The 56141-nt window shown below is 66.1% G+C and carries 52 protein-coding genes (2 of these 52 only partly in view); 26 read left to right on the top strand and 26 right to left on the bottom strand.

What is annotated here, in order from left to right:
• The 6 genes from GPL20_RS14055 to GPL20_RS14030 form a co-directional block, all read left to right on the top strand.
• Positions 1 to 516, top strand: the 3' portion of a protein-coding gene (locus GPL20_RS14055) for an L-threonylcarbamoyladenylate synthase (protein WP_157330065.1). 474 nt of this gene lie to the left of the window's left edge; only the last 516 of its 990 coding nucleotides appear in the window; its start codon lies off the left edge, out of view; its stop codon occupies positions 514 to 516.
• A 39-nt stretch (positions 517 to 555) separates the two neighbouring features.
• Positions 556 to 1983 (top strand): FAD-binding oxidoreductase, encoded by a 1428-nt coding sequence (locus GPL20_RS14050; RefSeq protein WP_157330064.1) that lies wholly within the window; start codon positions 556 to 558, stop codon positions 1981 to 1983.
• Positions 1980 to 2411 carry a GNAT family acetyltransferase gene (locus GPL20_RS14045; protein WP_254126463.1) on the top strand — a complete coding sequence of 144 codons (432 nt, stop codon included), beginning with the start codon at positions 1980 to 1982 and terminating at the stop codon, positions 2409 to 2411. Before GPL20_RS14050 ends, GPL20_RS14045 begins: the two co-directional genes overlap by 4 nt.
• Complete coding sequence (locus GPL20_RS14040) at positions 2408 to 2989, top strand: NUDIX hydrolase (RefSeq protein ID WP_157330063.1); 582 nt, start codon at positions 2408 to 2410, stop codon at positions 2987 to 2989. Before GPL20_RS14045 ends, GPL20_RS14040 begins: the two co-directional genes overlap by 4 nt.
• Positions 2990 to 3367: 378 nt before the next feature.
• Entirely contained in the window at positions 3368 to 4297 is a 930-nt protein-coding gene (locus GPL20_RS14035) for a glycine/sarcosine/betaine reductase selenoprotein B family protein (RefSeq protein ID WP_157330062.1), read from the top strand.
• Between the two features lie 36 nt (positions 4298 to 4333).
• Positions 4334 to 5527: a CaiB/BaiF CoA transferase family protein gene (locus GPL20_RS14030; protein WP_254126461.1), complete on the top strand. Its 1194-nt coding sequence runs from the start codon at positions 4334 to 4336 to the stop codon at positions 5525 to 5527.
• An 87-nt stretch (positions 5528 to 5614) separates the two neighbouring features.
• On the opposite strand, the gene GPL20_RS14025 is transcribed toward GPL20_RS14030, so the two are convergent.
• A complete protein-coding gene (locus GPL20_RS14025) occupies positions 5615 to 6373 on the bottom strand; it encodes an SOS response-associated peptidase (RefSeq protein WP_157330061.1) in 759 nt (252 codons plus the stop codon).
• Positions 6374 to 6436: 63 nt separating this feature from the next.
• Between GPL20_RS14025 and GPL20_RS14020 the strand changes: the two genes are divergently transcribed.
• From GPL20_RS14020 to GPL20_RS14005, 4 genes are all read left to right on the top strand, one after another.
• Positions 6437 to 6937 carry a hypothetical protein gene (locus GPL20_RS14020; RefSeq protein ID WP_157330060.1) on the top strand — a complete coding sequence of 167 codons (501 nt, stop codon included), beginning with the start codon at positions 6437 to 6439 and terminating at the stop codon, positions 6935 to 6937.
• A gap of 4 nt (positions 6938 to 6941) precedes the next feature.
• Positions 6942 to 7376 carry an NUDIX hydrolase gene (locus GPL20_RS14015; protein WP_157330059.1) on the top strand — a complete coding sequence of 145 codons (435 nt, stop codon included), beginning with the start codon at positions 6942 to 6944 and terminating at the stop codon, positions 7374 to 7376.
• Positions 7377 to 7422: 46 nt separating this feature from the next.
• Positions 7423 to 7800: a TIGR02301 family protein gene (locus tag GPL20_RS14010; RefSeq protein ID WP_157330058.1), complete on the top strand. Its 378-nt coding sequence runs from the start codon at positions 7423 to 7425 to the stop codon at positions 7798 to 7800.
• A 254-nt stretch (positions 7801 to 8054) separates the two neighbouring features.
• On the top strand, positions 8055 to 8321 hold the full coding sequence (locus GPL20_RS14005) for a hypothetical protein (RefSeq protein WP_074121608.1): 267 nt from the start codon (positions 8055 to 8057) through the stop codon (positions 8319 to 8321).
• A 181-nt stretch (positions 8322 to 8502) separates the two neighbouring features.
• On the opposite strand, the gene GPL20_RS14000 is transcribed toward GPL20_RS14005, so the two are convergent.
• The 5 genes from GPL20_RS14000 to GPL20_RS13980 all read right to left on the bottom strand — a co-directional run bounded on the left by GPL20_RS14000 (position 8503) and on the right by GPL20_RS13980 (position 12631).
• Positions 8503 to 8823 carry a cupredoxin domain-containing protein gene (locus GPL20_RS14000; protein WP_157330057.1) on the bottom strand — a complete coding sequence of 107 codons (321 nt, stop codon included), beginning with the start codon at positions 8821 to 8823 and terminating at the stop codon, positions 8503 to 8505.
• Between the two features lie 10 nt (positions 8824 to 8833).
• Positions 8834 to 9367, bottom strand: coding sequence for a DUF4142 domain-containing protein (locus GPL20_RS13995; RefSeq protein WP_157330056.1), 534 nt, complete (start codon positions 9365 to 9367; stop codon positions 8834 to 8836).
• Between the two features lie 89 nt (positions 9368 to 9456).
• A complete protein-coding gene (locus GPL20_RS13990) occupies positions 9457 to 10161 on the bottom strand; it encodes an RNA polymerase sigma factor (RefSeq protein WP_167533014.1) in 705 nt (234 codons plus the stop codon).
• A 108-nt stretch (positions 10162 to 10269) separates the two neighbouring features.
• Positions 10270 to 11139 carry a sulfurtransferase gene (locus tag GPL20_RS13985; RefSeq protein WP_157330054.1) on the bottom strand — a complete coding sequence of 290 codons (870 nt, stop codon included), beginning with the start codon at positions 11137 to 11139 and terminating at the stop codon, positions 10270 to 10272.
• Positions 11140 to 11296: 157 nt separating this feature from the next.
• Complete coding sequence (locus GPL20_RS13980) at positions 11297 to 12631, bottom strand: dihydroorotase (protein ID WP_157330053.1); 1335 nt, start codon at positions 12629 to 12631, stop codon at positions 11297 to 11299.
• A gap of 101 nt (positions 12632 to 12732) precedes the next feature.
• Here GPL20_RS13980 and ygfZ point away from each other — a divergent pair, with 101 nt between their 5' ends.
• From ygfZ to GPL20_RS13950, 6 genes are all read left to right on the top strand, one after another.
• On the top strand, positions 12733 to 13614 hold the full coding sequence (ygfZ, locus tag GPL20_RS13975) for a CAF17-like 4Fe-4S cluster assembly/insertion protein YgfZ (RefSeq protein ID WP_157330052.1): 882 nt from the start codon (positions 12733 to 12735) through the stop codon (positions 13612 to 13614).
• Positions 13611 to 14237 (top strand): DNA-3-methyladenine glycosylase I, encoded by a 627-nt coding sequence (locus GPL20_RS13970; RefSeq protein WP_157330051.1) that lies wholly within the window; start codon positions 13611 to 13613, stop codon positions 14235 to 14237. The genes ygfZ and GPL20_RS13970 overlap by 4 nt, the downstream gene beginning before the upstream one ends.
• Positions 14234 to 14848, top strand: coding sequence for a YfbR-like 5'-deoxynucleotidase (locus GPL20_RS13965; RefSeq protein WP_157330050.1), 615 nt, complete (start codon positions 14234 to 14236; stop codon positions 14846 to 14848). Before GPL20_RS13970 ends, GPL20_RS13965 begins: the two co-directional genes overlap by 4 nt.
• Positions 14849 to 15081: 233 nt before the next feature.
• Positions 15082 to 15588, top strand: coding sequence for a tyrosine phosphatase family protein (locus GPL20_RS13960; RefSeq protein ID WP_157330049.1), 507 nt, complete (start codon positions 15082 to 15084; stop codon positions 15586 to 15588).
• Positions 15589 to 15705: 117 nt separating this feature from the next.
• Positions 15706 to 16674 (top strand): NUDIX hydrolase, encoded by a 969-nt coding sequence (locus tag GPL20_RS13955; RefSeq protein ID WP_157330048.1) that lies wholly within the window; start codon positions 15706 to 15708, stop codon positions 16672 to 16674.
• Positions 16675 to 16782: 108 nt separating this feature from the next.
• Entirely contained in the window at positions 16783 to 19482 is a 2700-nt protein-coding gene (locus tag GPL20_RS13950) for a DUF2339 domain-containing protein (protein WP_157330047.1), read from the top strand.
• A gap of 3 nt (positions 19483 to 19485) precedes the next feature.
• On the opposite strand, the gene GPL20_RS13945 is transcribed toward GPL20_RS13950, so the two are convergent.
• The 6 genes from GPL20_RS13945 to GPL20_RS13920 all read right to left on the bottom strand — a co-directional run bounded on the left by GPL20_RS13945 (position 19486) and on the right by GPL20_RS13920 (position 26795).
• Positions 19486 to 21174, bottom strand: a complete 1689-nt coding sequence (locus GPL20_RS13945) for a methyl-accepting chemotaxis protein (protein WP_157330046.1) — start codon at positions 21172 to 21174, stop codon at positions 19486 to 19488.
• A 257-nt stretch (positions 21175 to 21431) separates the two neighbouring features.
• Positions 21432 to 23174: a methyl-accepting chemotaxis protein gene (locus tag GPL20_RS13940; protein WP_157330045.1), complete on the bottom strand. Its 1743-nt coding sequence runs from the start codon at positions 23172 to 23174 to the stop codon at positions 21432 to 21434.
• Between the two features lie 231 nt (positions 23175 to 23405).
• A complete protein-coding gene (locus GPL20_RS13935; protein WP_157330044.1) occupies positions 23406 to 23639 on the bottom strand; it encodes a DUF6894 family protein in 234 nt (77 codons plus the stop codon).
• Between the two features lie 162 nt (positions 23640 to 23801).
• Positions 23802 to 24401: a hypothetical protein gene (locus GPL20_RS13930; protein WP_157330043.1), complete on the bottom strand. Its 600-nt coding sequence runs from the start codon at positions 24399 to 24401 to the stop codon at positions 23802 to 23804.
• Positions 24402 to 24513: 112 nt separating this feature from the next.
• Positions 24514 to 25500, bottom strand: a complete 987-nt coding sequence (gene acuI / locus GPL20_RS13925; RefSeq protein WP_254126459.1) for an acrylyl-CoA reductase (NADPH) — start codon at positions 25498 to 25500, stop codon at positions 24514 to 24516.
• Between the two features lie 41 nt (positions 25501 to 25541).
• On the bottom strand, positions 25542 to 26795 hold the full coding sequence (locus GPL20_RS13920; RefSeq protein WP_157330042.1) for an MFS transporter: 1254 nt from the start codon (positions 26793 to 26795) through the stop codon (positions 25542 to 25544).
• A gap of 319 nt (positions 26796 to 27114) precedes the next feature.
• On the opposite strand from GPL20_RS13920, the gene nadA reads away from it, so the two are divergent.
• From nadA to nadC, 3 genes are all read left to right on the top strand, one after another.
• Positions 27115 to 28215 (top strand): quinolinate synthase NadA, encoded by a 1101-nt coding sequence (gene nadA, locus GPL20_RS13915; protein WP_157330041.1) that lies wholly within the window; start codon positions 27115 to 27117, stop codon positions 28213 to 28215.
• 170 nt (positions 28216 to 28385) lie between these two features.
• The gene (locus GPL20_RS13910) at positions 28386 to 29993 is read left to right on the top strand and encodes an L-aspartate oxidase (RefSeq protein WP_157330040.1); all 1608 of its coding nucleotides are present in this window, start codon (positions 28386 to 28388) and stop codon (positions 29991 to 29993) included.
• A gap of 10 nt (positions 29994 to 30003) precedes the next feature.
• On the top strand, positions 30004 to 30882 hold the full coding sequence (gene nadC / locus GPL20_RS13905; RefSeq protein ID WP_157330039.1) for a carboxylating nicotinate-nucleotide diphosphorylase: 879 nt from the start codon (positions 30004 to 30006) through the stop codon (positions 30880 to 30882).
• 151 nt (positions 30883 to 31033) lie between these two features.
• Here nadC and GPL20_RS13900 read toward each other — a convergent pair whose 3' ends face one another.
• The 3 genes from GPL20_RS13900 to GPL20_RS13885 form a co-directional block, all read right to left on the bottom strand.
• On the bottom strand, positions 31034 to 32482 hold the full coding sequence (locus GPL20_RS13900; RefSeq protein WP_157330038.1) for a cell wall hydrolase: 1449 nt from the start codon (positions 32480 to 32482) through the stop codon (positions 31034 to 31036).
• Between the two features lie 584 nt (positions 32483 to 33066).
• Entirely contained in the window at positions 33067 to 35994 is a 2928-nt protein-coding gene (gene ppdK, locus GPL20_RS13890) for a pyruvate, phosphate dikinase (RefSeq protein ID WP_157330037.1), read from the bottom strand.
• A gap of 96 nt (positions 35995 to 36090) precedes the next feature.
• Positions 36091 to 36246 carry a DUF3096 domain-containing protein gene (locus GPL20_RS13885; protein WP_014497329.1) on the bottom strand — a complete coding sequence of 52 codons (156 nt, stop codon included), beginning with the start codon at positions 36244 to 36246 and terminating at the stop codon, positions 36091 to 36093.
• Between the two features lie 232 nt (positions 36247 to 36478).
• Between GPL20_RS13885 and GPL20_RS13880 the strand changes: the two genes are divergently transcribed.
• The gene (locus tag GPL20_RS13880) at positions 36479 to 36826 is read left to right on the top strand and encodes a DUF1236 domain-containing protein (RefSeq protein WP_157330036.1); all 348 of its coding nucleotides are present in this window, start codon (positions 36479 to 36481) and stop codon (positions 36824 to 36826) included.
• A 280-nt stretch (positions 36827 to 37106) separates the two neighbouring features.
• On the opposite strand, the gene glyS is transcribed toward GPL20_RS13880, so the two are convergent.
• The 6 genes from glyS to GPL20_RS13850 all read right to left on the bottom strand — a co-directional run bounded on the left by glyS (position 37107) and on the right by GPL20_RS13850 (position 43089).
• Positions 37107 to 39542 carry a glycine--tRNA ligase subunit beta gene (gene glyS, locus GPL20_RS13875; RefSeq protein ID WP_157330035.1) on the bottom strand — a complete coding sequence of 812 codons (2436 nt, stop codon included), beginning with the start codon at positions 39540 to 39542 and terminating at the stop codon, positions 37107 to 37109.
• Complete coding sequence (locus tag GPL20_RS13870) at positions 39542 to 40480, bottom strand: glycine--tRNA ligase subunit alpha (RefSeq protein WP_157330034.1); 939 nt, start codon at positions 40478 to 40480, stop codon at positions 39542 to 39544. The genes glyS and GPL20_RS13870 overlap by 1 nt, the downstream gene beginning before the upstream one ends.
• A 201-nt stretch (positions 40481 to 40681) precedes the next feature.
• A complete protein-coding gene (locus GPL20_RS13865) occupies positions 40682 to 40873 on the bottom strand; it encodes a hypothetical protein (RefSeq protein WP_157330111.1) in 192 nt (63 codons plus the stop codon).
• Positions 40874 to 40977: 104 nt separating this feature from the next.
• Complete coding sequence (locus GPL20_RS13860) at positions 40978 to 41886, bottom strand: S49 family peptidase (protein ID WP_157330033.1); 909 nt, start codon at positions 41884 to 41886, stop codon at positions 40978 to 40980.
• Between the two features lie 215 nt (positions 41887 to 42101).
• Positions 42102 to 42869, bottom strand: coding sequence for a tRNA1(Val) (adenine(37)-N6)-methyltransferase (locus GPL20_RS13855; protein ID WP_157330032.1), 768 nt, complete (start codon positions 42867 to 42869; stop codon positions 42102 to 42104).
• Positions 42862 to 43089: a putative signal transducing protein gene (locus tag GPL20_RS13850; protein WP_157330031.1), complete on the bottom strand. Its 228-nt coding sequence runs from the start codon at positions 43087 to 43089 to the stop codon at positions 42862 to 42864. The genes GPL20_RS13855 and GPL20_RS13850 overlap by 8 nt, the downstream gene beginning before the upstream one ends.
• A 133-nt stretch (positions 43090 to 43222) precedes the next feature.
• Here GPL20_RS13850 and GPL20_RS13845 point away from each other — a divergent pair, with 133 nt between their 5' ends.
• From GPL20_RS13845 to GPL20_RS13825, 5 genes are all read left to right on the top strand, one after another.
• The gene (locus GPL20_RS13845; RefSeq protein ID WP_254126465.1) at positions 43223 to 44230 is read left to right on the top strand and encodes a polyprenyl synthetase family protein; all 1008 of its coding nucleotides are present in this window, start codon (positions 43223 to 43225) and stop codon (positions 44228 to 44230) included.
• A gap of 461 nt (positions 44231 to 44691) precedes the next feature.
• Positions 44692 to 45207 carry a winged helix-turn-helix transcriptional regulator gene (locus GPL20_RS13840; protein ID WP_157330029.1) on the top strand — a complete coding sequence of 172 codons (516 nt, stop codon included), beginning with the start codon at positions 44692 to 44694 and terminating at the stop codon, positions 45205 to 45207.
• A gap of 1 nt (position 45208) precedes the next feature.
• A complete protein-coding gene (fabF, locus tag GPL20_RS13835) occupies positions 45209 to 46471 on the top strand; it encodes a beta-ketoacyl-ACP synthase II (protein WP_157330028.1) in 1263 nt (420 codons plus the stop codon).
• Between the two features lie 44 nt (positions 46472 to 46515).
• Positions 46516 to 47148 carry a LysE family translocator gene (locus GPL20_RS13830; protein ID WP_157330027.1) on the top strand — a complete coding sequence of 211 codons (633 nt, stop codon included), beginning with the start codon at positions 46516 to 46518 and terminating at the stop codon, positions 47146 to 47148.
• A complete protein-coding gene (locus GPL20_RS13825; protein WP_157330026.1) occupies positions 47141 to 48019 on the top strand; it encodes an alpha/beta fold hydrolase in 879 nt (292 codons plus the stop codon). The genes GPL20_RS13830 and GPL20_RS13825 overlap by 8 nt, the downstream gene beginning before the upstream one ends.
• A gap of 101 nt (positions 48020 to 48120) precedes the next feature.
• Here GPL20_RS13825 and GPL20_RS13820 read toward each other — a convergent pair whose 3' ends face one another.
• The 3 genes from GPL20_RS13820 to GPL20_RS13810 form a co-directional block, all read right to left on the bottom strand.
• Complete coding sequence (locus GPL20_RS13820; protein ID WP_157330110.1) at positions 48121 to 49005, bottom strand: 4-(cytidine 5'-diphospho)-2-C-methyl-D-erythritol kinase; 885 nt, start codon at positions 49003 to 49005, stop codon at positions 48121 to 48123.
• Positions 49006 to 49117: 112 nt separating this feature from the next.
• The gene (locus GPL20_RS13815; RefSeq protein WP_157330025.1) at positions 49118 to 50914 is read right to left on the bottom strand and encodes a tetratricopeptide repeat protein; all 1797 of its coding nucleotides are present in this window, start codon (positions 50912 to 50914) and stop codon (positions 49118 to 49120) included.
• Between the two features lie 283 nt (positions 50915 to 51197).
• Positions 51198 to 52859 carry an electron transfer flavoprotein-ubiquinone oxidoreductase gene (locus GPL20_RS13810; RefSeq protein ID WP_157330024.1) on the bottom strand — a complete coding sequence of 554 codons (1662 nt, stop codon included), beginning with the start codon at positions 52857 to 52859 and terminating at the stop codon, positions 51198 to 51200.
• A 136-nt stretch (positions 52860 to 52995) separates the two neighbouring features.
• Between GPL20_RS13810 and GPL20_RS13805 the strand changes: the two genes are divergently transcribed.
• On the top strand, positions 52996 to 53811 hold the full coding sequence (locus GPL20_RS13805) for a uracil-DNA glycosylase (RefSeq protein WP_157330023.1): 816 nt from the start codon (positions 52996 to 52998) through the stop codon (positions 53809 to 53811).
• 117 nt (positions 53812 to 53928) lie between these two features.
• Here GPL20_RS13805 and GPL20_RS13800 read toward each other — a convergent pair whose 3' ends face one another.
• Both GPL20_RS13800 and rnhB read right to left on the bottom strand, forming a co-directional pair.
• Positions 53929 to 55437, bottom strand: coding sequence for a glycosyltransferase family 39 protein (locus GPL20_RS13800; protein ID WP_157330022.1), 1509 nt, complete (start codon positions 55435 to 55437; stop codon positions 53929 to 53931).
• A gap of 269 nt (positions 55438 to 55706) precedes the next feature.
• On the bottom strand, positions 55707 to 56141 hold the 3' portion of the coding sequence (gene rnhB / locus GPL20_RS13795; protein WP_157330021.1) for a ribonuclease HII. Its footprint extends 423 nt past the window's final position; 435 of the gene's 858 nt are visible here — the last part of the coding sequence; its start codon lies off the right edge, out of view; the stop codon is at positions 55707 to 55709.

Genomic DNA, 56141 nt, shown 5'->3' with positions numbered 1-56141 from the left:
CATGTCGAGAGCGATCTTTCCGGCCGCATCGACCTGATCGTCGACGGCGGGCCGGTCGAGGTCGGCGTCGAATCGACGATTCTCGGCTGTTTCGACCAGCCGATGCTGCTGCGCCCCGGCGGGCTTTCGCGCGAGCGGATCGAGGCGGTGCTCGGCTCAGCCCTGACGCGGCCGCCCATGGAGGCCGAGGGCGACGACAGCCAGCCGCTGGCGCCGGGCATGCTGGCCTCGCATTACGCGCCGCGCGCGCCCGTGCGGCTCAATGCGCGCGAGGTGGCGCCGGGCGAAGCGCTGCTGGCGTTCGGCCCCGCGCGCCTGCCCGGCCTGGACGCCGCCGCCGCTGTCATGAATTTGTCGCCCGCGGCTGATCTCGATGAAGCCGCCGCCAATCTGTTCGGTTATCTTCGCAGCCTCGATGCGCGGATGCCGCGCGCGATCGCGGTGATGGCGATTCCCGAAGACGGTTTGGGCGAAGCCATCAACGACCGGCTGCGCCGCGCGGCGGTGGCGCGATAAGAAGCTTGAGAGACAAGAAGCTTGAGAAGAGACGAGACCATGAACGTCAATCAACCAGCCACCCCGCCGCTTGCGCCCGAGCTGATCGAACAGTTTCGCAGGATCGTCGGCGACCGCCACGCGATCACGGATGCGGCCGACATCGAGGCTTACGTCACCGAGGAGCGCAATTTGTTTCACGGCCGCTCGCCGCTGGTGCTGCGCCCGGGCTCGACCGCGGAAGTCTCCGAGATCTGCAAGCTTGCCTCCGCACACAAAATCGCGCTGGTGCCGCAGGGCGGCAACACCGGCCTCGTCGGCGGGCAGACGCCGCACAATGGCGAGGTGGTGGTGTCGCTGCGCCGCCTCGACAAGATCCGCGAGGTCGACACCGCCTCCAACACCATGACCTGCGAGGCCGGCGTCGTGCTGCAAATCGCGCAGCAGAAGGCCGCCGAGGTCGACCGGCTGTTTCCGCTGTCGCTCGGCGCCGAAGGAAGCTGCACCATCGGCGGCAATCTCTCGACCAATGCCGGCGGCACGGCCGCGCTCGCCTATGGCGTCGCGCGCGAGATGGCGCTCGGGCTCGAGGTGGTGCTGGCCGATGGCCGCGTGCTCAACGTGCTGTCCAAGCTGAAGAAGGACAACACCGGCTACAATCTGCACAACCTCTTCATCGGCGCGGAAGGCACGCTCGGCATCATCACAGCGGCGACGCTGAAACTGTTTCCGAAGCCGCGGGCGATCGAGACCGCCTTCGTCGGTCTGAAGTCGCCGGACGCGGCGTTGAAGCTGCTCACGATCGCGCAAGGCGAGGCCGCCAATGCGCTGACCAGCTTCGAGCTGCTGTCGGAGATGGCGGTCGATTTCTCGATCCGCCACGGCATCGACGTGCGCGATCCGCTTGAAGCGAAGCATCCCTGGTACGTCCTGATGGAATTGTCCGCGGCCGGCGAGGATGCCCGCACGCCGCTGGAGGCGATCCTGACCCGTGCCATGGAGGAGGAGATCGTCGACGACGCCGTGATCGCGGCCAATCTCACCCAGCGCGCCGGCTTCTGGAAGCTGCGCGACGAGATGTCGGCGGCGCAGAAGCCGGAAGGCGGCTCGATCAAGCACGACATTTCCGTGCCGGTCGCCGCTGTCCCCGCCTTCATCGCGGAGGCCGACGCAGCGGTGGTAAAGCTGATCCCCGGCGCGCGGCCGGTGCCGTTCGGCCATCTCGGCGACGGCAATCTGCACTACAATGTCAGCCAGCCGGTCGGCGCCGACACCGCGGATTTTCTGGCGCAATGGCACGAGATGAACGCGGTCGTGTTCGAGATCGTGCTGCGCATGGGCGGCTCGATCTCGGCCGAGCACGGCATCGGCGTGCTCAAGCGCGACGAGCTGCCCGAGGTGAAGGACAAGACCGCGATCGAGCTGATGCGCGCCATCAAGGCGATGCTCGATCCGCATGGAATCATGAATCCGGGGAAGGTGCTGTGAATACGCTCAAGATCGACGCGATCGGGGATGCCGACGTCGAGAACGTCGTCGCGCTGTGGCAGCTCTGCGGCCTGACGCGGCCCTGGAACGATCCGCATGCCGACATCGCATTGGCGCGCCGGCGCGACAATTCCACCATCCTGATCGGCCGCGACGGCAGCGCGATCATGGCCACCGCCATGGTCGGCCATGACGGCCATCGCGGCTGGGTCTATTACGTCGCGGTCGACCCCGACAGCCGCAAGCGCGGCCATGGCCGGGTGATCATGGCGGCAGCCGAAGACTGGCTGCGGAGTGCCGGCATCACAAAGCTCCAGCTGCTCGTCCGCCGCGAGAATGCGCAGGCCAATGCGTTCTACCAGTCGCTCGGCTTCGAGGAATCCACCTCCGTGATGTTCCAGAAGTGGCTCGACGGAAGACAGCAATGACCATTTCCGACCGCGTCCGCATCAAGGACGTCCGCGTGCTCTCGGACAACTGGACGCCGTTGAAGAACACGACGTTCGAGTACCGTCGCGCCAATGGCGAATGGCAGACGCAGCACCGGGAAACCTACGAGCGCGACAACGCCGCGGCCGTACTGCCGTACAATCTCGGCCAGCGCACGGTGATCCTGGTGCGCCAGTTCCGCCTGCCGGCGTTTATCCGCGGCTACGACGATCTCCTGATCGAGGCGGCCGCCGGCGTGCTGGACGATGCCTCCCCCGAAGTGCGCATCCGCGCCGAGGCCGAGGAGGAGACCGGCTATCGCCTGCACCACGTCCACAAGGTGTTCGAGGCGTTCATGAGCCCCGGCGCGGTGACCGAGAAGCTGCACTTCTTCGTCGCCGAATACGAGCCGGACATGCGGGTGAGCGACGGCGGCGGCCTCGAACACGAGGGCGAGGACATCGAGGTGCTGGAGCTCTCGATCGACGAGGCGCTGGCCATGATCGCGGACGGCCGCATCATCGACGCCAAGGCGATCATGCTGCTGCAATACGCGGCGCTGCATGTGTTCAGATAGGTGATGCTCTTCACCCTCCCCTGGAGGGCAGCTCTATCGCATATGACGAAAAACCTAGCGAATAGCTCGCCCGCGGCCATCCTTCGAGACGCCCGCCTGCGGCGGGCCCTCAGGATGAGGTCGGTTCTTGCGGCGAAATATCAGACCCTCATGGTGAGGAGCCCGCCAAAGCGGGCGTCTCGAACCATGCAGGCCGAACTCATCCGGCAGCCTCCAACGTCACATGCGATAGCCCTGCCTGGAGGGGGTGGGTAAGTGGCACCGCCGATGCGGATCCATCCTCATCTGCAGTTCTGGCCTGCGCCGCCCCGCCCCCCGTTGAGCAACCCCAAAACTATCTCTAGTCTGTCGCCAACCAAGAACCAGGAGACGCGCCCCATGTCCGATCCGCGCGACGACGAATTCGGCTTTGCGCCCGACTACGATTCCCCCGTCCCCTACATGCAGCGCACCCGCGACTATTACGCCGCGATCGGCTACACCACGCCGTATCGCTGGGCGCACTACACCGAGGCGCCGTTCCAGGCGCTGAAGAAGCCGCTGGCACAATCACGCGTGACGATCATCACCACGGCTGCGCCGTACGATCCGGCCAAGGGCGACCAGGGGCCGGGCGCGGCGTACAATGGCAGCGCTAAATTCTACCAGGTCTATGACGGCGACACGGCGGAGCAGCACGATCTGCGCATCTCGCACATCGGCTACGACCGCAAGCACACCAGCGCGACCGACAGCGGCACCTGGTTTCCGCTGCCACAGCTCCTGAAAGCGTCCGCCGCGGGGCGCATCGGCGAGGTGGCGCCGCGCTTCTTCGGCGCGCCGACCAACCGCAGCCATCGGGTCACGCTGGAGACCGACGCGCCGGAGATTCTTTCGCGCTGCCTTGCCGACAAGGTCGACGTCGCGGTGCTGGTGCCGAACTGCCCGGTCTGCCACCAGACCACGGCGCTGGTGGCGCGGCATCTGGAGCGGAACGGCATTCCGACCGTGCTGATGGGCTGTGCCAAGGACATCGTCGAGCACGCCGCTGCGCCGCGCTTCCTGTTCTCGGACTTCCCGCTCGGCAATTCCGCCGGCAAGCCGCATGAGGTGGCTTCGCAAGCACAGACGCTCGAGCTCGCGCTGCGGCTGCTGGAGACCGCGAGCGGCCCGCAGACGACGATGCAATCGCCGCTGCGCTGGAGCGAGGACGCTTCCTGGAAGCTCGACTACAACAACGTGGCGCAGCTTTCTCCGGAAGAGCTGGCGCGCCGCCGCGCCGAATTCGACAAGCAGAAGGAGATCGCGCGCGGCAACCGCGCCGCCTGACGTCCTCCGACAACGATAATCAAAAGGGAGAGCGAGGTGACGCGACCATTCGAGGGCGTGAAGATTCTGGACTTCACGCAGGTGCTGGCCGGCCCCTATGCGAGCTACCAGCTCGCGCTGCTCGGCGCCGACGTCATCAAGGTCGAGCGGCGCGAGGGCGAGGACATGCGCCGCACGCCGCTCAGCCGCGAATGGGCCGAGCGCGGCCTGGCGCCGGCATTCCAGGCCATCAACGGCAACAAGCGCAGCCTGACGCTCGACCTGCAAAAGCCCGATGCGATCGCGATCGTGAAGAAGCTCGCGACGCGAGTTGACGTGGTCATGGAAAACTTCCGGCCGGGCGTGATGGACAAGCTCGGCATCGGCTACGAGGCGCTGTCGGCGATCAATCCGAAGCTGATCTATTGCGCGGTGTCCGGCTTCGGCCAGACCGGGCCGGATCGCTTGCGGCCCGGCTATGACGGCAAGATGCAGGCGCTGTCGGGCATCATGGCGATCACCGGCCACCCCGAAACGGGGCCGACACGCGCGGGCTTTGCGGTGTGCGACGTGCTGTCGGGCGCGACCGCCGCCTTCGGCGTGTCGAGCGCGCTGTATCAGCGCGACCGCACCGGCAAGGGCCAGCTCATTGACGTCTCCATGCTGGAGGCGACGCTGGCGTTTCTCTCAGGACAGATCGCGGACTGGTCGGTCGCCGGCCACCGCCAGCAGCTGTCGGGCAATCAGGCGGTGAGCCGCAGGACCACGGCGAACCTGTTCAAATGCGGCGACGGCCACATCCTGCTCGCCGTCAACAACGAGAAACAGTACCGCGCATTGATGAGCACGCTCGGCCGCGAGGACACGCTGTCCGATCCGCGCTTCGCCGACTGGTTTTCGCGCAACGAGAACGAGGGCGCGCTGCGCGCGATCATCGAGGAGGCGCTGGCGGCGAAGCCGGCGCGCGAATGGGAGGCGATCCTGGAAGACGCCGGCGCGCCCTGCGCCAGCATCTGGAAGGTCGAGGAGGTGATCGATCATCCGCAAATCGCCGCGCGCGGCGCGATCCAGGAGCTGGACACGCCCTACGGCCGCCTGCGCTTTGCCGGCAGCGGCTTCAAGCTCGCCCATGGCGGCGGACGGCTGGACCGCATGGCACCGGCGCTGGGCGCGGATACGGACGCGGTGCTGGGCGAGCTGGGGTTTGATGCGGCGGAAATCGCGGGGTTGAGGGCACGGGAGATTGTTTAACGATCGTGCCACACACTCCACTGTCGTCCCGGACAAGCGAGCGGAGCGAGCGCAGATCCGGGACGACAGCGGAGTTTGTGGCCTCGCCTAAAACAACGACCCTTGCCCGTCATCCGCCGATCCGACGGCCGTCTTCCGCGCCACCTTCTTCGGCTTCGGCGTCTCCGCCTCCATCTCCTCCGCGCTGATCGGCAGCAGCAATTGCTCGTCGTCATTGGCGACGCGGTTGACGCGGGTCGAGACCGGATGCCAGGCGAATTCGCCGATGCGCGGGGCGGTCAGCAGCGGCAGCATGGCGTCGATCTCGTCGCCGCGACAGTCGAGCCAGCGCTCGAAATCGCGCGGGTTGATGGTGACGGGCACGCGGTCATGCAGCGCGGCGAGATCTTCGCCCGCCGCCGCGGTGACGATCGCGACCGTGTCGAGCTCCTCGCCGTTCGGCCCAACCCAGGTCTCGAACACCGCAGCAAAACCAAGAGGCTCGCCGTCGGCGCGGTGGATGAAGAAGGGCTGCTTGCGGCCGTCAATGGCCTTCCACTCGTAATATCCATCGGCCGGGATCAGCCCGCGCCGCCGGCGAATTGCGTTCTTGAAGGCGGGCTTCTCCAGCACCGTTTCCGAGCGCGCGTTGATCAGAAGCGTAAATCCACGGGGGTCCTTGACCCAGCCCGGCAGCAGGCCCCAGCGCATCAGTCGGAAATGGCGCGCGCCATTGTCGATCCATACGACCGGAATCGGTTGTGTCGGGGCCACGTTGTACCGAGGCGGGAAATTCGGCTGCTCGACATAGCCGAACAGTTGCCGCAAAGCCGCGGGGGCCGAAGTTATGACGAATCGTCCACACATCCTTGGGCGTCTATATAGGGTCCGTTCAGGTCCTTTTAACCCCGAACGTTAACACTGCGGCCGATGAGCTCAACGGTCTCCCAACCCGCGCGGACGCATGTACAGACGGGCCCCGAGGCCGCCGCCTGGGCCGAGCGGCTGCGCGTCGCCAACATCAACCCGCGGACCGGGCTTGCCACCGACTATCTCAACCATTTCAATGAAGCCGTGATGCTCTTGGAAATGGTCCCGGACATGCCGGAATGCGCGGAAGATTTTTTGACCTGGTCGCCGCTGTCCTATGCCGAGCATTTCACGGCCTCCAATTTCAAGGCGCGGGATCTGGCGATCGAAGCCTATGAGAAGGCCGATCCCAACGTGCGTGCCCAGTTCGACCACATCACCGACACCATGACCTCGATCCTGACCGCAGTTGGTTCCGCCATGCGCGAGGTCGAGAAGGACACGACCCGGGTCCGGCTCGCCGAGCAGGCCACCGCATGGGTGAAGCCGCTGATTGCGGCCTGCGGCGGCATCATCAACGGCGGCGCGGAAGCCGACGTCGACACCATCATGGCGAACTGAGCCAATGGCCGGCGTCGTCCAGCCCAGCCATCCCCAGCTCGCGGTCAGCGCGGCGATTTTCCGCGACGGCAAGGTGCTGCTGGTCCGCCGCGCCCGCTCGCCCGCCAAAGGGTTCTATTCGCTGCCGGGCGGCCGGGTCGAGTTCGGCGAATCGCTGCACCAGGCCCTGACGCGCGAGGTCGACGAGGAGACCGGGCTTCAGATCGAGATCGTCGGCCTTGCCGGCTGGCGCGAGGTGCTGCCGGTCGCGGCCGGCGCGGGCCACTACCTGATCATGTCCTTTGCCGCCCGCTGGCTGGCCAAGGAGCCGGCCCTGAACGACGAGCTCGACGATTTCCGCTGGATCGCCCCGGATGCCCTTGCCGGCCTCGGCGACCTCAAGCTGACCGGGGGGCTGGAGGAGGTCATCCAGTCGGCCAGCCGCCTGATCGGCCCCTGATCGCCCCTCCTTGCGTCATTGGCCCCGAGGGGGCATACACCCGCCGATGTCCATGCGATTTCTGGCCATTTTCGCCCTGATTCTCGCCTGCGGCTCCGCGCCCGCTCGGGCCCAGGCCGTGGCGGCGCCGTTTGACGGCGACTTGCAGCGGCTGGCCGAGATCCTCGGCGGCCTGCACTATCTGCGCGGCATCTGCGGGGCCAACGAGGGCAACAAATGGCGCACCGAGATGCAGGCGCTGATCGATGCCGAAACCCCCTCCGGTGAACGCCGCACCCGCATGATCGCCGGCTTCAACCGCGGCTATAACGGCTTCCAGCAGACCTACCGGAGCTGCACGCCCGCCGCGACGGTGGCGATCCGCCGCTATATCGAGGAAGGCTCGAAGATTTCGCGCGATCTCACGGCGCGCTACGCGAACTGATTTCTCTCTCCGTCATTCCGGGGCGCGCACAGCGCGAGCCCGGAATCCATCAAGCGGCAGTCTCCGCGGCCCGATGGATTCCGGGCTCGCGACTTCGTCGCGCCCCGGAATGATAGTAACGGGAACCCTGTCATCGACTTTGTTCACAGCCATTAACCGTTCCTAAAGATGTGGCCTAGCGGGCGTTAATCCGCGTGCTACACCACTCGTGCAGCGCATCGCCGTGGATCGCGCCCCAGTCCTGATCGAGTTTCATGAGCCAGCCGATTTCCTACGCCCCCGACCGCGCGCCGCTGCCCGATCACGAGCAGAAACAGGCCGCACTCAGCTATCTGAACGAGGCCTGGGCCGAAGCGCGCCATGACGGCGTCGACGGCGATTGCCTGGCCCAAGCGAGCCTGTTTGCGGCCTTTGCCGAGCTCGTCGGCACCTATGGCGAGGACGCGGTGGCGAAGTTCGTCGAGGGCTTTCCCGGCCGCATCCGCAACGGCGAATTCTCGGTCAGCCTCGCACGGCAGTAAGCCCTGCTCAAAAATGACCCCGCCACGCGGGCGGGGCCAGTTTACGGATGAATGACTTCGCGAAAAGGCTCGCGAAGTCTGCTGTGTTTATCGCACGGAAGCCGGTCCCCGAGGACAAGCATTAGTCTTGCCGTAGCCGGGAGATGTTCCCGACACGTTCGGGAATGCGCTCCCCCACCCCTCACGGCTCGACCTTGAGAGTCGCCTTCATGTTGGGGTGATAGCGGCAGTAATAATCGACCGTTCCTGCCTTCCTCAAAACGAGCGTAGCCGATTTCTTCGGCGGGAGCGTCACGTCGAAATCGCCGTTCTTCGCCGTGGCGGTGTGGGCGAAGACATCCTTGTTGATCCATTCGATGGTATCGCCGACCTTGGCCGAGACTTCGGCCGGTACGATCACGAGATTCTCCATCGAGATCTCCATGGTCGCGGCGCGCGCCGGGACGACCATCGGCAGAAGGACGACCGCGAGCGCGATCGAGGTGAGGCGTCCCGGCTTCATCCCGCGCTCCCTATTTCAGCTCGGCCGCGACGTGCTCGGCATGTTGCTGATGACCCTGAAAAATTTTCAGGCCAGTCTGCAACAGGCTCTTCAGCTCGGCATTGTTGGCGGACGGAATGAGCTGGGTTTCCAGCGCGCCGTTGACAGCCTTGTGGTAGGCGACCTCGTTCGCGACATAGGCCTTGTCGAAAGCAGCGCCGTCCAGCTTGTCGAGCTCAGCCAGCTTGTCGCTCGCCTGCTTCGACAGCGTGCGGCTGGTGTCGTTGTCTTCCGGCGTGACGTTCAGCTTCTTGACCAGCGCGAGCGCCTGCTTGTTGACGGCCTCGTGGTCGCGCAGCATGTCCTCGGCAAAAGCCTTCACGTCCTTGTTCTTCGCCTTCTTCTGCGCCTGCTTGGCTGCGTTGATGTCCATCACGCCCGCGGTATAGGCGATGTGGGCAATCTGCGGGTCGGTGGGCTTGTCGGCGGCGATCGCGCCTTGCAGCAGCGCGGGGCCCGACAACAGAATTGCGGCGGCGATCGCCGTGCTCCAACGAACGAACATGGTTTGACACTCCTGTGCTGCCGGGGATTTCCCGGCGTGTTGCTTGCACAGGTTGGATGGCAATTCCGCGCGAACGTTCCCGAAAAACTTCAGCCGCCGATTCCGAGCCGCTTCAGCACCGACACGGTCAGGCGCTCGCAGCGCCAGCCGGCGAACGGGAACGCGTCCATCACCACCGGACCGATCTCCTTCTCGACATTCTCGCGCAGCATGGTGCGGGCGCGATGCAGCCGCGTCTTCACGGTTTCGGGCTTCACGCCAAGCAGATCGGCGGTCTCCTCGATGCTCATCCCTTCCATGACCCGCGCGACGAACACCATGCGGAAGACATCCGGCAACTCGTCGATGGCGCGTTCGACGACGCGCTGGATTTCACGTTGGGCCATGGTCCTTTCCGGATCGCCTGGAGGGGAAGCGGGAAATTTTATGATCTGCGCGTCGAGCGCTTCTTCCGGCACCGCGTCGAGCTCGACATGCGGCCTTGCGCTCCGCGCCCGGCCAAGCGCTTCGTTGATGGCGATGCGCGACAGCCAGGTCGACAGCCCGGAGTCGCCCCTGAAGCCATCGAGATGAGTGAAGGCGCGGACATAGGTTTCCTGCACCACATCCTCGGCTTCGCTGTCGCTGCGCAGGATCCCGCGTGCGAGGCGGTAGAGCCTGCGGTTGTTGGACTGCATGATCTCACGCAGCGCGGCCTCGTCCCGGCCCCGCGCGCGGTCGATCAGTTCGGCTTCCGATATCCTGATTTCTGATGTCCTGGCATCGGCGGACAGGCCGGCTGCGGTCCGTTGCATGGCGGTAACCTGCTTGTTTCGCTTCGTTCCGGACATTGGATGCGGGCCGAGGAAAAAGGTTCCCGACTTTTTTACTCCGCTGGAGGGCAGGAGCGGGCAAGAAACAGCCTAATCCGTTTCAATCGGCAGCGACTGATCCCTCGCCCATTCGCCCATGGACGCATCGTACAGCGTCAGCTTGTCGTAGCCGAGCTGCGTGAGCAGGAGCAGGTCGATCGTGGCCGAGATGCCGCCGCCGCAATAGCAGATCACATTCTTGTCGCGCGTGACGCCTGCCGCGGCGAATTTGGCTTCGGCGTCCGCAAGCGACGTCAGCGTCTTGTCGGCATTGGCGAGCGTTGCGGCGGGAACGTTGACGCTGCCGGGAACGCGGCCCGGCCGGCCATAGCGGCTCGGTTCGAGGCCGCGATGAAACTGCGGCCCGAGCGCGTTGACGATGATCGTCGCGGGATCGCCGATCCGCGCCTTCACGACGTTCTTGTCGACGAAGAAGCCCGCGCGCGGCGACGCGTTGAAGGTCGTGGCGGGATAACCCTTCGGTGCGCCGGTCTCGACCGGCCGCCCCTCCTCCTTCCATTTGTCGAAACCGCCATCGAGCACACGCGCGTCGACGCCCAGCGAACGCAGCATCCACCAGAACCGCGTCGACCACATCATGGTGCCGATGCTGTAGAGCACGATGGTCTTGGAGGCGTCGAGGCCGTGGCGGCCGAAAGCGGCTTCGAGCTGGGCCACATCGGGCATCATGAAAAACTGCTGCGCCGAGGTGTCGGAGAACTCGCCTTGCAGGTCGAGGAAATCGGCGCCGGGAATGTGGCCGGCCGCGAAGGTCTTGTCGCCGGGGACGGCGCGGTACGGCACATCGCTGCCCGGCGGCACCGGCTCGTTGTAGGTCGTGCAATCGTAGAGGCGGAGGTTGGGGTCGCCGAGGATGGCGGCGAGTTGCTCGGTGGTGATGAGGGGTGCCGGTTGGGACATAAGACTACTCTCCCGTTCGAGAGAAAGTGTAGACCTCTCCTCTCGTCATTGCGAGCGCAGCGAAGCAATCCAGACTGCCGCCGCGGGAAGACTCTGGATTGCTTCGCTGCGCTCGCAATGACGGGTGTGGGGAGACACGCCTCCCAACAGCAGCACGCTACTGCTTCAGCGTCTCCAGAAACCGCACCGCCTCGCCCTGCGACGGCGTCACCAGCTCGCCCTGCCACATCACGCGGCGGCCGCGGATGAAGGTGCCGACGGGCCAGCCGGTGACGCGCAACCCATCATAGGGTGTCCAGCCGGCTTTGGAGGCGACCCATTTGTTGGTGATGGTTTCGCTGCGCTTCAGGTCGACGATGGTGAAGTCGGCATCGTAACCCGCCGCGATGCGGCCCTTGCAGGCCATGTTGTAGAGGCGCGCGGGACCGGCACTGGTGAGATCGACGAACCTTGCCAGCGACAGCCGGCCGGCATTGACGTGATCGAGCATGAGCGGCACCAGCGTCTGCACGCCGGTCATGCCGGAGGGCGAGGCCGGATAGGTCTTCTGCTTCTCTTCCAGCGTATGCGGAGCGTGGTCGGATCCGAGCACATCGATGATGCCCTGCTCGATGCCGCGCCAGATGCCGGCACGGTGATCGGCCCCGCGCACCGGCGGGTTCATCTGCGCCAGCGTGCCGAGCCGCTCGTAGCATTCGGGCGCGACCAGCGTGAGGTGATGCGGCGTCGCCTCGCAGGAGGCGACGTCCTTGTGGTCGCGCAGAAATTCGATCTCCTCCTTGGTGGAGATGTGCAGCACGTGGATGCGCTTGCCGGTCTCATGCGCGAGCTTCACCAGCCGCTGCGTCGCCATCAGCGCCGCGGTCTCGTCGCGCCAGACCGGATGCGAGCGCGCATCGCCCTCGATGCGCAGCGGCTTGCGGTCGTTGAGCCGGTATTCGTCCTCGGCGTGGAAAGCGGCGCGGCGGCGGATCACCTGGAAGATGCGGCGCAGGCTTTCGTCGTCCTCCACCAGCAGCGCGCCGGTCGAGGACCCGATGAACACCTTGACGCCGGCGCAGCCCGGCGCGCGTTCGAGCACCGGCAGGTCCTGCACGTTCTCGCGGGTGCCGCCGATGAAGAAGGCGAAATCGCAGTGCATGCGGTGATGGGCGCGCTTCACCTTGTCGGTGAAGGTGGCCTCGGTCACCGTGAGCGGCGCCGTGTTCGGCATCTCGAACACGGCGGTGACGCCGCCCATCACGGCACTGCGCGAGCCGGTCTCGAGGTCTTCCTTCTGCTCCAGTCCGGGCTCGCGGAAATGCACCTGCGTATCCATCACGCCGGGCAAGATGTGGAGGCCCTTGCAGTCGATCACCTCGGCGGCGGAAGCTTGCGACAGCGCGCCGATCTCGGCGATACGGCCATTCGCGATGCCGATGTCGCGGAGGCCCTCGCCGTCCTGGTTGACGACGGTGCCACCCCTAAGGATCACATCGAAACGCTGGGTCATGGCTGGAGGCCCCTCTCATCCCCAAGCGCAGGGCTCGAGGTCTTGTCGTTCATGCCTTGCGGGCTTACGTTCCGGAGCAACATGTCGCAAGAGATTTTCGCATGAAATCAGCGTTTCTTCCCGACCGGGGCGTGGTCAAGGTCGCGGGCGAGGATGCGCGCAACTTCCTCAACGGCCTCGTCACGACCGACGTCGACAGGCTCAAGCCGGGCCTGGGGCGATTCGGCGCACTGCTGACGCCGCAGGGCAAGATCATCGTGGATTTCCTGATCACGGAAGCCCCCGCAGGCCATGGCGGCGGGTTCCTGATCGACTGCCCGAAAGCGCTGGCAGATAACCTCGCCACCAAGCTGAAATTCTACAAGCTGCGCGCCAAGGTCACGGTGGAAAACCTCTCCGACGATCTCGGCGTGCTCGCGGCCTGGGGCGGCCCGCTCGCGACCCAGCCGGACCTTGCCTTCGCCGATCCGCGCAACGGCGAGCTCGGCTATCGCATCCTGATCCCCGAAGATCTCAAGCAGAAGCTGTCCGACCTGATCGGTGCCGGACTGGTCGATGCCGCCGAATACGAGGCGCACCGGATCGCGCTCGGCGTACCCCGCGGCGGACTCGATTTCATGTACAGCGATGCGTTCCCGCACGAGACCAACATGGATCGTCTGGCCGGCGTCGATTTCGACAAGGGCTGCTATGTCGGCCAGGAGGTCGTCTCGCGCATGCAGCATCGCGGCACCGCACGCACGCGCAGCGTGAAGGTGCTGCTCGACGGCCCGTCACCCGAAATCGGCGCGACCATTCTTGCCGGCGACAAGCCGGTCGGCACCATCGGCTCCACCGCCGATGGCAAGGGCATCGCCCTCGTGCGCATCGACCGCGTTGCCGACGCGCTCGATGCCGGCCAGCCGCTCACCGCCGGTGGCCTCACCCTGAAGCTCGCAGAGCCCGACGTCGTGCGCATCCCAGCCAAGCAGCCCTCCGCATGAGCCGAGCCCCTCGCCTGCATCCCGACGGAAAGACGCGCTGCCCCTGGCCCGGCGAAGATCCACTCTATGTCGCCTATCACGACACCGAATGGGGCGTGCCGGAATATGACGACCGCGCGCTCTATGAAAAGCTGATCCTCGACGGTTTCCAGGCCGGCCTGTCCTGGATCACGATTTTGCGCAAGCGCGACAATTTCCGCAAAGCCTTCGACGACTTCCAGCCGGAGAAGATCGCGCGCTACAACGCCAAGAAGGTGCACGCGCTGATGAACGATGTCGGCATCGTGCGCAACCGCGCCAAGATCGACGGCACGATCCTGAGCGCCAAATCGTATCTGGAGATCATGGAGAAGGGGCCGGGCTTCTCAAAACTGCTGTGGGACTTCATGGACGGAAGGCCCAAGGTCAACCATTTCAAGACAACCGCGAGCGTGCCGGCCTCGACGCCGCTGTCGGTGCAGATCTCCAAGGAACTGTCGTCGCGCGGATTCAAGTTCGTCGGCCCGACCATCGTCTATGCCTTCATGCAGGCGACCGGCATGGTCAATGACCATCTCGTCGACTGTCATTGTCACGCGACCTGCGGCAAGACGCAGCGCAAGCCGCGCCTCAAGGTCAAATGACCGCGAAGAAGAGCGCGCGCGATGCGCAATCCCGCGCCTGGCAGCGTATGCTGTCGGGCCGGCGGCTCGACCTGCTCGATCCCTCTCCGCTCGATATCGAGATCGCCGACATCGCGCATGGGCTGGCCCGCGTCGCCCGCTGGAACGGCCAGACCACCGGCGCCCACATCTTCTCGGTCGCGCAGCACACGCTCCTGGTGGAAACGGTCATGCGGCACGAGACACCGCGCGTCGACCAGCGCGTGCGGCTCGCAGCCCTGCTGCACGATGCGCCCGAATATGTGATCGGCGACATGATCTCGCCGTTCAAGGCCGTGCTCGACGGCCACTACAAGGCAGTCGAGAAGCGCCTGCTCGGCGCCATCCATATCCGCTTCGGCCTGCCGCCGGAACTACCGGACGAGATCACGCTGGCCATCAAGGCCGCCGATCGCGGCGCGGCCTACCTGGAGGCGACCGAGCTCGCCGGCTTCAGCGAGAGCGAGGCACGGCGCCTGTTCGGCAGGGATCCCGGCCTCTCCGACAGCGTCCGGCGCGATTATCTCACGCCCTGGACCGCAGCGCGGGCCGAGAAGCAGTTTCTGGAGCGGTTCAACGCGGTGTTTGCCTAGGTTACTTTCGTGGATTGGTGCTGCCTATCATTCCGCCGTCGTCCCTGCGAACGCAGGGACCCATAGCCACAGGGAGCGGTTGCAACGCAAAATCGGCAACCACGAGTCTTCGCAAAACCAAATCCTGTGGTTATGGGTCCCGGATCTGCGCTTCGCTTGTCCGGGACGACAGTGAGGGTTCGCTTTGCCCACCCTACGAGTGCTCGCTATAATCAGCGGCAAAAAGGTCCGTCATGATCCACGTCTGTTCCCTCGCCGCCCTTCCCGAAACCGTCCGCCTCACCAAGGCCAGCCATGTGCTGACGGTGATGGCCAATGTCGAGCAGGTGGCGCGGCCGGTGTCGGTGCTGCCGGCCAACCATCTCAAGGTCGCGATGGACGACATCACCGAAGAGATCGACGGGTTCGTCGCGCCCTCGGAGAGGCATATCGATCAGGTGCTGAATTTCGTGCGCAGCTGGGACCGCAGCGCGCCGCTGGTCGTGCACTGCTATGCCGGCATCAGCCGCTCGACGGCAAGCGCGTTCGCCGCTGCCTGCGCGCTCAATCCGCATCGCGACGAGATCGAGATCGCCAGGAAGATTCGCGCAGCGTCTCCGATCGCCTCGCCGAACCGCCGCATCGTCGGCCTCGCCGACCGCGCGCTGGGGCGCGAGGGCCGCATGCTGCGCGCACTCGACGAGATGGGACCGGGCGCAATGATGGTCGAGGGTCGTCCCTTCATGATCGAGCTCGAATGAGGCGGGAGCCCTCACCCGCCGCGCTCTCCGAGCGCGTCGACCTCTCCCGCAAGCGGGAGAGGTGCGGCGAGGCTGCCGCCGGCAAGTCTTTCTCGCAGCAGCTGCGATCGTCACCGCATGAGTGACACGCAGCTGACGCCGATCGAGATCGGCCTGACCGCCGCGATCGTGGCGATCGATGACCATGAACCGCTGATCCTCACGGCACACGGCAGCGACGGGCTCGCCGGCCTGCCGTTCGGCCCGTTCGATGCGCTGAGCCACCGCACCTTCGAGATCGGCCTGCGCGCCTGGGTCGAGGCACAGGCCGGCCTGCGGCTCGGCTATGTCGAGCAACTCTATACGTTCGGCGATCGCGGCCGTCATGCCGAGGCCGCCGACACCGGCGCGCACACCGTGTCGATCGGCTATCTCGCGCTGACGCGTGCCGCCAGCGGCGAGCTCGCGGCGACCGGCGCGAGCTTCGAGCCGTGGTATCGCTTCTTCCCCTGGGAAGACTGGCGCGAGGAGCCCCCCGCGATCATCGCACGCGACATCATTCCGGCACTGACCGATTGGGCCGAGCAGGAGCCGCCGGAGACGACGCGCGCATTGCCACGGAAAGATCGCGTGCGCTTCCATTTCGGCCTCGACGGCGCGCCCTGGGACGAGGAGCGCGTGCTCGACCGCTACGAGCTGCTGTACGAGGCCGGGCTGATCGAGGAGGCCCGGCGCGACGGCCGCCCTGCGGCATTGGCGCGCAAGGCCCTTCCTGCGCTCGGCACCTCGATGCGGTTCGATCACCGCCGGATTCTCGCCACCGCAATCGCGCGATTGCGCGCAAAACTGAAGTATCGTCCTGTTGTCTTTGAACTTTTGCCCGCCGAATTCACACTCACGGAATTGCAGTACACGGTGGAGGCCATCTCCGGCCGGCACCTGCACAAACAGAATTTCCGCCGCCTGGTCGAAACGGAAGCCCTGGTCGAACCGACCGGCGTGATGTCGACACAGACGGGCGGACGGCCGGCGGCGCTCTACCGCTTCCGCCGTGACGTGCTCCAGGAGCGGCCCGCGCCGGGCTTGCGCGTGCGCTCTCGGCGCTAGAGCATGATCCGGAAAAGTGCGTCGCGGTTTTCCGAGAAGATCATGCTCAAGACCAAGACCCTGGGATTTGCGTGACCGGCCCCTGCCAGCCGGTTGCCTGGAGGCTTCATGCTCGACGGCCCGTTTGACGTCTTTGCGCTGATCATTGCGATCATCGCCTTCCTGATTGCGATCAAGGCCTCCAGCCAGGCGGCCGAGCTGCGCCGACGGCTGAGCTCGCTCGAAGAGATGTTTTACGCGCAGCGGCCGGTGCAGCCGCCGCCGCTGCCCGCGCAGGTGCAAGCGGAGGCGCCTGCAACAGCCGCCGCCGAGCCGCCGTCGCTTGTGCCCGAAGCCGAGGTCCCGCCTGCGCTCGTCACCGAAGCTGCCTCACCGCCTCCGCTCGAATCGAGCACCGAGGCGGCCGATGCACCGCCTCCGCTGCCCGCACCGGCACCCGGCTTCGAGGAGCGCCTCGGCACCCGCTGGGTCGTGTGGATCGGCGGCCTTGCGCTCGCGCTCGGCGGATTCTTCATGGTGCGTTATTCGATCGAGGCCGGCCTCGTCGGCCCCGGCGTGCGCGTGTTCCTCGGCGGCCTGTTCGCGCTGGCGCTGCTCGGTGCCGGCGAATGGACGCGGCGCAAGGAGAGCATTTCCAACATCCAGGCGCTGCCGATCGCCAACATCCCCGCGATCCTCACCGCGGCCGGCACGGCGGTGGCGTTCGCGACCATCTATGCGGCCTATGCGCTTTACGGCTTCCTCGTTCCCGCCACGGCCTTCGTGCTGCTTGGCATCGTTGCGATGGGCACGCTCGCCGCTGCGCTCCTGCATGGACCCGCGCTCGCAGGCCTGGGCGTCGTCGGCGCCTTCATCACGCCCGTCCTCGTCTCCAGTGCCAAGCCGGACTATTGGGCGCTCTACATCTATCTGGCGATCGTCACCGCCGCGAGCTTCGGTCTGGCCCGCATCCGGCTGTGGCGCTGGCTCGCGGTGACGACCATCGTCTTCGCCGTGCTGTGGGTCTTCCCGGGTCTCGATACCGGCGAATTGCAGGTCGCACCGCACACCTTCCATGTGATCGCGGGTTTTGTGCTTGCCGCACTGCTCGTCGTCTGCGGCTTCATGTTCGGCCCGACCATCGAGGATGGCGAGATCGAGCCGGTGTCGTCGAGCTCGCTCGGCGCCTATCTGTTCGGCGCGATGCTGATCGTGCTCTCGAGCGCACATGCCGATCTGGCACTCATCGCGTTCACGCTTCTGGTCGGCGGGACGCTGCTCGTCGCATGGCGTGCACCGGCGGCCACGGGTGCGCTGGGCGCGGCCGCGGCGACCGTCTTCATCGTGTTCGCCGAATGGGCGGTGCGCGCCAATCCGGACATGCTGGTGCTGCCGGGCGGGCCCCTGCCCGGCGTTGGGCCAACCGCGATCGACAGCTCCGTGACGCTGCATCTGGTCATGGCCGCGATCTTCGCCGCCGGCTTCGGCATTGCCGGCTTCCTCGCGCAGGGCCGTTCGAGTTCGGCGATCATCCCGGTGGTATGGTCGGCGACGGCGGTCGCGACGCCGATTGCGATCCTCGTCGCCCTCTATGCGCGCATCGCCCATCTCGACCGCTCGATCCCGTTCGCGATCCTCGCGGTCTTGCTCGCCGCGGCCTTCGGTGCTGCGACCGAGGCGCTCACGCGCCGCGAGACCCGGTCGGGTCTTGCGATCTCCACCGCGCTGTTCGCGACCGGCACGCTCGGCGCGCTGGCGCTGGCACTGACCTTCGCGCTGGAGAAGGGCTGGCTCACCATTGCACTGGCGCTGATGTCGCTCGGCACCGCCTGGATCTCGATGCAGCGGCCGATCCCGTTCCTGCGCTGGCTCGCCGCCATCTTTGCCGGCATCGTCACCGCGCGCATCGCCTATGATCCGCGCATCGTCGGCGATGCCGTCGGCACCACGCCGATCTTCAACTGGCTGCTGTGGGGCTACGGCCTGCCGGCGGCCTCGTTCTGGGCGGCAAGCATCTTCCTGCGCCGCCGCGGCGACGACGCGCCGCTGCGCATGGTCGAGACGGCGGCGATCCTGTTCACCGCGCTGCTCGCCTTCATGGAGATCCGCCACTTTGCGACCGGCGGCCGCATGTCCTCGCCGCCCTCGCTGCTCGAATTCGCGCTGCAAGTCTGCGTCACGCTCGCGATGGCGATCGGGCTGGAACGCCTACGGCTGCGGAGCCGCAGCATCGTGCATAATGTCGGCGCGGTCGCGCTCACCGCGATCGCCGGGCTCATCAGCGTGTTCGGCCTCTTGATCCTGGAGAATCCGTTGCTGCTCTCCAGCGTCAATGTCGGCGGTCTGATTTTCAACCTGCTGCTGCTCGGCTACGCATTGCCGGCGGTGCTGATGCTGTTGCTGTCCTATGCGGTCGCGGGGCATCGCCCTGTCGCCTACGCCAACACGATTGCGGGCGGGGCTCTGGTGTTCGCCCTCGCCTACGTGACGCTGGAGATCCGCCGCTTCTATCACGGCCCGGTCCTGTTCTACGGCGGCACCACGGGCGCGGAGCAATACACCTATTCGATCGGCTGGCTCGGCTTCGGCGTGGTGCTGCTCGGCGTCGGCATTCTCGTCAATTCGGAGCGCGCGCGGCTGGCCTCGGCCGTCGTCATCGCCCTGACGATCCTGAAGGCCTTCGTCATCGACATGTCGACGCTGACGGGCGTGTACCGTGCGCTGTCATTCATGTGCCTCGGCATCGTGCTGGTCGCGATCGGCTGGCTCTACCAGCGCATCCTGTTCCGGCGGCAGGCCGCGCCGCCGGCTCCGCAGACGAGCGGTTGAGGATCAGGCCGCGCGAACCGATTCCAGGAATTGCGCGACCTCGACCTTGAGGTGGGTACTGTCGCTCGCGAGCGATTTCGCCGCCGACAGCACCTGCGTCGAGGCCGAGCCGGTTTCGATCGCCCCGCGCTGCACGTCGGTGATGTTGGACGAGACCTCCTGGGTGCCGAGCGCGGCCTGCTGCACGTTGCGGGAGATTTCCTGCGTGGCGGCGCCCTGCTGCTCGACCGCGGCGGCGATTGCCGAGGACACCTCGGACAGCCGCTCGATGGTGCCGCCGATCTCCTGGATGGCGCTGACGGACTCCTGCGTCGCAGCCTGGATGCCCGAGACCTGCGCACCGATCTCGCCGGTCGCCTTCGCGGTCTGCTCCGCCAGTGCCTTGACCTCGGAGGCCACGACGGCAAAGCCGCGGCCCGCTTCGCCGGCGCGTGCCGCCTCGATGGTCGCGTTCAGCGCCAGCAGGTTGGTCTGGCCCGCGATCGTGTTGATGAGCTCGACGACGTCGCCGATGCGCGCGGCGGCCTGCGAGAGCGCGTTGACGCGCTCGTTGGTCCGCGCCGCCTGCTCGACCGCTTCGGCGGCCATCCGCGCCGAATCCTGCACGCGGCGGCTGATCTCGGTGATGGATGACGACAGCTCCTCCGAGGCTGAGGCCACCGCCTGGACGTTGGTGGAGGCTTCCTCGGACGCCGCCGCGACGACCGTCGCGAGTTCCTGGCCGCGCCGTGCAGTGCCGCTCAGCGTCGTCGCCGACGCCTCGAGCTCGGTCGAGGCCGAGGAGACGGTGCCGACGACCTCTCCGATCATGGCTTCGAACTTGCGGGTAATGGCATCGACGCGGCGGCCGCGCTCGATCTTGGCCTCGGCGTCGCGCGCGGCCACCTCGTCGGCGGCCTTCTTGGCGATCAGCGCCTCCTTGAAGATCTGGAGCGCATCCGCCATCGAACCGATCTCGGTCCTCTCGCCGCGATGCGGCACCTCGGCCGAGAGGTCGCCCTCGCCGAGCGCCTGCATCGGGCGGATGATCGAGGCAATCCCGCGGGAAACGTCGCGCACGAGATAATAGGCCGCGCCGATCGCGATCACGACCGAAAGCACGATGATGCCGACCAGCACGCGGAAGATCGTGGCATAGCTGTCGGCGGCCTGCTTCGTCTCCAGCTCGGCACCCTGGTTGTTCATCTCGATGCCCTTCTGGAGCAGGGGATCGGCGGCCTGGGCCATCTTCGCGACCTTGGTCTGCAACAGCTCGTTGGCGTCGGTCGGGAAGCGGCCGACGCCCTTGCGCGACAGCGCCATCACCTCCTGGACGCCGTTCAGATAGTCGGCCCACGCCGCGGTCCATTGCTGGTAGAGCGAGCGCTCCTCGGTGGACGTGATCAGCGGCTCGTAGATCTTGCGCGTCTTCTCGATGCGCTCGCGCAACGAGGCGAGGCGCTTCTCGGCGGCCTCCTTGCCCTCGGCGGTCTCCTGCATCAGGTGCAGGCGAAGTGCGACGCGCAGCTCGTTGATGTCGGCGCGCATCGAACCGAGCGCACGCACGCTCGGCAGCCAGCTCTGCGCGATCTCGACGGTGTGGGCATTGATATTCTGCATCGTGCCGATCGCCGTCACGCCGACGCCGGCGAGCGAGAGCACGAGGACCGACAACACGGTCAGAAGCTTGAAGACGATCGACAACTTCGACATCACGACAAATCCCGACGATACCTGACAACGCGCAAGTCACCTGCGCCGCAATCGTCACGACACGACGGGCGGAGGTCAGTTCATCAATGCTGGCTGGTTCTTGTCCGGTAAGATGCGCCGATAGTCGCAAACAGGCGTTAACAGGAACCTAGTAAAACTACCGACCTGGCCCCTGGCGGCGTTATTTTCTCTGCAACCATCCGTTGCGGCCACGCGGCAATCTTCAGGCGCCGCACACCCGCGCACCGCAAGTCCGGTCACGCCGCCCGCACCGTCTCGAGGAACCTGCCGACCTCGAGCTTGAGGCGACTGCTGTCGCCGGACAGCATCTGTGCGGCGGACAGCACCTGCGACGACGCCGATCCGGTCTCGCTCGCCCCGCGCTGCACGTCGGCGACGTTGGACGAGACCTGATGCGTGCCGTGCGCGGCCTGCTGCACATTGCGGGAGATTTCGTGCGTGGCCGCGCCCTGCTCCTCCACGGCCGCCGCGATGGTCGAGGAGATCTCCGAGAGTTTCTCGATGGTGTCGCTGATGTCCTTGATGGCGCCTACCGATTCCTGCGTCGCCGCCTGGATGCTGGAGATCTGCTGACCGATCTCGCCGGTCGCCTTCGCGGTCTGCTCGGCGAGCGCCTTCACCTCGGAGGCGACGACCGCAAATCCCTTGCCGGCTTCGCCTGCGCGCGCGGCCTCGATGGTGGCGTTGAGCGCCAGCAGATTGGTCTGGCCCGCGATGGTGTTGATCAGCTCGACGACGTCGCCGATCCGCGTCGCCGCCTTGGACAACTCGCTGACGCGCTCGGTCGTGGTGCGGGCCTGGCCGACGGCCTCGCTCGCCACGCGCGCGGATTCCTGCACCTGACGGCTGATCTCGGTGATCGAGGAGGACAGCTCCTCCGTTGCCGATGCCACCGACTGCACGTTTGTGGAGGCTTCCTCCGACGCTGCCGCGACCACGGTGGTGAGCTGCTGCGTGCGCTCGGCGGTCGAGGTCAGCGTGGTGGCCGATGCTTCGAGCTCGGTCGAAGCCGACGACACCGTGCCGACGATCTCGCCGACCGCGCCTTCGAAGCTGTCGGCGAGCCTGCGCATCTCGGCCTTGCGCTGCTCGGCCGCGATCTGATCCTGCCGGACCCTGGCTTCCGCTTCCGCGTGCGCCTTCTGCTCGGATACGAGCCTGAACTTCTCGACGGCCGCGGCAACGCCGCCGACCTCGTCGGTGCGGCCGAGGCCCGGCAGCACCACGGCAAAGTCGCCGCCGGCGAGCTTATCCATCGCGGCAGTCAGCGCGCGCATGGGACGGGCAATGCTGAAGATCGAGAACACGCAGGCGCCGATCAGGACGAGCGCGACCAGCACGCCGGCGATCAATGACGTCCGCGCAACGGACGCAGCCTCCGCTTCCGCCGCGGCGCGCGCCTCCGCGCTCTTCTGCTTGGCGAAATTCGTGATCTCGTTGGTGAGGTCCGAAATCTCTTCGTTGATCGGCGCCAGCATCTCCTTGCGGATGCGGTCGACCTCGGCCGCCAGCTTCGCGGATTGCGTCGCCGCTTCGCCGTCCTTGTTCGATTCGAGCGCGAACCCCTGCTTGCGGATTCCCTCGATCTGCTGCTCGCCCTTCTGGAAATTGCCGATCAGCGCGGTCAGGCGGTCGATCCGTTTGTCGTTGTCCGGCGAATGCGAGAGCCTTGCCATTTCGCCGGAGAATTTCAGGGCCGCCGTCTGTCGGTCGTTGAAATAGGTGGCGGCCTTCTGCATCTCCGCCGGCGAGGACGAGGTCAGGATGTCGCGAATGCCGATCTGCATCCCGCGCACCGAGGCTTTCGCTTCCGCGGCGTTCTGCGCGATCGCCTGCTGTTCCGATGCTGAATTGGCAAGCCTCCGGACCTCGGCGCCGCCGCTCATCTGGAGGAAGATCATCAGCGCGACGAGGGCGATGGTCAGCACGGAGGTGATGGCGAGCTTGGTGCCGATTCGCAGGTTCTGAATGAACGACATCGAAATTATCCCGGATACGCATTGCCGCGACGAAGCGCGTGAACTGCCCGGGAGGCTAGCCTGCGAGGTTCCTCATTAACGTTAAGCGCAAGGCACCGCGGCCTGGGTAGAACTACGGTGAACGTTGCTCAAATCGGCGGATTTTCCACACTTATGACGCGCAGCGAAACCGGGATTCGCGGATTTGCAGGCCTCGCGTTCGTTAACGCCCGCTCGTCGTTCGTGGCGGTGTCAGCTCACGGTCTCGCCGAGGAGGCTGACACGGAAGACGGGATTCTTGTTCTCGTCGAGCAGCTCCATGCGCCACTCGGCATTCGGCTTCAGGCCGCGGGCGATGCCTCCGAGCAGGTTGGCGCAGACCTCGGTCATCTCGGTCCAGGCCGCGGCGCGATCCTCGAACTCGTAGGGCTGATCGGCGGCTCCGGAATACCGGCCGGAGCTGATGCGGAAGAAGTACAGCGACATCGTTGAACCCTTGCAGGGCCGCGTCCCCCGGCCGTGCGCAAACTGGGACGCGAACAGCTACCAACGCATGAAAGCCGCCCTCCGTATGACTACGGCGCGGCGGCTTCGTGATCGACGGGTGTCTTCAACGACAAAGTGCGCGGGCGGTCCCGCGCAGCCGGTTCACTGGGTCGAGCGGCGCAGTTCGAGCGGGGCCTCGACCTTTGCGGGCTCCGACTTGGCTTCCGACCGCACCGGCTCGAGCCGGCCGCTCTCGACGCGGGGCGTCTCGACGCGCGCGGCGACTTCGGTGTTGGACGGGCCGACCGAACCGGTACGCTCCGAACCGCGCAGCGAGCGCGGACGCGCGACGGCGCGCGCCATCAGCATCTGGTTGCCGCCCTGGTGGTGGAAGTCGCAATAGGCGAAGCCCATGCCCGACACCGAACCGCGGAAGCTGCGATCGTCGGTCTTTTCCAGGTTGAAGCAGGGCTCGAACGGAATGCCCTTGATCGAGGCGCAGACGTTCTGGCCGCGAATCTGGAGCGTGTTGCCGGGCAGTCGGAGATGACGGACCGGGCCAGCGCCCGAGAACTGCACCGCGCCGGCGGCGCCGAGATCGTCGAGGATACGACCTGCGCCGCGGGTGCCATCGAAGCAGGTGAAGGCGAACACCTTGCCGGCAACGAAGCGGCGCGCCTCATCGGCATTCATGCTTCCTGCGACGGCTGGCACGATCGCCGCTGCCGCCGTGACGGCCCCCAACACTAAACGCGCAAGCATGCTCTTACTCCGAACACCCCAGTAGCGGGCAATGCCTGATCTCTTTACCCGCTGCTTACCATACTAACCATGGCGACATTGAAGCAGCTTGGTTGGTAAAGTCTGAACGCCGTCAGACAATTTTCACCACGACGCGGCCGCGGACCTCGCCGGCCAGGATTTTCGCGCCCCATTCCGAAACCTCGGAAAGCGAAATTTCCTTAGTGATTTCAGCAAGTTTCGTCCGATCCAGATCGGACGCCAGGCGCTGCCAGGCAGCTTTCCGCGGTTCGATCGGGCACATCACGGAATCGATGCCGAGAAGGCACACTCCGCGCAAAATGAAAGGTGCGACCGAAGACGGCAGATCCATGCCGGCTGCCAGGCCGCACGCGGCGATCGCCCCGCCATACTTCGTCATCGACAGGAGGTTGGCGAGCGTGGTCGAGCCGACGCTATCGACTCCTCCCGCCCATCGCTCCTTGGCGAGCGGCTTTGCCGGCCCCGACAATTCACTGCGGTCGATGACCTCGGCTGCGCCCAGGTGCTTCAGATAGTCCGCCTCCGCGGCGCGGCCGGTCGAGGCTATGACGTGGTAGCCGAGCTTCGACAGCACGGCAGTCGCGACGGAGCCGACGCCGCCGGCCGCGCCCGTCACCACCACGGGGCCGCTCTTGGGCGAGATACCGTGCTTCTCCAGCGCCAGCACCGACAGCATTGCGGTGAAGCCGGCCGTTCCGATCGCCATGGCGTCGCGCGCCGACAGGCCCTGCGGCAGGGCGACCAGCCAGTCGCCCTTCACCCGCGCCTTCTCGGCATAGGCGCCGAGATGGGTCTCGCCCATGCCCCAGCCGGTGCAGACGACCTTGTCGCCCGCCTTCCACTGCGGATGCGAGGACTGCTCCACGGTGCCGGCGAAATCGATTCCGGCGATCATCGGGAAGCGACGCACCACCGGCGCCTTGCCGGTGAGCGCGAGGCCATCCTTGTAGTTCAGCGTCGACCATTCCACGCGGACGGTGACGTCGCCGTCCATCAGCTCGGCTTCGTCGAACTGCGCCAGCTGCGCGGTGGTGCCCTTGTCGGCCTTGTCGATCCGGATCGCCTTGAACGTGGCCACGGCAAAACTCCCTGACTTGTTTGTCGGGGATGTTTAGCCGATCAGGCAGGCTGCGCAACCGCCCGTGTAACGGGTTTCTCCACGATCGGAAGGTTGATCAGCGCGGAGAGCACGCCGAACAGGATCGAGAGCCACCAGATCGGTGTGTAGGAACCGAACTTTTCGAACACGATGCCCCCGAGCCAGACGCCGAGGAAACCGCCGACCTGATGGCTGACAAAGGCGAAGCCATAGAGCGTCGCAAGCCAGCGCGTGCCGAACATCAGCGCCACCAGCGCCGAGGTCGGCGGCACCGTCGACAGCCAGGTCAGGCCGGAGATCGCACCGAACGCGATCGCCGAGAATGGCGTGATCGGGAACGAGATGAAGGCGAGCGTCGCGAGCGCGCGGGTGAAATAGATGGTCGAGAGGATGTAGCGCTTGGGCAGATAGTTCTGGAGGTAGCCGACGCTCAGCGATCCCATGATATTGAACAGGCCGATCGCCGCGATCACCCAGCCGCCGGTTTGCGCCGAGATGCCGCGATCGACCAGGAAAGCCGGCAGATGCACGGTGATGAAAGCGAGCTGGAAGCCGCAGGTGAAGAAGCCGAGCACCAGCAGCACGTAGGAGCGATGGCCAAAGGCTTCCGCGAGCGCCCTGGTGAAGGTCTGCTCGTCCGCAGGCGCCGCGTTCGCCGTGCTCGCGACCGGCGGCGTCGACAGCGCCAGCGACAGCGGGATGATCAGCAGCATCAGGAAGCCGAACACGGAGAGCGCCTGCTGCCAGCCGAAATTGTCGATCAGCGCGACGCCGATCGGCGCGAACAGGAACTGTCCGAACGATCCCGCGGCGGTGCCGGCACCGAGTGCAAGACCGCGCTTCTCCGCCGGCAACAGCTTGCTGAATGCCGACAGCACCAGATTGAACGAGCAGCCGGCGAGACCGAAGCCAACCATCACGCCCGCGCCGATGTTCAGTGACAGCGGCGTCGATGAATAGCGCATCAAGAGCAGGCCACCGGCGTAGAGCAGAGCCCCGACGCACATCACCCGGAACAGGCCGAAGCGATCGGCGACCGCGCCGGCGAAGGGCTGCCCCAGTCCCCACAACAGGTTCTGCACCGCGATCGCGAGGCCGAACACGTCGCGGCCCCAGGCGAACTCGTGGCTCATCGGCTGGACGAAGAAGCCGAGCGCCGAGCGCGGGCCGAAGCCCAGCATGCCGATGGCGCAGCCGCAAAGGATGATGACGGCTGGCGTACGCCAGTTGGAGGAACGCGAGACCGGACCGAGTTCGCCCGCTTGTGTCGACATGGTGTCCCTCGTCTGTCGTTGGCGGATCCGGAATAGGCAGCCGCGGTTCAGCCGTTTAATGCAGTTGCATGAAAATCGGAAGTCAAAAGTGATTGCGTTCCGCGAAGGGCTGCTGCGGGAGCATTGCGTTTTCGAGGAGGCCTGGGGCGAGACGCAAATTAACGCGAACGTGTGCGGCAGGGCCTAGCAGCTCTCCCCACGGCGTGATATATTTGATCTACTCATATTGAGCATATCTGGATTTGGTCCGGCCTTTGGGTCGGATTTCTCAGGCTCCATATATACTCATAATGAGTATAACTGACATACGGAGGCTCCGATGCCGATCACTGGAATTTACGGCCCCGAGGATTTTGACAGTCGGCCCCAGGGCCAAACCACCTCTCCGCGCGTCCCACCGCGAACGGCAGCCCCACTGCCGATGCCGTCGCTGCAATGGACGGCGGACGTCGAGCGGGCCACTGCGCCGCTCTATGAGCGTGTGAAGCACGTGATCCCGCCGATCGAATGGCCGCTGATGGCACCGACGATCAAGGCGATCAACGAGCTGAAGAGAGCGCGCGGCGCGGTGATCCTCGCGCACAACTACCAGGCGCCCGAGATCTTTCACTGCGTCGCCGACATCGGCGGCGACTCGCTTCAGCTCGCGGTCGAGGCGACCAAGGTAAAGGCCGACGTGATCGTACAGTGCGGCGTGCACTTCATGGCGGAGACGTCGAAACTGCTCAATCCGGACAAGACGGTGCTGATCCCCGACTCGCGCGCCGGCTGCTCGCTGGCCGCCAGCATCACGGGCGCCGACGTGCGCCTGCTCCGCGAAAAATTTCCCGGCGTGCCGGTCGTCGCCTATGTCAACACCTCAGCGGAGGTGAAAGCCGAGGTCGACATCTGCTGCACGTCGTCGAACGCGGTGCAGGTGGTCGAGAGCCTCAACGCGCCGAGCGTGATCTTCCTGCCCGACCGCTATCTCGCCACCTACGTCGCATCGAAGACCGATGTGAAGATCATCGCCTGGAAAGGCGCCTGCGAGGTGCACGAGCGCTTTACGGGCGAGGAGCTGCGCAGCCTTCGCGACGGCGATCCCTCGGTGCAGATCATTGCGCATCCCGAATGCCCGCCGGACGTGCTGGCGGAGGCCGATTTCACCGGCTCGACTGCGCACATGATCAACTGGGTGCGTGAGCGGCGGCCGAGGCGGCTCGTCATGATCACCGAATGCTCGATGGCCGACAATGTCCGCGCCGAGCTGCCCGACGTGGAGATGCTGCGTCCCTGCAATCTCTGCCCGCACATGAAGCGCATCACGCTCGCCAACATCCTGGACAGCCTGCTGACGCTTGGCGAGGAGGTCACGATCGATCCCGCGCTTGCAGTGCGCGCGCGGCGATCGGTCGAGCGGATGATCAATCTGAAGAACTAGCGACATCCACCGCCGTCGTCCCGGACAAGCGCAGCGCAGATCCGGGACCCATAACCCCAGGAAGGTGTGGTTGCGAAGAACGACGTTGCAGAGCTTCGCAAAACAACTCCCGCCGCGGCGTATGGGTCCCTGCGTTCGCAGGGACGACGGCGGAGCGAATGGAGAAAGCCATGACAAATAACGTCCACAACCTCACCCGCGCCACCGATGACGTCGTCATCGTCGGCGGCGGCCTCGCGGGACTCTTCTGCGCACTGAAGCTCGCGCCACGGCCGGTGACGTTGATCTCGGCGGCGCCGCTCGGACAGGGCGCATCATCCGCATGGGCGCAAGGCGGCATTGCCGCGGCGGTGGCCGACGGCGACACGCCGGAAGCCCACGCTGCCGACACGATCGCCGTCGGCGGCGGCATCGTCGATGAAGCGATCGCGCTCGGCATTGCAAGCGAGGCCGCGCCGCGGATTCACGATCTGCTGGCCTATGGCGTGCCGTTCGACCGCGATCTCGACGGCAGGCTCGCGGTCGGACGCGAAGCTGCGCATTCGGCGCGGCGCATCGTGCACGTGCGCGGCGATGCGGCCGGCGCCGCGATCATCGCGGCGTTGAGCGAGGCCGTGCGGCGGACGCCGTCGATCCGCGTGATCGAAGGTCTTGTCGCCGAAGCGCTCCTGACCGAGGACGACGCCGTCACCGGCCTTCAGCTGCGCGAGGCCGGCAATCTCGCCGCGCGACCGATCATGCTCGCCGCGCGCGCGGTGGTGCTCGCAACCGGCGGCCTCGGCCATCTCTATGCCGCCACCACCAATCCGCTCGAGGCCAGCGGCTCCGGCCTTGCGATCGCGGCGCGCGCCGGCGCCGCGATCGCCGACCCGGAATTCGTGCAGTTCCACCCGACCGCCATCATGGTCGGGCGCGATCCCGCGCCCCTCGCCACAGAAGCGTTACGCGGCGAAGGCGCAACGCTGATCAACGGCGATGGCGAGCGCTTCATGCTTGCGCGTCATCCGCTCGCCGAGCTCGCGCCGCGCGATATCGTGGCCCGCGGCGTCTTCGCGGAGATCGCGGCCGGGCGCGGCGCCTTCCTCGATGCGCGGGAGGCGCTGGGTGGGCGTTTCGCCGAGCGATTTCCGACCGTACATGCGAGCTGCATCGCCGCCGGCATCGATCCCGCTGCACAGCCGATCCCGATCGCGCCGGCCGCGCACTACCACATGGGCGGCATTGCGGTTGACGCGCGCGGCCGCAGCTCGATCGACGGGCTCTGGGCCGGCGGTGAAGTGTCCTCCACCGGCGCGCACGGCGCCAACCGGCTCGCGTCGAATTCGCTGCTGGAGGCCGTGGTCTATGCCGCGCGCATCGCCGACGACATCGCCGGCCGTGCCATCCCCTCGCCTGCCCGCCTGCCGGACGCCTTGGTGACACCGCGCGGCGGCGCGCCGGATGCTGCGGCCGTGAAGCGGCTGCGGGCGATGATGAGCGCGCGCGTCGGCGTGATCCGCGACGGCAACGGGCTTGCCGACGCCGTGCTCAACTTTTCCACGCTCGAACGCGAGGCGGCAAGCATCGCCGTCCGCAACATGGCGGCGTCGGCCCTGCTCGTGGCCGCATCCGCGTGGAGCCGGCGCGAGAGCCGCGGCGCACATTTCCGTTCCGACCATCCGGCAGAGGTACCAATGCTCGCACAACGAACGATGACCACGCTCGCAGCAGTGCGCGAGGTGGCCGACAGCATCGCAGACCGTCCGCTGCCGCGCACCGCCCAACCCATGATCGCCTGACGGAGTTGTCATGATCACCCCGACCTCCCTGCTCTATCCCGACGCTTTCCTGTCCCCGCTCGCGATCGACGAGGCCGTGCACCGCGCACTCGACGAGGACCTCGGCCGCGCCGGCGACGTCACCTCGCTGGCAACGATTCCGGAAGCGACGACGGCGCAAGCCGTCCTGGTCGCGCGCCAGTCCGGCGTGATCGCCGGCTTGCCGCTGGCGCTTGCGACCCTGCAAAAGCTCTCGTCCGACATCGAGGTGCGCGCGCATGTCCGCGACGCCGCGCGGGTTGCCCGCGGGCAGCACGTGCTGACGATCTCCGGGCCCGCGCGCGCCATTCTCACGGCGGAGCGGACCGCCCTGAATTTCGTCGGGCGCCTCTCGGGCGTCGCGACGCTGACGGCCGACCATGTCGCGCGCACCGAAGGCACGCGGATGCGCATCTGCTGCACGCGAAAGACCACGCCGGGATTGCGGGCGCTGGAGAAATATGCCGTGCGCTGCGGCGGCGGCTTCAATCACCGCTTCGGCCTCGACGATGCGATCTTGATCAAGGACAACCATATCGCCGTCGCCGGCGGCATCCGCCCGGTGCTGGAGCGCGCCCGCGCCCATGCGGGTCATCTCGTCAAGATCGAGATCGAGGTCGACACGCTCGTACAGCTGCGCGAGGTGCTGGACACCGGCCTCGCCGACGCGGTGCTGCTGGACAACATGGACCTCGCGACGCTGCGCGAGGCGGTGAGGCTCAACCAGGGCCGCCTCAAACTGGAGGCGTCCGGTGGCGTCACACTGGACTCGATCGCGGCCATCGCGGCGACCGGTGTGGACTACGCGTCAGCAGGCGCTCTGACCCATTCAGCCCCGAATTTCGACTGTGCGCTGGATATCGAGGCGTGAGGGTCTGCTCCCTCTCCCCGTTCTTTCGGGGAGAGGGTTGGGGTGAGGGGCTGTATCCGCAAACTCATAGGCAGACGGTCTCGCGGGGAGTCCCCCTCACCCGATCGCTTCGCGATCGACCTCTCCCCGCAAGCGGGGCGAGGCGAGAAAACTACCGCCGCTCACCCATCTCGGCGGAACTCTTGGCTTCCTGCGCGAGCTCGGCGGAGAGCGCGGCGGTCTGCGCCGGCGTGCCCCAGCTCGGTTCCTCGCTGCCGTCGCCCCAGGCGCGCGGACGGTAGAAGGTGTGCACGCCGGTCTTGTACATCTTCTTCATCTCGGCCACCCAGGACGGGCGCACCCAGTAGGCGTGATAGTGCGTGGACTTGCCGACCTCGGGCAACCAGATCTGGCCGTCGAGCGTGGCCTTCGAAATCTTCTTCGCGCGCTCCCACATCTCGGGCTCGCGGATCACGTCGGGATTGTTGTCGCAGGCGAAGGTGAACTGGCAGGCAAAGTGGCGGTACTTGTTCTGGTAGACCACGCCGCAGACCGTGTCGGGATATTTGCCGGAGAATACGCGGTTCATCACCACCTGCGCGACCGCCATCTGGCCGCGCACGGCCTCGCCGCGGGACTCGAAATAGATGGCTTCGGCGAGACATTTTTCCGATTTCGCGCGCGACTTCTCGTCGAGCGCGAGCCGCTCCGCCGGCGATCTGGCACGCTGATTGTCGGCGTTGACCTCGCCCTTCGGCGCGACGCTCTCGCCGCTTTCGATGTCCTTGGCGATATCCGCCGACGGCGGCGACAGCGCGGCCGTCACCTTCATGTCGGGGTCGGGCATCACGATCAGCGGCTCTGCACCGGGCTGCCAGCTCTCGATGCTCTCGAGATTGCCGCCGAGCGAGGAGCTGCCGAAGAACAGGTTCGAGGTCTTGACGCTGAACGGATCGCGTGACGGCGCCGGCGCGGCAGGCATGCGCTTGAACGCCTCGAGCGGCGCGGTCGCTAGCGCGCGCGCAGCGTCGCTGGCCTGCGGCGGATTGGAATATTGCGGCAGCGGCGGCGCACGCAGCGCTTCCGCGAGCTCGGGATCGAGCGTGGCTGCGGACTCCGGCGACATGGCTTGCGGTAACGCAACAGTCTTGGCGCCGAACACGGAGCTGTTCGACGTCGCGGGATCTTCCTGTGCAGGAGCCGCGGCCGGTGCCGTCATGTCGGGAGACACCGTGGGGGGAGCGGTTGCGAGGCGGTCACCCTTCAAGGAACGATCGACCTTGGGAAAATCAGCGGCCTGGTAGCGCGGCGGCGCCTGGAGCGCCGGATTGCGGCCGATCGCGCCGGTGACGTCGCGGGCATCGAGGCTTGCGAGGCGAACCATCGCGCTCTGCGGCACCGACGTGCCGATGGGGCGGGAAAAACTGTAGGTGGCGAGCTGGATCGACGACGCTGCGGAATAGACCTGCTTCTGCCAGCGCTCGGCGACGCCGGGCTGGCGTGCCAGGAGCGAGGCAATGTCCTGATAGCCGGTCTCTCTCGGCATCAATGCGAAGATGCAGAGACCGATGCCGAAGGACGCGAACCGCGCGCCCTTCGGATGGTTACGCAACACAAACATCGATACGCTCACGCTACGCTTACGCTCGTCTGATCGAACTCAGTGCATCCGTGCAATTCGATCTTTATCGTAAGTATCCAATTTAGGTTGCCGGGGCGTTAATCGGCGTTGCGCGCACGGCACACTCAAGCGAACACAGGTGTTTTCACGGGGCGATGATGCGCGTTGGTAAATGCGCCCTCACGTAAAGCGGTAAACATCCGGTCAACGCGAATGGTGAAGGAACTCTTGACGGCGCGTGTCATTACGGGACGCGCGGTTCCTCTGCTTGCGCAATGCGCCTCCACACCACCGCTGTCATGCCCCGCGAAAGCGGGGCATCCAGTACGCCGCGGCACCTCGATTCGATCACCGCTGTCTCGGAGTACGGGATCGCCCGGTCAAGCCGGGCGATGACAGTGAGTGTGTGGCGAGAGCGTCCCACAAACTCGTCATTGCGAGCGCAGCGAAGCAATCCAGAGTCTCTCCGCGGAGACAGTCTGGATTGCTTCGCTGCGCTCGCAATGACGGTGTGGAAGCAGTCTCGCTTCAAAAGAAAAAGGCGGGGACTGGCCCGCCTCTCTCAACTCATTCTGCTCTTCGACTTACGCCTGGCTCGCGATCTCCTTGCCGAGCGCGGCCTGCGCGGCGGCGAGGCGGGCGATCGGCACGCGGTAGGGCGAGCACGATACGTAGTCGAGGCCGATGGTGTGGCAGAAGGCGACGGAGGCGGGATCGCCGCCGTGCTCGCCGCAGATGCCGACCTTGAGCGAAGCGCGCGTCTTGCGGCCGCGCGCGACGCCGATCTTGACCAGCTCGCCGACGCCTTCCTGGTCGAGCGCGATGAAGGGATCGACCGACAGGATGCCCTTTGCGACGTAGGGGCCGAGGAAGCTCGCCGCGTCGTCGCGGCTGATTCCGTAGGTGGTCTGCGTCAGATCGTTGGTGCCGAACGAGAAGAACTCGGCGGACTGCGCGATCTCGGCCGCGAGCAAGCAGGCGCGCGGCAGCTCGATCATGGTGCCGACCTGATAGGCCAGCTTCGTATTCGTGTCGCGCATCACCGCCTGCGCCGTGGCATCGATGCGTGCCTTGACGAGATCGAGCTCGGCCTTGGTCGCGATCAGCGGCACCATCACCTCGAGGCCGACGGCCTTGCCGGTGCGCCGCTGGGCTTCGACCGCGGCCTCGAAGATCGCGCGGGCCTGCATCTCGGCGATCTCGGGATACGCGATCGCGATGCGGCAGCCGCGGAAGCCGAGCATCGGATTGAACTCCGAGAGCTCGCGCGCGCGGTCGGCGAGGCGCCGCGGGTCGGTGTTCATGGCACGCGCCACTTCCTCGACCTCGGCATGGGTGTGCGGCAGGAACTCGTGGAGCGGCGGATCGAGCAAGCGGATCGTGACGGGCAGGCCCTTCATGATCTCGAACAGCTCGACGAAGTCGGCGCGCTGCATCGGCAGCAGCTTGGCCAGCGCGGCACGGCGCGACTGCTCGTCCTCGGAGAGGATCATCTCGCGCACCGTGCGGATGCGCGTCTCCTCGAAGAACATGTGCTCGGTGCGGCACAGGCCAATGCCTTCCGCGCCGAACTTGATCGCGGTGCGCGCGTCCTCCGGCGTGTCGGCATTGACGCGCACGCCGATCTTGCGGACCTGGTCGGCCCAGGTCATCAGCGTGCCGAACTCGCCGGAGAGCTCCGGCTCGATCATCGGCATGCGGCCGGCGAGCACCTGGCCGAGCGAACCGTCGATGGTGATGACGTCGCCGGTCTTGAAGGTGCGCGAGCCGATGCTCATGGTGCCGCGGCCGTAATCGACGCGGATGGTGCCGCAGCCGGAGACGCAGGGCTTGCCCATGCCGCGGGCGACCACGGCGGCGTGCGAGGTCATGCCGCCGCGCGTGGTCAAAATGCCTTCGGCGGCGTGCATGCCGTGGATGTCTTCCGGGCTGGTCTCGATGCGGACAAGGATCACCTTGCGCCCGTCGCCCTGGAGCTTGGCCGCTTCATCCGAGGAGAACACGATCTCACCCGAAGCCGCGCCGGGCGAGGCCGGCAGGCCGGTCGCGATCACGTCGCGCTTGGCGTTGGGATCGATGGTCGGATGCAGCAGCTGGTCGAGCGAGGCCGGGTCGATCCGCGTCACCGCTTCCTTCTTCGAGATCAGGCCCTCATTGGCGAGCTCGACCGCGATGCGCAGCGCCGCCTTCGCGGTGCGCTTGCCGCCGCGGGTCTGGAGCATCCAGAGCTTGCCCTGCTCGACCGTGAACTCCATGTCCTGCATGTCGCGGTAGTGCCTCTCGAGCAGCGTGTAGATCCGCGTCAGCTCCTTGAAGGCCTCCGGCATCGCCGATTCCATCGACGCCTTGTCGGAGCCCGATTCCTTGCGCGCTTCCTCGGTGATGTCCTGCGGCGTGCGGATGCCCGCCACCACGTCTTCGCCCTGCGCGTTGATCAGGAACTCGCCGTAGAGCTTGCTCTCGCCGGTCGAGGGATTGCGCGTGAAGGCAACGCCCGTTGCCGAGGTCTCGCCCATGTTGCCGAACACCATGGCCTGCACGTTGACCGCGGTGCCCCAGGATTCCGGAATGTCGTGCAGCTTGCGGTACGTCACCGCGCGCGCGTTCATCCAGGATGAGAACACCGCGCCGATAGCTCCCCAGAGCTGGTCGTGCGGGTCCTGCGGGAATTCCTTGCCGATCTCGCGCGCGACCGCTTCCTTGTACTTGCCGACCAGCTCGACCCAGTCCTCGGCGCTGAGGTCGGTGTCGAGCGAATAGCCCTGGCTGTCCTTGAAGGTGTCGAGGATCTCCTCGAAGTGATGATGCTCGAAGCCGAGCACCACGTCCGAATACATGGTGATGAAGCGGCGATAGCTGTCATAGGCGAAGCGGCGGTCACCCGACAGCTCGGCCAGTGCTTCGACGGTCTCGTCGTTGAGGCCGAGATTGAGCACGGTGTCCATCATGCCCGGCATCGAGGCGCGCGCGCCGGAGCGCACGGAGACGAGCAGCGGGTTCCTGGTGTCGCCGAACACCTTGCCGGTCAACTTGCCGACATGGTCGAGCGCCTTCTCAACCTGCGCCTGCAATTCCTTCGGATAGGTCTTGTCGTGTGCGTAGAAATAGGTGCAGACCGAGGTCGGGATGGTGAAGCCCGGAGGCACCGGCAGGCCGAGATTGGCCATCTCGGCGAGGTTGGCGCCCTTGCCGCCGAGCAGATCGCGCATCTCCGAGCGCCCCTCGGCCTTGCCGTCGCCGAAGGTGAACACCCATTTGCCGGCCTTGGCCGCAGCTGGCGCCGCTTTGGCGGGTGCCGCCTTCTTCGCGGCGACCTTCGGCACGACCGGCTTGGTCATGGCCTTTGCGGCCGGCTTGGCAGCGGGCTTCACAGCGGACTTAGCGGCAGCCTTGGCGACGGGCTTCGGGGCGCTCTTGGCCAGCGCCTTGCGGGCCGGCGGCGCGGCTTTCGCGGCGGCGGAGGACTTTGATTTCGCTGGCATTTTCTTAGGCTTCGAGGCGGCTTTGGCCATAGCTTGCACACAACCTGCGAGAGGGACGGGAAATCGCGGGCCTTACACCACTTTGAGCGGGCCCGCGCAAGTCGAAGAGTTCCGGAAAATGAAGGCCTAGAGATGGAGCCACTTCAATAATCCGAGCCCGATCGCACCATTTATGATGAGAAAGATCGCGACGATCAGGTTGAGCAGGCGCGGCATGATCAGAATCAGAACGCCCGCAAGCAGCGACAGAAGCGGCGAGATGTGGGCGACGGTGATGTGCATGAACTATCTTTCCATGGCGTGAGGCGTGAGACGAATCGCGGGCGGATCATAGCGGCACCGGTTCCGCGAGTAGAGACGCGTCAACGCGCAAACGAGTTCCCTGCACCCACGAAAACTGCCCGAAATTGCCGCGAATGCGGCAGGCCTTTTCCCGGAACATTGCGAAGGGTGCATGCATTGGCAACCGATTGCGCCACCGGCGCCTCCGAAAATCTCGTCGAAGGAGTTGTCCATGCGAAACAGGATTCTTGCTCTTGCAGCGCTCGCGGCCGCGATCGGCTCGCCCCTTGCGGCGCAGGCGCAAAGCACGGTCGGACGCGCGCCCGCCGTGGTCGACAGTGCCCCGACCATTGCGGCCGAACAGCGGCCCGCCTTCCGTGACTATGTCGTCGAACAACGTGTGCCGCCCTTCCGTACTCCGGATCGCGTGGTGGTCGGTGCCACCTTACCCGAGAGCGGCATCACCTATTATGACGTGCCGCAGCGCTTCGGCGCCACGACCTATCGCTACACCGTCGTGAACGGCGAGACCGTGCTGGTTGAGCCGCGCTCGCGCCGCATCGTCGAGGTGCTGGACTAGAGTCTCGCTTGGACGCGTTTTCTTCACGCGAACCGGTATCCGCTTCGCTCGAAAACGCTGCCGTTCCACTCGATGTCCGGCGCGTCACATCAATCAGGCTGACGCGAGTAGCGTAGACGGACATCAGGCCCTGCCCGGTCCTCCCCCCGCCGGGCGGGGCTTTTTTGCGCGCCTCCACCACCGTCATTCCGGGGCGGTGCGCAGCACCGAACCCGGAATCTCGAGATTCCGGGCTCGCGCTAAGCGCGCCCCGGAATGACACCGTTGTTGGTGCGCACCCTCAGTCCTGGATCTTCGAGAAATCCGCCACCGCACGCGTGGCGCTGCGGATCTCATTGAGCAGCTTCAGGCGGTTTTCGCGCACCTTCGGATCGTCGTCGTTGACGCGGACCTTGTCGAAGAACGCATCGACCGGCGGACGCAGCTTCGCCATCGCGCTCATGGCGGCGGCAAAGTCTTCCTTGGCGACGGCCGCACTTGCTTCCGCCTTCACCTCGCCGATCGCCTTGGCCAGCGCCTTCTCCTCGCTGAGGCTGTACAGCGCAGCATCGGGCGCGCCGTCGAAGGTGCGCTTGTCCTTCTTCTCCTCGATCGACAGGATATTGCTGGCGCGCTTGGTGCCGGCCAGCAGGTTCTTGCCGTCGTCACTATCGAGGAATTTGCCGAGCGCCTCGACGCGGCGGACGATCATGAGCAGATCGTCCTGGTCACCGAGCGCGAACACAGCGTCAACCAGATCGTGCCGCGCGCCCTGCTCGCGGAGCTGGACCTTCAGGCGATCGGCGAAGAAGGCGAGCAGATCCTCAAGAGTGCTCCCGTGAAACGACAGGGCAAAATTTTCGGCATCAACGATCATCTCGCGAAGAACTTCAGGTCTCTCATCGAGTATGATTTCGTCGATACGAATTTTCGTCATGGCGAACGAGACCGTCTGCGCTGCCCGTGCCCATTCATACATTTCAGTAAATGGAGCATCACCACCATCATTGAAACGCTTCGCGATGGCACCCGCAAGCGAGCGCGCTGTCTCTGGGACGCAACGTTCCCAAACGCTCTTGCGGAAGAATTCGAGGACATTTGCAGAAAAATCAACGAAGGCCTCTCCCTGCGGGAAGCTTTCATTTGCTAGGTCGCTGTTTATCGAATCGGCCTCCTTCAGTGAGAAGGTACGATGGTGCAGAAGCAACGATTGACGAAGCGCCGACGCCAACGACATTCGAAGCCGGTTCTCCGCAATCAGACGGATCACGCCCAACGCAGCACGACGCAATGCATAAGGATCCTTCGACCCAGTCGGCTTCTCATTGATCGCCCAGAAACCAACCAGCGTATCGATCTTGTCGGCGAGCGCGACGGCGACGCTAACCGGATCGGTCGGCACGCGATCGGCAGGACCTTGCGGCTTGTAGTGCTCTTCGCAGGCAGCGGCGACGGAATCATCCTCGCCCTGGGCCTTCGCGTAGTACCTGCCCATCAGGCCCTGCACTTCCGGGAATTCGCCGACGACCTCGGTCAGCAAATCCGCCTTGGCCAGATGCGCGGCACGCTTGGCCTTGGCGACATCGGCGCCGACCAGCGGTGCGATCTCGGCGGCGAGGCGTTCGATGCGCTTGATGCGCGCGGCCTGCGTGCCGAGCTTCTCGTGGAACACGATCTGCTCGAACTTCGGCAACCGGTCTTCGAGCTTCGTCTTCAGGTCCGTCTCGTAGAAGAACTTCGCATCCGACAGGCGCGGGCGGATCACGCGTTCGTTTCCTGCAACGATGACCTTGCCGCCATCAGTCGCCTCGATATTGGCGGTGAGGACGAACTTGTTGGTCAGCTTGCCGGTCTTCGGATCCTTGACGACGAAGCACTTCTGGTTGTTGCGGATGGTGGCGCGGATCACCTCGTCCGGGATCGCGAGATATTCCGCCTCGAACGAACCCATCATGACGACGGGCCATTCGACGAGGCCGGATACCTCGTCCAGCAGCACCTGATCCTCGACCAGCTCGAACCCTTGCGCGAACGCCAGCTCCTTGGCATCGGCGAAGATGATGTCCTTGCGCGCCTGCGGATCGAGGATGACCTTGGCCGCCTTCAGCTTCGCCTCATAATCCTCGAACCGGCGCACCGAAATCGCGCTAGGTGCCATGAAGCGATGGCCGTAGGTGGTCTGGCCGGCCTCGATGCCGTCCACCGAGAATTTCACGACGTCGGGCTCTTCGGTCTCCAGCCCGAAGGTCGCGGTGATCGCGTGCAGCGGACGCACCCAGCTCAGCGAGCCGGGTTTTCCAGAACGCGCGCCCCAGCGCATCGACTTCGGCCAGGGGAAGGTACGGATGATGACCGGGAGGATTTCCGCGAGCACATCGATCGCGTCGCGGCCGGGCTTCTCGATCAGCGCGATGTAGAAGTCGCCCTTCGGGTCGCGCTGGATCTTGGCTTCGTCCAGCGATGTCAAACCCGTCGCCTTCAGAAAGCCCTGCACGGCGGCATCGGGCGCGCCGATCTTCGGCCCGCGGCGTTCGGTCTTGAGATCAGGCTGGCGCACGGGAATGCCGTGCACGGTGAGCGCAAGACGACGCGGCGTCGCGAACGCCTTCGCGCCCTCGTAGACGAGCCCCTCGGCGACGAGCTTGTCGGTGACCATGCGGCGCAGATCGTCGGCCGCCTTGGCCTGCATGCGCGCGGGGATTTCTTCCGAGAACAGTTCAAGCAAAAGATCGGGCATCAGGCCGCTCCGCCCGCTTCAGTATGGATCCAGGCCTCGCCGCAGGCCTTGGCCAGCTCGCGGACGCGAAAAATGTAGCTCTGCCGCTCGGTCACGGAGATCACGCCGCGCGCGTCGAGCAGATTGAAGACGTGGCTCGCCTTGATGCACTGGTCATAGGCCGGCAGCGCCAACAGGTGCTGCTTGCGGTTACCGCCTTCGCGCCAGCCGGCGTCGAGATATTTCCGACAGGCCGCCTCCGCCATCTTGAATTGCTCGAACAGCATCGCGGTGTCGGCGTACTCGAAATTGTGCCGCGAATATTCCTGCTCGGCCTGGAGGAAGACGTCGCCATAGGTGACCTTGGCATCGCCCTCGCGGCCGTTGAAATTGAGGTCGTAGACGCGGTCGACGCCCTGCACATACATCGCGAGGCGCTCCAGCCCGTAGGTGAGCTCGCCCGCGACCGGCGCGCATTCGAAGCCGGCGACCTGCTGGAAATAAGTGAACTGGCTCACCTCCATGCCATCGCACCAGCACTCCCAGCCCAGGCCCCAGGCGCCGAGCGTCGGGCTCTCCCAGTCGTCCTCGACGAAGCGGATGTCGTGCACGGCGGAATCGATGCCGATCGCGGCGAGCGACTTCAGGTACAGCTCCTGAAGGTTCGGCGGCGACGGCTTCATGATCACCTGGAACTGGTAGTAGTGCTGCATCCGGTTCGGATTCTCGCCATAGCGGCCGTCCTTGGGCCGGCGCGAGGGCTGCACATAGGCGGCATTCCAGGGCTTTGGCCCGAGCGCGCGCAGGGTCGTCGCCGGATGGAAGGTACCCGCACCCATCTCCATGTCGTAGGGCTGCAAAATCACGCAGCCCTGCTCGGCCCAGAACCGCTGGAGCGCGAGGATGAAGCCCTGGAACGAGCGTTCCGGGCGCATATGGGCGGGCAATGAGGCGTCCATCGTCAGATCAGGCTCTCGCGGGGGGTTTTGAATCGCGCGGGACCGTATCGACGGCGGGCATGGGAATCAAGGCGAAGGGGGCCGAAAGCGGCCCCAACTTCCGTCATTCCGGGGCGCCCAGAGGGCGAACCCGGAATCTCGAGATTCCGGGTTCGATGCTTTGCATCGCCCCGGAATGACGGCGCGTGTGGGAAGGTGCGGCTACCCCGGCCGGTAAGCTCCGGTCACGGGGTCACGCTTCAGCGTCTGGATTTCCCCCATGTGAGCGGCTTCGGCGACGCGCGACAGGCGCATCTCCTCCAGCTCCTGGTTGATCCGGAGTGCGGTCTTGTAGGCCCAGCGGACCACGGCAAGCCCGCCCAGGACGCCCGCGAAAGCGACGAACGGCGGCATCGGTCGATCCTTGTTCAATGCTCAGCCCCCACGCTCATTGTCGCGCAGATGGGCCTGCATCGCAATCAGCTCTCCCCGGACCAAATGGCGCGGGTGGGCGCCGGCTAGAACCCGAATTTCGCCCAAATCGCGCGAGTTTCGACCGCCGAGATCAGCTCATCCGGCAGACCGGCCATTGATTCAACGGCCGAAAGCTGCCCCGCGCCGGGCGATTTCCGCCCCAGAAGACCGGACAACAGCCCTGTCGGCTGCGCGATCACAGGGGTGAGAACCTTCTCGCCATAGCGGGCACGAAGAGTTGAGCGGAGATCGCCGATCCCGTCGGCCAGCCCCAGCGCGATCGCGCTCTCGCCGGCCCAGTATTCTCCCGTGAACAGGGTGTCCTCGGTGCCCCTCAGCCGCGCACCGCGGCTCTCCTTCACCAGGGCAATGAAGATCTGGTGGATCTCACGCTGGATCGCCTTCAGCTTGGCCACGTCGTCCGGATTTTCCGGGAGGAACGGGTCGAGCATCGCCTTGTGCGCGCCGGCGGTATAGAGGCGCCGCTCGACGCCGAGCCGCTTGATCGCCTCCTGGAAACCGAAACTGCCGCCGACAACGCCGATCGAGCCGAGGATGGACGAGGGATCGCAAATGATCTCGTCGCCGGCACAGGCGATCATGTAGCCGCCGGACGCCGCGACGTCCTCGACGAACACCAGCACGGGCAGCTTCTTCTCGGCCGCAAGCTGCTTGATGCGCAGATAGATCTGGCGCGACTGCACCGGCGAGCCGCCGGGCGAATTGATCAGCAGTGCCACGGCCTTGGCGTTCCGATACGAAAACGCCCGCTCCAGCACCCGCGCCACGCCCGCGAGCGTCATGCCCGGACGCAGCGGCGTCACCGCCCCGATCACGCCGGAGAGCCGCACCACCGGCACGACGGCCGCGCCGGGCCGGAAGCGCGCCGGCAGATATTGCATGAGCTTGTCGGCCAGGCCGGAACCCTCACGATCGTTCAATTGCTCGGCCATGCCGTTACCTCTGCTTAACCATTTTTTATCACGCGACTGTCATTGAAAGTGCCTGGAACGTGTTTTGCAGATTTTCCGTTGGGGAGCTGCAATAGGCAGCAGAGGAAATGCCATGAAGATCTATCTGCTGATGCTGCTGATCGGTGCGCTCTTCACGGCGATTCGCCTTACGTCCCCCCAGGAACAGCAGACGGAATCGCTTCCGCAGTAGGTCGTCACGGCTGCGCCAACGGCAAGACCGCCCTCCCCTCCAGGATATCCCTCACCTCTTTGTTCGGCCCGCGTTGCTCTTCGTGAAGCATGAGTCCCGGCAACAGTCGCGTCGGGGCCCGGCCGCCTTTCACCGCGCGGACCAGCACGCGGATCGCGGGCCGTCCCGCTTCGCCGTGAACCGGCAGGATCGACAGGCTGCCGAAGCCGCGTGACAGCGCTGCCAGGACCTCCGCTACGCCATCGGCGCGCCAGATCAGGGTCAGCACACCATTCGATCGGAGAATCCGCCGTGCCGCATGCACCCAGGCATGCAGCGTCTCCTCCGTTGCCACATGCGCGGTGCGGCGCATCTGGTCCGGCGAGCCGCGGTGGCGTGCAGGGTCGTTGAAAGGCGGGTTCATCAACACCACGTCGGCGTCGTCGGGCACAAGCCCATGTGCCGCAAACGCCTGCGCATCGGCGGTGACGTCGAGAACGATCACGTCGGCGGCAATTCCATTCTCCGCCGCATTGCCGCGCGCCAGCTCCGCCAGTTCCGGATCGATCTCGACCAGGCTGAGCCTCAGTCCAGACACGCGCCGGGCGAGGGCGAGGCCCGCCGCGCCGATGCCGGCGCCGAAATCGACCGCGCGGTCGCCGGGACTGGCTTCGGTCGCCGCCGCAAGCAGGATGGCGTCGTGCCCGGCGCGATGGCCGGACCGCTTCTGCTTCAGGCGCAACTGCCCGCCGAGAAAGGCGTCCTCGGTGATGTCTGTGGCGGCCTCAGTCATCGCCGCGCAGTTCGTGGCTGAGGCCGGCCTCGGTCAGGAGCTGCCGGGCCTCATCGGCATCGTCCTCGTGGACCAGGATCCGCCGCGGCAGGATGCCGAGCGAGCCCTCGATGATGCTCATGTTCTGGTCCAGCACGAGATGATGGATGTTGGCGCCGTCGAGCAGCGCGCCGATCGCCGACACCAGCACCATGTCATTGGTCCGAACCAGTTCACGCAAAACGCAGATCTCCTGCCTGAAAGGGGCTAAAGCGGCAAATGTCAATGGTTCCGCAGCACTTGCCGCATCCGCCGCCAGTTTCTATTGTCTTTCCATCAGAATAGCCCTTCCGGGGCAAATATTGGAGACCGGCGTGGCCGTCATCGTACCTTTCGAAACTCCCGGCGCGTCGATCGAAGAGCTGGTTGCCCTTGTCGCTCCCGACATGGAGCGCGTCAACGCCACGATCCTGTCGCGGACCGGCTCCGAGGTAACCATGATCCCGGAGGTCGCCAACCATTTGATCTCCTCCGGCGGCAAGCGGCTGCGGCCGATGCTGACGCTGGCCATGGCCAACCTCGCCGGCTACACCGGCGACGGCCACATCAAGCTCGCCGCCTCCGTCGAGTTCATGCACACCGCCACCCTGCTCCACGACGACGTCGTCGACGAGAGCGAGATGCGCCGCGGCAAGCTGTCGGCGCGCATGCTCTGGGGCAACGAGGCGAGCGTGCTGGTCGGCGACTTCCTGCTCGGCCAGGCCTTCCGCATGATGGTCGAGGTCGGCTCGCTCCGCGCGCTCGACATCCTCTCCGCGGCCGCCGCCACCATCGCCGAGGGCGAGGTGATGCAGCTCGCCGCCGCCAAGAACACCGCGACCACCGAGGACGAATATCTCGCCGTGATCCGCGGCAAGACCGCCGAGCTGTTCGCGGCCGCCTGCGAGGTCGGGCCCGTCATCGCCAACCGCCCGAAGGCGGAGCAGACCGCCTGCCGTTCGGTCGGCATGAATCTCGGCATCGCTTTCCAGCTCGTCGACGACGTACTCGACTATGGCGGCAAGAGCGCCAAGCTCGGCAAGAACACCGGCGACGATTTCCGCGAGGGCAAGATCACGCTGCCCGTCGTGCTCGCCTTCCGCCGCGGCAACGACACCGAGCGCGCCTTCTGGATCCGTGCGCTCGAGCGCGGCGAGATCGGCGATTCCGACCTCGACCACGCCATCGGGTTGATGAACAAGCACCGCGCGCTCGAGGACACGCTGAGCCGCGCCCAGCACTACGGCGCCATGGCCGTCGACGCACTGGCACTGTTCCCGCCCTCGCCGATGAAGAGCGCGCTGGAGCAGGTCGTGGCGTTCTGCCTGGCACGGTCGCATTAGCGGCAAGAGCCGGCCATTCCTCCTGTCGCACGGTTGTTAGCCCCATCATCCTGAGGCGCGAGCGGCGCGATGCACTGCATCGCGCCGGGAGCCTCGAAGGATGCACGGCCGAGCCGCATCCGGGCCGTCGCCCTTCGAGGCTCGCCGAAGAGGCGAGCGCCTCAGGGTGACAGAGAAAGATTAGCGCGCGCTGCATCCACACAGTCATTGCGAGCCACGGGGTCCGCGCGGAGCGCGGCCCGATGACAGGCTCCGCGAAGCAATCCAGAGTCCCTCCGCGGAGACAGTCTGGATTGCTTCGCTGCGCTCGCAATGACGGAGCATGGCGCGCGACCATCCCATACAAACCAGCGCTTTAAGTTGCAGAAGACCGCTCCGCGGACCGCACGCCCAATTTGAGCGCTGGGCGTGCGCCATTCCAGTTACTTGCATTTTGCAAGTCACTGCTCTACCTTCCCGCCATGCAACCCAAATCCCCCTCCATCCTCGAATGCCCGGTCGGCCGCGCCGTGGAGATGGTCGGCGAATGGTGGAGCATCCTGATCCTGCGGGACGCGTTTCAGGGCGCGACGAAGTTCGACGAGTTTTCGCAGAGCCTCGGCATCGCGCCGAACATCCTGTCGCGGCGTCTCGCCCATCTCACCGAGAGCGGCATGTTCGTCCGCCGCCGCTACAACGAACGACCGCCACGCTACGAATATGTGCTGACGAACAAGGCGCGGGATTTCTTCCCCGTCGTCGTGGCGCTGCTCGCCTGGGGCAACAAGCATCTCGCACCCAAAGGCGAGTCTATCGTGCTGGCGAGCCGGAGCGATGTTCGCCCGCTCGATCCGGTCGTGGTCGATGCCGCCGACATGCGTCCGATCACGCTCGCCAATGCGGTCGTCATCGCTGGTCCCCGCGCCAGCCGCGGGATGCGTGCGCGGCTCGCTTCCCTCAGGGCCATGAACCCGGCCGTGGCGCCGGCTGGAGACTGACATGCGTCGTATCGTCGTGACGGGAATGGGCGCGGTGTCGCCGCTCGCCTGTGGTGTCGAACTCTCCTGGCGCCGGCTGCTCGCCGGCCAAAGCGGGTTGCGCCCTCTGCCGGAATGGGCACAAGCGCTGCCCGCGCGCATTGCAGGGCTCGTGCCCGACAAGGCCGATGACGCCGAAGGCGGCTTCGACCCCGCGCAAGCCGCCACGCCAAAAGACCAGCGCAAGATGGACCGCTTCATCCTGTTCGCGCTGCTCGCCACGGCAGAGGCCGTCGCACAGGCCGGATGGACGCCGCAGGACGCAGCGGCGCTGGAGCGAACCGCGACGATCATCGCCTCCGGCGTCGGCGGTTTCCCCGCGATGGCGGAAGCGGTGCGCATCACCGAGCAGCGCGGCGCGCGCAGGCTCTCGCCGTTCACGATCCCCTCGTTTCTCGCCAACCTCGCCGCCGGCCACGTCTCGATCAAGTACGGCTACAAGGGAGCATTGGGCACGCCGGTCACGGCATGTGCTGCCGGCGTGCAGGCGATCGGCGATGCCGTGCGCATGATCCGCGCCGGCGAAGCCGATGTTGCGATCTGCGGCGGCGCGGAGGCCTGCATCGATATCGTCAGCCTCGGCGGCTTCGCCGCGGCACGTGCGCTGTCGAGCGGTTTCAACGACGAGCCCGCGCGCGCCTCGCGCCCGTTCGATCGCGATCGCGACGGTTTTGTCATGGGTGAAGGCGCAGGCATTCTGGTGATCGAGGAACTCGAGCATGCGCTGGCGCGCGGTGCGACACCGATCGCGGAGATCGTCGGATACGGCACGACGGCGGATGCCTACCACATGACGTCTGGCCCGCCCGATGGCGAGGGCGCCCGCCGCGCCATGGAGATCGCGCTCCGGCAAGCAAACCTTGCTCCGGAAGATGTGCAGCACCTCAACGCCCATGCGACGTCGACGCCGGCCGGCGACGAGAGCGAGCTTGGCGCCATCGGCGCGCTGTTCGGCCGCCACCGCGGTATTGCCGTCAGCGCAACCAAATCAGCCACCGGCCATCTGCTCGGTGCCGCCGGTGGCATCGAGGCGATCTTCACCGTGCTCGCCTTGCGCGACCAGGCCGCGCCGCCGACGCTCAATCTCGAAAATCCCGATCCCGGCGCTGATGGCCTCGACATCGTCGCAGGCAGCGCGCGGCCGATGCCGATGCAGCATGCCATCTCCAACGGATTCGGCTTCGGCGGAGTCAATGCCAGCGTGATCTTCCGCCGGATGGGCTGAACAAGAGGCCTTGCAATCGCGGCAGGCTTCGTTACCAAAACGGGATGATCGACACGAATTTCTGGCTGTTCCTGGCCGCAGCTTTCCTCATTGCCGCCGTTCCCGGCCCCGGCATTTTCTACGTCGCGGCACGAACCCTGTCAGAAGGGCGCGGCAGCGGTTTCGCATCGACCGCAGGCACGGCGCTGGGCGGACTGGTTCACGTGGTGGCAGGCAGCCTCGGCATCTCCGCGATCATCCTGGCCAGCGCCGAGCTCTTTGCCGCCGTGAAATTCGTCGGCGCGCTCTATCTGGTCTGGCTCGGCATCAAGACTTTTCGCAATGCCGGCCGCGCGCTGTCGCTCGAGAGCGAGGCCGTCGGCGACAAGCGTGCATTCCGCGACGGCGTGCTGGTCGAGGCGTTGAACCCGAAGACGGCGGCGTTCTTCCTTGCCTTCATTCCGCAGTTCCTCGATCCCGCGGGATCGAACCCCACGCTGCAATTCATCATGCTCGGTTCGATCTCGGTTACGCTGAACACTTTCGCAGATGTCGTCGTGGTGCTGATGGCCTCCGCGACGCGCACGCAGCTGATCGGACGGCCGCATCTGATGCGGCGCCTCACCCAGGGCTCCGGCGTCTTCATCGCCGGCCTCGGTCTCTCGCTCGCGCTGGCGCGGCGCCCGGCAAATGGCTAGCGCCCCGCAAAGCCGCTTCTATGAATCGCACGGCCTGCGGCTGCATTACGCAGACTGGGGCAACGCAGGCGCGCCCGTCGCCATCCTGGTCCATGGCGGCCGCGACCATTGCCGGAGCTGGGACCTCATCGCCCGCTCGCTGCAACCGCATTTCCACGTGCTCGCGCCCGACCTGCGTGGCCACGGCGATTCCGACTGGACCCGGGGCGGCAGCTACGCGCTGACCGAATATGTGTACGATCTTGCCCAGCTCGTCCGCACCATCGCAGCGCCTCGCGTGACTCTCATCGGTCATTCGATGGGCGGCATGGTGAGCCTGATCTTTTCAGGATCATTTCCCGAGCTGGTCTCGAAGCTGGTCGTCCTCGACGGCGTGACCGTGCTGCCGGACGCGCCGAAGCCGCCGGCGCATGAGCGCATCGGCAAATGGGTGGGCCAGCTCGACAAGCTGCACGACCGCACGCCGCGCCGCTATTCGACCCTCGAGGATGCGGCCGCGCAGATGGTGCTGCACAACAAGCGGCTGTCCCGCGAGCTCGCGCTCCACCTCGCCACGCACGGTGCGCGGCAGAACGAGGACGGCACCTATAGCTGGAAATTCGATCCCTATCAGCGCGCGAGTGCGCCGCACCGGCTCTGGCCGGACGACCACGTTGCGCTGTGGGCGCGCATCGCCTGCCCGACGCTGCTGCTCAATGCCGGCGAAAGCTTTCTGGCCGGCGCCAAGGCAGCGGGACTGGAGCGGTATTTCCGGGATGCGCGCATCGAGACGATCGCTGGCGCCGGACACTGGCTGCAGCATGACAAGCCGCAGGAGGTGTTGGGGGAGATCCGGCAGTTTCTCGGGCTGGCTGAGGACAGGCCGGGTTAGCTCCGCTACATCCACGTCATTGCGAGCGCAGCGAAGCAATCCAGACTGCCACCGCGGCGGGACCCTGGATTGCTTCGCTGCGCTCGCAATGACAAGCAGACCTAGCTCAACGTCCCCGCATGCACCCACCAGCCAGGGTGATCCCTGCGGATCTTTTCAGCGGCGGCATGGGTCTCGGCCGGCGCGCCATAGATCGCAAAGCAGGTCGCGCCCGAGCCGGACATACGGGCGAGCTTGACGCCGGCGGACTCGCGCAGCGCCTCCAGCACATCGCCGATCACGGGTTCGATGCGCATCGCGGGAGCTTCGAGATCGTTGGCCACGGTTTCGAGAACCCCGACCCAGTCGGCAATCGATGCGCCCTCCTCCGGCCAGGCCGGAGCTTCGAGGACCGAGGTCGCGCCGACGAGCAGCTCGCCGTTGCGCAGGCCGAGCGCCTGGAACACGTCCTTGGTGGCAACCGGCGCGCGCGGATTGACCATGACGCAGGGCATGCTCGGCAACGCGAGCGGCAGAAGCTGCTCGCCGACGCCGGTCATGTCGCAGGCGCGCGAGAACAGGCACACCGGGACATCGGCGCCGGTCGCGAGCGCAACCTTCTGAAGGCGGGGATCATCGAGCGACAGATCGTTGAGGCGTGCCAGCAGCCGCAGCGCCGCCGCAGCATCCGCCGAGCCGCCGCCGATACCGGCGGCAACCGGCAGTACCTTGTCGAGCGCGAAGGCGCCGAGCTTCAGGTTCGGCACAGCCTCGGCCAGCAGCTTGGCCGCCTTGAACACGAGATTGTCCGATGTGTCGCCACAAGCCGCAGCGAGCGGCCCCGTGGTGGTGAGCTTCAGCTCATCACCCGGCTCCAGCGTGAGCCGGTCGGCACAGTCGGCGAACGCGACCACGCTTTCGAGATCATGATAGCCGTCGGCGCGGCGGCCGACGACGCGAAGGCTTAAGTTGACCTTCGCCCGTCCCTCTTCAATCAACGCCGGCATCGGCGACACGCCCCCAACTCCACTTCCTTCTTGCGCATGATCTCCGCGCAAACGCGCTCAGCGTTTGTCGCGAGGAAAACCGCTACACACTTTTCCGGATCATGCGCCGGGCTCAGCCGCCCCTGCCGTCGTCCTTCTTCTTCTCGGCCTGCGCCGCCGATGAGTTCGAATTGTCGTCGGCCAGCCCGTTGGCGATCTTGGCCTCGATCTTCGGCAGCTCTTCCGGTTCGGGCTTGAGATCGCGGGCGTGCGACCACTGGAACTTGGCTTCCAGCGTGCGGCCGACGCGCCAATAGGCATCGCCGAGGTGATCGTTGATGGTGGGATCCTCGGGCTTGAGGTCGATGGCGCGCTCGAGGTTCTTCACCGCCTCCTCGTAGTTGCCGATGCGATAATAGGCCCAACCCAGGGAGTCGACGATGTAGCCGTCGTCGGGACGCTGCTCGACGGCGCGCTTGATCATCTTCATGCCTTCGTCGAGGTTCACGCCCTGGTCGATCCAGGAATAGCCGAGATAGTTGAGGACGTGCGGCTGGTCGGGCTGGAGCTCGAGCGCCTTCTTCATGTCGGCTTCGGCCTTGCCCCACTGCTTGGAGCGCTCCTCGCAGATGCCGCGATAATAGTACCAGACGCTGTTGGCCTTGTCGTTGCCGGCCGGCAGCACCTCGATGCCTTGCGAATAGGTCCCGCCGCAGTCGCCGAACCGCTTGCGGCCGCGCTCGATGTTGCCGAGCGCCATGATGGCTTCGAGGTCCTTGGAATCCTCCGACGTGACGCCCTTGAGGATCTTGATCGCCTCGTCGGTGCGATCGGCGGAATCGAGGTCGATGGCGAGCTGGATCTGGGCGTTGCGCTTGAGCGGCGAGCTCGACGGCACGCGCTCATAGACCTTGATCGCCATCTGCGGCCGCTTCACCGACTCATAGAGATCGGCGAGCGAGAGCAGTGCCAGCGGATGGGTCGGCTGGAGGTAGAGCGAGAGCTGGAGATAGACCAGCGCCAGATCCTCGCCGCCGCGGCGGGTCAGCGTGGCACCGATGCCGTAGAGTGCTTCGGCGGCGCCGGCCTGCGCGGAATCGACGAGCGGCGGCATCTTCTTGCCGGCCTTGGTCTCGCGCAGGCCTTCCACGATCAGCGGATGGCGGGCGAGCTTCTTGTCGAAGGCCTGGTAGACATTGGTCGCGGCGGCGGAATCCTTGTTGCGCGACAGCCAGCGGGCATAGGCCTCGGTGACGCGCAGCATGGAATCATCGAGCTTGTAGGCGCGCTCGAAGCGGGTGCCGGCGTCCTTCTCCTTGCCGGAGAGCTCCAGGATCATGCCGGTGTGGAGATCCTTGAACAGCGGATACCATTCCGGACCGGCCAGCTTGTCGATGGCGGCGACGCCACCCTTGGCATCGCCGGCGCCATAGGCGGCCCAGCCCGACAGCAGCGTTGCGACGAGATCGGTGATGGGACCACGGATCGACTGGTTGATGTTGCTCTGCGCGGTCGCGTACTTCTTCAGCTTCAGATCGTGCACGCCGACGACCAGACGCGCGACACGGTTGGTCTTGTCGATGGTGAGGATGCGCTCGGCGAGCTTGACCGCTTCGTCGATGTCACCATCGGCAACCGAGGAGATGAAGGCGCGGTCGAGTAACTCGTTGTTCTTGGGATCGGTGCGCAGCGCCGAACGGTAGAAGGCGGCGGCAGAGGCCGCGTCGCGCTCGACGCTGGCATGGCGGGCGGCGAGATAGCTGCCGGCGCCGGTGAGCGACTTCAGATCGTTTCGGGTCGGAAACTGCGCTGCCGTGTCGGCCGGATGATCCGGCGTCTGCGCCAGGACCGCGCCGGGGACCGTCGCGATCGCTGTGCCCATGAGGGCGATGGCGGCAGCAGTCCAGCGGTTGAAACGATTTGAAAACATCAGGGCTCGCCTTGAGTTGGTAGTGCCTGGGTTTGCAGCAGAAGGCCGTCGTGCACGCGAACGCGGCCGTGGCATCGGGACCCGGAACCGTCAGGCCGGACAATGCCGCTTTTGGCGCTTCACCGCAAGGATTCGGACCGGGCGATCGCCTCCGCACGCCCCAAATCGGCCAGTGGCGCCCCAAGACGCCGCTACTATGGCCTTATCGTGGCCGCGACCGGTGGCCGCAGCCGGCTCCTCACGCGAACGTGCGCCAGATCACCTTTTGTGACCTTCGCCGCTCTTACATCGCCTCGTAATTCGGGCCGCCGCCGCCCTCCGGCGGAACCCAGGTGATGTTGCCGTTGGGATCCTTCACGTCGCAGGTTTTGCAGTGGACGCAATTCTGGGCGTTGATCTGGAAGCGCGGGCTCGCGCCCTCCTCGACCCACTCATAGACGCCGGCCGGGCAATAGCGATTCGAGGGACCGGCGAACACGTCGTGCTCCGAGGTCTTCTGGAGGTTCATGTCGGTCACCTTCAGATGGACCGGCTGGTCCTCCTCATGGTTGGTGTTGGACAGGAATACCGAGGACAGCTTGTCGAAGGAAATCTTGCCGTCCGGCTTGGGGTAGTTCTTCGGCGTGTGCTGCTTGGCCGGATCGAGCGTGGCACGATCGGGCTTGGCGTGCGAGAGCGTGCCGAACAGCGAGAAGCCGAACAGCTGATTGGTCCACATGTCGAGTGCGCCAAGGGGAACGCCGAGGAGAGTGCCGAACTTCGACCACAGCGGCTTGACGTTGCGGATCCTGAAGAGGTCCTTGCCGACCGCGGAATCGCGCCAGGCGTTCTCGTAGGCGACGACCTCGTCATTGGCGCGGCCTTCGGCGAGAGCCCCGGCGACATGCTCGGCGGCGAGCATGCCGGTGCCCATCGCGTTGTGGACGCCCTTGATGCGGGGAACGTTGACGAAGCCCGCGGCGCAGCCGACCAGCGCCCCGCCCGGGAAAGTCAGCCGCGGCACCGACTGGTAGCCGCCTTCGGTGATGGCACGCGCGCCATAGGCGAGACGCTTGCCGCCTTCGAACACGTCGCGGATCGAGGGATGGGTCTTGAAGCGCTGGAATTCATCGAACGGCGACAGATACGGATCGTCGTAATTCAAGTGCACGACGAAGCCGACCGCGACGCGGTTGTCGTCGTAGTGATAGAGGAACGAGCCGCCGCCGGTGGAATTGCTGAGCGGCCAGCCGAAGGAGTGCTGGATCAGGCCCTTCTTGTGCTTGGCCGGATCGATCTGCCAGACTTCCTTCAGGCCGATGCCGAACTTCGGCGGCTCGCTCTTGGCGTCCAATGCGAACTTCGCGATCAACTGCTTCGACAGCGAGCCGCGCGCGCCTTCGGCGAACAGAGTGTACTTGCCGAGCAGCTCCATGCCGCGGGTGTAGGAATCCTTGTGGGTGCCGTCCTTGGCGATCCCCATGTCGCCGGTCGCGATGCCCCGCACCGCGCCCTTGTCGTCATAGAGCACCTCGGTCGCGGCAAAGCCCGGATAGATCTCGACGCCGAGCGCTTCCGCCTTTGGCGCGAGCCAGCGGCAGACATTGCCGAGCGAGCCGATGTAGCAGTGATGATTGTCCATCAGCGACGGCATCGCGAAGCCCGGCAGCTTGATGCGGTTGTCGCCGAACATCCAGTAGAAGTGGTCGTCCTTGACCTGGGTCTTCAACGGACAGTCGGCATCCTCGCGCCAGTCGGGGATCAGCTTGTCGAGCGAGATCGGGTCGATCACGGCGCCGGAGAGGATGTGCGCGCCGACCTCGGAGCCCTTCTCCACCACGACGACGTTGAGATCGGCGTTGAGCTGCTTCAGCCGGATCGCCGCGGCCAGGCCCGAGGGGCCGGCGCCGACGATGACGACGTCGAATTCCATGGATTCGCGCGGGGGAAGTTCTTCGGTGCTCATCTGATCTCAGCCCTTGAGACGGTTCCTTGGTCGTTTGCGCCCTCTTGTTTCCGATTTTTCCGGGTAGGACAACCTCGGAAATGCGTTCCGGCGGGATGCAAGGCGCCCTAAACTGAACTAATAGTCAGACTTTCCCATGATACCCGAACCCGCACCCACCGTCCGAGAACTTCTCGCCTTCTATCTGGAGGCCGGCGTCGACTGCGCGCTTGCGGAGGAACCGATCGACCGTCTGGCGGAATTGGATGCCCCGCCGCCGGCCCCGCGCGCGGCGCCGCCGGTCGAGGCGCCACGGCCGATTGCTGCGCCCGCGGTGATGCGCGGCGAAGCCGCGCCCGCGCCCGACGTCGCCATCGCGTCCGCGCGTGAGGCGGCGCGCACCGCGCCGACGCTGGAGGCGCTGCGCGAGCTGATGCAAGGCTTCGAAGGCTGCGCGCTGAAGCACACCGCGACGCGGCTGGTGTTCGCCGACGGCAGTCCGCAGGCGCGCATCATGTTTGTCGGCGAAGCGCCGGGCCGCGACGAGGACATCGAAGGGCTCCCCTTCGTCGGGCGCAGCGGCAAACTGCTCGATTTGATGATAGGAGCCATAGGCCTCAACCGCACCACCGCCTACATCGCCAACGTCATTCCCTGGCGGCCGCCCGGCAACCGCACGCCGACGCCGCAGGAGACGCAGGTGTGCCTGCCCTTCATCCAGCGCCAGATCGAGCTCGTGAATCCCGACGTGCTGGTGACGCTCGGCAATCCCTCGACGCAGACGCTGCTGTCGACCCGCGAGGGCATCATGCGCACCCGCGGGCGCTGGTTCGATTACGACACCGGCCAGCGCACCATCCGCGCATTGCCGACGTTTCATCCGGCCTATCTGCTCCGCTCGCCGTCCTACAAGCGGCTGGCCTGGCAGGATCTGCGCGCGATCGCGAAGGTGCTGGCGCAAGGCGCGGCGTAGCCGCATACACGCCGTCATTCCGAGGCACGCGAAGCGAGAACCCGGAATCCATTCATCCACCAACTCTGCCGTTCGATGGATTCCGGGTTCGCGGCTTCGCCGCGCCCCGGAATGACATCACGCCCCCTTCGGCCGCACGATGGCCCAGCCGATGCGCAGCAGCTGCTGGCGGCCGTTGACCAGCCATTCGAAGGCGCGCGGTACCTCCGGCACAATGCCGGGGAAGCGCTTGAGAATGTCCGGCGGCGGGGTGCCGGCAGTGTCGGAGGCGCGCCAGACCACGACGCCGCCGGTCTCGCTGAACTTGACCTGATTGATCCACGGCGTCCGCGCAGGGTCGGCATCGATGAACAGATGCGGCCGTCCCGAATGCAGCGTGACCAGGCTCGCAAGCTGGGTCTCGCCGGCGACCGCGCGCAGGCGATGGTTGGTGCGGCGGGCGAAGCTCTCGTCGAAGAAATCCGAGATCGCGCGCGCCGGCATCGAGGTCGCGATCTCGCCGGTGCCGGTCCAGGGCAGCAGCAGGACGGCGAGCACGACGCCGATGGCGGGGGCGGCGATAGCGGCGGCCCACACCGTGCGCAGCACGCGCGCGCGGCGCATCGCAATGAGATCGCCGGCGGCGACGACCACGGCGAGCCCGGACATCACAAGCACGACGCCGGCGCCGCCGACGACGGGTTCGAGCCCGAGCAGGCCGGAGATCAGGACCGCGCCGAGCGCGGGCGCCAGCGCGAAGAAGTAGACGTAGTTGCGCGCGAGCGGCTCGACCGGCGGGCGGTAGATGATCGGCGGCTCCTCGCTTTTGCCGGCGAACCAGCCGGTGTTGAGGAAGGCCAGCGCCGGGATCGCCGCAGCGCCGAGCACGAGGCCGCCGAGCAGCCAGGCCGTGTGAATGGCGCGGGCGTTCAGCTCAGCGACGTGCGGCAGGGTCGGCAGGACCAGCGTCTCGGCACGCATCAGCCAGGCCGCATAGGGCAGCGCCAGCACGGCGACGACGATCAGCGCGAACAGCGGATCGAGCGAACGCAGCGTCCGGCGGCCGCCGGCGGTCGAGACCGCGAAGACGACGAGCAGCAGGAGGAGGAAGATCGCCGCCGGCGTCGTCAGCAGCAAGAGCCCGGCCTCGATCGACCAGGCGAACCAGGCATTGCCGCGGCGCTGGCCGATGATCTGCCAGGTGTGCAGCAGCAGCAGCGCCCAGAGCGGCCGCGCCAGCACCAGGGGGCCGAAGTCGAGCGCGGACGAGGAGAAGGCCAGCACCGTCATGGTCAGCAGCACGGCGAGCACCGCCTGCTGCGAGCCGACCACGGCACGGGAGAGATGGTAGAGCGCGATGAAGGTCGCGATCTCGCAGAGCTCGGCCAGCACATAGACGCCGAACATATGGCCGCCGGCGGCGCGATAGGCGATGTCGGCGAGCCAGACTGGCAAGGGTGGGCCGAGATCGGTGCCGACCTGGTATTCGCGTCCGAAGGCCAGCAGCGTTGCGAGGCTGCCGGGCGGGCTGCGGTAGAACACCAGCGCCACGAACAGCCACATCGCCGCCTGCAGCAGCACGACGATCCACACGATCAGCCGCGGCCGGGCGCGAATGAGCTCGATGACCAGGGAGGTAAACCGCATGCAACGTCCGAAAGATGCAGCCAACCCGTCCAGCCGGCCCTATTCGCTCACATCTGTTTTGATAATGGGGGGCGCGCGTCGTGGCAACCGAGACTCTCTCCCTCTCCCCGTTCTTACGGGGAGAGGGTCGGGGTGAGGGGCTGGCTCCGCAATCATGGTGAGAGCGGGACTCGCGGAGACTCCCCCTCACCCGGAATGCATCTTCGATGCATTCCGGCCTCTCCCCGCACGTGGGGAGAGGCGAAGAGCGTCGCACCGGGAGGGAAATGCTAGAGGCCCGTGGACGCGTCGATCTCGATCTGCGCCTCCACCTGCACCTCGACCTCGGTGACCTCGAACAAATCCCGCACCGGCTCGACGGTCCAGGGCATGTGCTTGGCGCGGGCGGCGGCGACGGGGGCGAAGAAGCTGCGGTGGTGGATGGAGGGACCGAGGCGGTCGAGCGCGTCGAGATGCTCGGGGACGGCGTAGCCCTTGTGCTGCTCGAAGCCGTAGCCGGGGCAGTCCTGCGCCAGCGCGCACATCAGCCGGTCGCGCGTCACCTTGGCGACGATCGAGGCTGCCGCAATCGACAGCACGATGCCGTCGCCGCCAACGACCGCCTCGCAGTCGCAGGGCGTGTCGAGCCGGTCGCGGCCGTCGACGAAGACATGGCGCGGCTGTTCGGGCAGCGCCACCACCGCGCGCTTGAGCGCCCACAGCGA

The sequence above is a fragment of the Bradyrhizobium cajani genome (assembly GCF_009759665.1).
GTDB lineage: Bacteria > Pseudomonadota > Alphaproteobacteria > Rhizobiales > Xanthobacteraceae > Bradyrhizobium > Bradyrhizobium cajani.
Note: the sequence above shows the minus strand (reverse complement) of the source record. Positions and strands in the feature narration are given on the sequence as shown.

Excerpts from the sequence above, each read along its gene's own strand:
- GPL20_RS13840 (WP_157330029.1), top strand. The coding sequence starts at position 44,692 with ATGCAACCCAAATCCCCCTCCATCCTCGAATGCCCGGTCGGCCGCGCC.
- GPL20_RS13805 (WP_157330023.1), top strand. The coding sequence starts at position 52,996 with ATGATACCCGAACCCGCACCCACCGTCCGAGAACTTCTCGCCTTCTAT.
- GPL20_RS13935 (WP_157330044.1), bottom strand. The coding sequence starts at position 23,639 with ATGTCGCTGTACTTCTTCCGCATCAGCTCCGGCCGGTATTCCGGAGCC.
- GPL20_RS13945 (WP_157330046.1), bottom strand. The coding sequence starts at position 21,174 with ATGTCGAAGTTGTCGATCGTCTTCAAGCTTCTGACCGTGTTGTCGGTC.
- GPL20_RS14020 (WP_157330060.1), top strand. The coding sequence starts at position 6,437 with ATGAGCTCAACGGTCTCCCAACCCGCGCGGACGCATGTACAGACGGGC.
- GPL20_RS13825 (WP_157330026.1), top strand. The coding sequence starts at position 47,141 with ATGGCTAGCGCCCCGCAAAGCCGCTTCTATGAATCGCACGGCCTGCGG.
- GPL20_RS13865 (WP_157330111.1), bottom strand. The coding sequence starts at position 40,873 with ATGCCGCCGTTCGTCGCTTTCGCGGGCGTCCTGGGCGGGCTTGCCGTG.
- ppdK (WP_157330037.1), bottom strand. The coding sequence starts at position 35,994 with ATGGCCAAAGCCGCCTCGAAGCCTAAGAAAATGCCAGCGAAATCAAAG.
- GPL20_RS13880 (WP_157330036.1), top strand. The coding sequence starts at position 36,479 with ATGCGAAACAGGATTCTTGCTCTTGCAGCGCTCGCGGCCGCGATCGGC.
- GPL20_RS13855 (WP_157330032.1), bottom strand. The coding sequence starts at position 42,869 with ATGACTGAGGCCGCCACAGACATCACCGAGGACGCCTTTCTCGGCGGG.
- GPL20_RS14040 (WP_157330063.1), top strand. The coding sequence starts at position 2,408 with ATGACCATTTCCGACCGCGTCCGCATCAAGGACGTCCGCGTGCTCTCG.
- GPL20_RS13970 (WP_157330051.1), top strand. The coding sequence starts at position 13,611 with ATGAGCCGAGCCCCTCGCCTGCATCCCGACGGAAAGACGCGCTGCCCC.
- GPL20_RS14035 (WP_157330062.1), top strand. The coding sequence starts at position 3,368 with ATGTCCGATCCGCGCGACGACGAATTCGGCTTTGCGCCCGACTACGAT.
- GPL20_RS13800 (WP_157330022.1), bottom strand. The coding sequence starts at position 55,437 with ATGCGGTTTACCTCCCTGGTCATCGAGCTCATTCGCGCCCGGCCGCGG.
- GPL20_RS14015 (WP_157330059.1), top strand. The coding sequence starts at position 6,942 with ATGGCCGGCGTCGTCCAGCCCAGCCATCCCCAGCTCGCGGTCAGCGCG.
- nadA (WP_157330041.1), top strand. The coding sequence starts at position 27,115 with ATGCCGATCACTGGAATTTACGGCCCCGAGGATTTTGACAGTCGGCCC.
- GPL20_RS13860 (WP_157330033.1), bottom strand. The coding sequence starts at position 41,886 with ATGGCCGAGCAATTGAACGATCGTGAGGGTTCCGGCCTGGCCGACAAG.
- GPL20_RS13990 (WP_167533014.1), bottom strand. The coding sequence starts at position 10,161 with ATGCAACGGACCGCAGCCGGCCTGTCCGCCGATGCCAGGACATCAGAA.
- GPL20_RS14050 (WP_157330064.1), top strand. The coding sequence starts at position 556 with ATGAACGTCAATCAACCAGCCACCCCGCCGCTTGCGCCCGAGCTGATC.
- GPL20_RS13815 (WP_157330025.1), bottom strand. The coding sequence starts at position 50,914 with ATGTTTTCAAATCGTTTCAACCGCTGGACTGCTGCCGCCATCGCCCTC.
- ygfZ (WP_157330052.1), top strand. The coding sequence starts at position 12,733 with ATGAAATCAGCGTTTCTTCCCGACCGGGGCGTGGTCAAGGTCGCGGGC.
- fabF (WP_157330028.1), top strand. The coding sequence starts at position 45,209 with ATGCGTCGTATCGTCGTGACGGGAATGGGCGCGGTGTCGCCGCTCGCC.
- GPL20_RS13940 (WP_157330045.1), bottom strand. The coding sequence starts at position 23,174 with ATGTCGTTCATTCAGAACCTGCGAATCGGCACCAAGCTCGCCATCACC.
- GPL20_RS13810 (WP_157330024.1), bottom strand. The coding sequence starts at position 52,859 with ATGAGCACCGAAGAACTTCCCCCGCGCGAATCCATGGAATTCGACGTC.
- GPL20_RS13950 (WP_157330047.1), top strand. The coding sequence starts at position 16,783 with ATGCTCGACGGCCCGTTTGACGTCTTTGCGCTGATCATTGCGATCATC.
- GPL20_RS14000 (WP_157330057.1), bottom strand. The coding sequence starts at position 8,823 with ATGAAGCCGGGACGCCTCACCTCGATCGCGCTCGCGGTCGTCCTTCTG.
- GPL20_RS13965 (WP_157330050.1), top strand. The coding sequence starts at position 14,234 with ATGACCGCGAAGAAGAGCGCGCGCGATGCGCAATCCCGCGCCTGGCAG.
- GPL20_RS13995 (WP_157330056.1), bottom strand. The coding sequence starts at position 9,367 with ATGTTCGTTCGTTGGAGCACGGCGATCGCCGCCGCAATTCTGTTGTCG.
- GPL20_RS13985 (WP_157330054.1), bottom strand. The coding sequence starts at position 11,139 with ATGTCCCAACCGGCACCCCTCATCACCACCGAGCAACTCGCCGCCATC.
- GPL20_RS14010 (WP_157330058.1), top strand. The coding sequence starts at position 7,423 with ATGTCCATGCGATTTCTGGCCATTTTCGCCCTGATTCTCGCCTGCGGC.
- GPL20_RS13885 (WP_014497329.1), bottom strand. The coding sequence starts at position 36,246 with ATGCACATCACCGTCGCCCACATCTCGCCGCTTCTGTCGCTGCTTGCG.
- GPL20_RS13820 (WP_157330110.1), bottom strand. The coding sequence starts at position 49,005 with ATGCCGGCGTTGATTGAAGAGGGACGGGCGAAGGTCAACTTAAGCCTT.
- GPL20_RS13920 (WP_157330042.1), bottom strand. The coding sequence starts at position 26,795 with ATGTCGACACAAGCGGGCGAACTCGGTCCGGTCTCGCGTTCCTCCAAC.
- GPL20_RS13930 (WP_157330043.1), bottom strand. The coding sequence starts at position 24,401 with ATGCTTGCGCGTTTAGTGTTGGGGGCCGTCACGGCGGCAGCGGCGATC.
- GPL20_RS13900 (WP_157330038.1), bottom strand. The coding sequence starts at position 32,482 with ATGTTTGTGTTGCGTAACCATCCGAAGGGCGCGCGGTTCGCGTCCTTC.
- GPL20_RS14005 (WP_074121608.1), top strand. The coding sequence starts at position 8,055 with ATGAGCCAGCCGATTTCCTACGCCCCCGACCGCGCGCCGCTGCCCGAT.
- GPL20_RS13980 (WP_157330053.1), bottom strand. The coding sequence starts at position 12,631 with ATGACCCAGCGTTTCGATGTGATCCTTAGGGGTGGCACCGTCGTCAAC.
- GPL20_RS13955 (WP_157330048.1), top strand. The coding sequence starts at position 15,706 with ATGAGTGACACGCAGCTGACGCCGATCGAGATCGGCCTGACCGCCGCG.
- nadC (WP_157330039.1), top strand. The coding sequence starts at position 30,004 with ATGATCACCCCGACCTCCCTGCTCTATCCCGACGCTTTCCTGTCCCCG.
- GPL20_RS13960 (WP_157330049.1), top strand. The coding sequence starts at position 15,082 with ATGATCCACGTCTGTTCCCTCGCCGCCCTTCCCGAAACCGTCCGCCTC.
- GPL20_RS13910 (WP_157330040.1), top strand. The coding sequence starts at position 28,386 with ATGACAAATAACGTCCACAACCTCACCCGCGCCACCGATGACGTCGTC.
- glyS (WP_157330035.1), bottom strand. The coding sequence starts at position 39,542 with ATGCCCGATCTTTTGCTTGAACTGTTCTCGGAAGAAATCCCCGCGCGC.
- GPL20_RS13830 (WP_157330027.1), top strand. The coding sequence starts at position 46,516 with ATGATCGACACGAATTTCTGGCTGTTCCTGGCCGCAGCTTTCCTCATT.
- GPL20_RS13870 (WP_157330034.1), bottom strand. The coding sequence starts at position 40,480 with ATGGACGCCTCATTGCCCGCCCATATGCGCCCGGAACGCTCGTTCCAG.
- GPL20_RS14025 (WP_157330061.1), bottom strand. The coding sequence starts at position 6,373 with ATGTGTGGACGATTCGTCATAACTTCGGCCCCCGCGGCTTTGCGGCAA.